This is a genomic window from Aquamicrobium terrae (assembly GCF_040545735.1).
GTDB classification, from domain to species: Bacteria; Pseudomonadota; Alphaproteobacteria; order Rhizobiales; family Rhizobiaceae; genus Mesorhizobium; species Mesorhizobium terrae_A.
The window spans coordinates 56,965-114,635 of the sequence record NZ_JBEPML010000001.1 but is presented as its reverse complement, the minus strand read 5'-3'; the positions used below and the strand labels follow the sequence as shown (position 1 = coordinate 114,635).

46 protein-coding genes and 1 pseudogene (1 of these 47 running past the window's edge) are annotated in these 57,671 nt (G+C 65.9%); 22 read left to right on the top strand and 25 right to left on the bottom strand.

Features of this window, described 5'->3' with window-relative positions:
- Together tsaA and ABID37_RS00485 are read left to right on the top strand one after the other, a co-directional pair.
- Positions 1 to 329 carry the 3' portion of a tRNA (N6-threonylcarbamoyladenosine(37)-N6)-methyltransferase TrmO gene (tsaA, locus tag ABID37_RS00490; RefSeq protein WP_354191985.1) on the top strand. The gene continues 178 nt to the left of window position 1, outside the view, so the window shows 329 of its 507 coding nt (coding positions 179-507); the start codon falls outside the window, past its left edge; its stop codon occupies positions 327 to 329.
- Positions 326 to 640, top strand: coding sequence for a DUF2293 domain-containing protein (locus ABID37_RS00485; protein ID WP_354191984.1), 315 nt, complete (start codon positions 326 to 328; stop codon positions 638 to 640). Before tsaA ends, ABID37_RS00485 begins: the two co-directional genes overlap by 4 nt.
- Positions 641 to 649: 9 nt before the next feature.
- Here ABID37_RS00485 and tam read toward each other — a convergent pair whose 3' ends face one another.
- From tam to ABID37_RS00470, 3 genes are all read right to left on the bottom strand, one after another.
- Positions 650 to 1,420, bottom strand: coding sequence for a trans-aconitate 2-methyltransferase (gene tam / locus ABID37_RS00480; protein WP_354191983.1), 771 nt, complete (start codon positions 1,418 to 1,420; stop codon positions 650 to 652).
- 61 nt (positions 1,421 to 1,481) lie between these two features.
- Positions 1,482 to 3,131: an energy-dependent translational throttle protein EttA gene (gene ettA / locus ABID37_RS00475; protein WP_354191982.1), complete on the bottom strand. Its 1,650-nt coding sequence runs from the start codon at positions 3,129 to 3,131 to the stop codon at positions 1,482 to 1,484.
- A gap of 120 nt (positions 3,132 to 3,251) precedes the next feature.
- On the bottom strand, positions 3,252 to 3,710 hold the full coding sequence (locus ABID37_RS00470) for a DsrE family protein (RefSeq protein WP_354191981.1): 459 nt from the start codon (positions 3,708 to 3,710) through the stop codon (positions 3,252 to 3,254).
- 156 nt (positions 3,711 to 3,866) lie between these two features.
- Between ABID37_RS00470 and ABID37_RS00465 the strand changes: the two genes are divergently transcribed.
- The 3 genes from ABID37_RS00465 to ABID37_RS00455 all read left to right on the top strand — a co-directional run bounded on the left by ABID37_RS00465 (position 3,867) and on the right by ABID37_RS00455 (position 7,772).
- Entirely contained in the window at positions 3,867 to 4,856 is a 990-nt protein-coding gene (locus tag ABID37_RS00465; protein WP_354191980.1) for an alpha/beta hydrolase, read from the top strand.
- A 97-nt stretch (positions 4,857 to 4,953) separates the two neighbouring features.
- Complete coding sequence (locus tag ABID37_RS00460) at positions 4,954 to 6,126, top strand: CaiB/BaiF CoA transferase family protein (RefSeq protein ID WP_354191979.1); 1,173 nt, start codon at positions 4,954 to 4,956, stop codon at positions 6,124 to 6,126.
- On the top strand, positions 6,123 to 7,772 hold the full coding sequence (locus ABID37_RS00455; protein ID WP_354191978.1) for a thiamine pyrophosphate-binding protein: 1,650 nt from the start codon (positions 6,123 to 6,125) through the stop codon (positions 7,770 to 7,772). Before ABID37_RS00460 ends, ABID37_RS00455 begins: the two co-directional genes overlap by 4 nt.
- 136 nt (positions 7,773 to 7,908) lie before the next feature.
- On the opposite strand, the gene ABID37_RS00450 is transcribed toward ABID37_RS00455, so the two are convergent.
- Complete coding sequence (locus ABID37_RS00450; protein ID WP_354191977.1) at positions 7,909 to 9,192, bottom strand: cystathionine gamma-synthase family protein; 1,284 nt, start codon at positions 9,190 to 9,192, stop codon at positions 7,909 to 7,911.
- A gap of 185 nt (positions 9,193 to 9,377) precedes the next feature.
- Between ABID37_RS00450 and ABID37_RS00445 the strand changes: the two genes are divergently transcribed.
- Entirely contained in the window at positions 9,378 to 9,836 is a 459-nt protein-coding gene (locus ABID37_RS00445) for an Lrp/AsnC family transcriptional regulator (RefSeq protein ID WP_354191976.1), read from the top strand.
- A 71-nt stretch (positions 9,837 to 9,907) separates the two neighbouring features.
- On the opposite strand, the gene ABID37_RS00440 is transcribed toward ABID37_RS00445, so the two are convergent.
- The 9 genes from ABID37_RS00440 to aptA all read right to left on the bottom strand — a co-directional run bounded on the left by ABID37_RS00440 (position 9,908) and on the right by aptA (position 18,928).
- Positions 9,908 to 10,873 carry an ABC transporter substrate-binding protein gene (locus ABID37_RS00440; RefSeq protein ID WP_354191975.1) on the bottom strand — a complete coding sequence of 322 codons (966 nt, stop codon included), beginning with the start codon at positions 10,871 to 10,873 and terminating at the stop codon, positions 9,908 to 9,910.
- A gap of 24 nt (positions 10,874 to 10,897) precedes the next feature.
- Positions 10,898 to 12,049, bottom strand: a complete 1,152-nt coding sequence (locus ABID37_RS00435) for an ABC transporter permease (protein WP_354191974.1) — start codon at positions 12,047 to 12,049, stop codon at positions 10,898 to 10,900.
- Positions 12,046 to 12,924, bottom strand: a complete 879-nt coding sequence (locus ABID37_RS00430; RefSeq protein WP_354192435.1) for an ABC transporter permease — start codon at positions 12,922 to 12,924, stop codon at positions 12,046 to 12,048. The genes ABID37_RS00435 and ABID37_RS00430 overlap by 4 nt, the downstream gene beginning before the upstream one ends.
- Entirely contained in the window at positions 12,924 to 13,352 is a 429-nt protein-coding gene (locus ABID37_RS00425; RefSeq protein WP_354191973.1) for an endonuclease domain-containing protein, read from the bottom strand. The genes ABID37_RS00430 and ABID37_RS00425 overlap by 1 nt, the downstream gene beginning before the upstream one ends.
- A gap of 189 nt (positions 13,353 to 13,541) precedes the next feature.
- Complete coding sequence (locus ABID37_RS00420; protein WP_354191972.1) at positions 13,542 to 14,378, bottom strand: ABC transporter ATP-binding protein; 837 nt, start codon at positions 14,376 to 14,378, stop codon at positions 13,542 to 13,544.
- Between the two features lie 75 nt (positions 14,379 to 14,453).
- Positions 14,454 to 15,905, bottom strand: a complete 1,452-nt coding sequence (gene hydA / locus ABID37_RS00415) for a dihydropyrimidinase (protein ID WP_354191970.1) — start codon at positions 15,903 to 15,905, stop codon at positions 14,454 to 14,456.
- A gap of 112 nt (positions 15,906 to 16,017) precedes the next feature.
- Positions 16,018 to 16,275 carry a hypothetical protein gene (locus ABID37_RS00410; protein ID WP_354191969.1) on the bottom strand — a complete coding sequence of 86 codons (258 nt, stop codon included), beginning with the start codon at positions 16,273 to 16,275 and terminating at the stop codon, positions 16,018 to 16,020.
- Positions 16,272 to 17,522 (bottom strand): Zn-dependent hydrolase, encoded by a 1,251-nt coding sequence (locus tag ABID37_RS00405; protein WP_354191967.1) that lies wholly within the window; start codon positions 17,520 to 17,522, stop codon positions 16,272 to 16,274. The genes ABID37_RS00410 and ABID37_RS00405 overlap by 4 nt, the downstream gene beginning before the upstream one ends.
- Positions 17,523 to 17,599: 77 nt before the next feature.
- The gene (aptA, locus tag ABID37_RS00400; RefSeq protein ID WP_354191965.1) at positions 17,600 to 18,928 is read right to left on the bottom strand and encodes an omega-aminotransferase AptA; all 1,329 of its coding nucleotides are present in this window, start codon (positions 18,926 to 18,928) and stop codon (positions 17,600 to 17,602) included.
- 225 nt (positions 18,929 to 19,153) lie between these two features.
- Between aptA and ABID37_RS00395 the strand changes: the two genes are divergently transcribed.
- Complete coding sequence (locus ABID37_RS00395) at positions 19,154 to 19,777, top strand: TetR family transcriptional regulator C-terminal domain-containing protein (protein ID WP_354191964.1); 624 nt, start codon at positions 19,154 to 19,156, stop codon at positions 19,775 to 19,777.
- Between the two features lie 14 nt (positions 19,778 to 19,791).
- Here the strand turns inward: ABID37_RS00395 and ABID37_RS00390 are convergent, their stop codons facing one another.
- Both ABID37_RS00390 and ABID37_RS00385 read right to left on the bottom strand, forming a co-directional pair.
- Positions 19,792 to 20,250: a carboxymuconolactone decarboxylase family protein gene (locus ABID37_RS00390; protein ID WP_354191963.1), complete on the bottom strand. Its 459-nt coding sequence runs from the start codon at positions 20,248 to 20,250 to the stop codon at positions 19,792 to 19,794.
- Between the two features lie 26 nt (positions 20,251 to 20,276).
- Positions 20,277 to 20,795 (bottom strand): RrF2 family transcriptional regulator, encoded by a 519-nt coding sequence (locus tag ABID37_RS00385; RefSeq protein ID WP_354191962.1) that lies wholly within the window; start codon positions 20,793 to 20,795, stop codon positions 20,277 to 20,279.
- A 201-nt stretch (positions 20,796 to 20,996) separates the two neighbouring features.
- On the opposite strand from ABID37_RS00385, the gene ABID37_RS00380 reads away from it, so the two are divergent.
- Positions 20,997 to 21,983, top strand: a complete 987-nt coding sequence (locus tag ABID37_RS00380) for a TAXI family TRAP transporter solute-binding subunit (protein WP_354191961.1) — start codon at positions 20,997 to 20,999, stop codon at positions 21,981 to 21,983.
- Positions 21,984 to 22,096: 113 nt separating this feature from the next.
- On the top strand, positions 22,097 to 24,160 hold the full coding sequence (locus ABID37_RS00375; protein ID WP_354191960.1) for a TRAP transporter permease: 2,064 nt from the start codon (positions 22,097 to 22,099) through the stop codon (positions 24,158 to 24,160).
- A 120-nt stretch (positions 24,161 to 24,280) separates the two neighbouring features.
- Here ABID37_RS00375 and preA read toward each other — a convergent pair whose 3' ends face one another.
- The gene (preA, locus tag ABID37_RS00370; RefSeq protein WP_354191959.1) at positions 24,281 to 25,594 is read right to left on the bottom strand and encodes an NAD-dependent dihydropyrimidine dehydrogenase subunit PreA; all 1,314 of its coding nucleotides are present in this window, start codon (positions 25,592 to 25,594) and stop codon (positions 24,281 to 24,283) included.
- Between the two features lie 2 nt (positions 25,595 to 25,596).
- Positions 25,597 to 26,976 carry an NAD(P)-dependent oxidoreductase gene (locus ABID37_RS00365; RefSeq protein ID WP_354191957.1) on the bottom strand — a complete coding sequence of 460 codons (1,380 nt, stop codon included), beginning with the start codon at positions 26,974 to 26,976 and terminating at the stop codon, positions 25,597 to 25,599.
- A 243-nt stretch (positions 26,977 to 27,219) separates the two neighbouring features.
- Here ABID37_RS00365 and ABID37_RS00360 point away from each other — a divergent pair, with 243 nt between their 5' ends.
- Positions 27,220 to 27,993: a VOC family protein gene (locus ABID37_RS00360; RefSeq protein WP_354191956.1), complete on the top strand. Its 774-nt coding sequence runs from the start codon at positions 27,220 to 27,222 to the stop codon at positions 27,991 to 27,993.
- A 165-nt stretch (positions 27,994 to 28,158) separates the two neighbouring features.
- Positions 28,159 to 28,755, top strand: a complete 597-nt coding sequence (locus tag ABID37_RS00355; protein WP_354191955.1) for a transglycosylase SLT domain-containing protein — start codon at positions 28,159 to 28,161, stop codon at positions 28,753 to 28,755.
- A gap of 207 nt (positions 28,756 to 28,962) precedes the next feature.
- Here ABID37_RS00355 and ABID37_RS00350 read toward each other — a convergent pair.
- Positions 28,963 to 32,238 (bottom strand): annotated as a pseudogene (locus ABID37_RS00350) (translocation/assembly module TamB domain-containing protein); the annotation flags it as partial.
- Positions 32,239 to 33,166: 928 nt separating this feature from the next.
- Positions 33,167 to 35,071 carry an autotransporter assembly complex protein TamA gene (locus tag ABID37_RS00345; RefSeq protein ID WP_435521512.1) on the bottom strand — a complete coding sequence of 635 codons (1,905 nt, stop codon included), beginning with the start codon at positions 35,069 to 35,071 and terminating at the stop codon, positions 33,167 to 33,169.
- A gap of 288 nt (positions 35,072 to 35,359) precedes the next feature.
- Here ABID37_RS00345 and ABID37_RS00340 point away from each other — a divergent pair, with 288 nt between their 5' ends.
- From ABID37_RS00340 to ABID37_RS00305, 8 genes are all read left to right on the top strand, one after another.
- Positions 35,360 to 40,828 carry an alpha-2-macroglobulin family protein gene (locus ABID37_RS00340; protein ID WP_354191952.1) on the top strand — a complete coding sequence of 1,823 codons (5,469 nt, stop codon included), beginning with the start codon at positions 35,360 to 35,362 and terminating at the stop codon, positions 40,826 to 40,828.
- 155 nt (positions 40,829 to 40,983) lie between these two features.
- A complete protein-coding gene (gene pbpC / locus ABID37_RS00335) occupies positions 40,984 to 43,044 on the top strand; it encodes a penicillin-binding protein 1C (RefSeq protein WP_354191951.1) in 2,061 nt (686 codons plus the stop codon).
- A 158-nt stretch (positions 43,045 to 43,202) separates the two neighbouring features.
- Positions 43,203 to 44,231 (top strand): sulfate ABC transporter substrate-binding protein, encoded by a 1,029-nt coding sequence (locus ABID37_RS00330; RefSeq protein WP_354191950.1) that lies wholly within the window; start codon positions 43,203 to 43,205, stop codon positions 44,229 to 44,231.
- Positions 44,232 to 44,343: 112 nt separating this feature from the next.
- Positions 44,344 to 45,195, top strand: coding sequence for a sulfate ABC transporter permease subunit CysT (cysT, locus tag ABID37_RS00325; protein WP_354191949.1), 852 nt, complete (start codon positions 44,344 to 44,346; stop codon positions 45,193 to 45,195).
- Positions 45,188 to 46,069: a sulfate ABC transporter permease subunit CysW gene (gene cysW / locus ABID37_RS00320; protein ID WP_354191948.1), complete on the top strand. Its 882-nt coding sequence runs from the start codon at positions 45,188 to 45,190 to the stop codon at positions 46,067 to 46,069. The genes cysT and cysW overlap by 8 nt, the downstream gene beginning before the upstream one ends.
- An 11-nt stretch (positions 46,070 to 46,080) precedes the next feature.
- The gene (locus ABID37_RS00315) at positions 46,081 to 47,127 is read left to right on the top strand and encodes a sulfate/molybdate ABC transporter ATP-binding protein (protein WP_354191946.1); all 1,047 of its coding nucleotides are present in this window, start codon (positions 46,081 to 46,083) and stop codon (positions 47,125 to 47,127) included.
- Between the two features lie 144 nt (positions 47,128 to 47,271).
- The gene (locus tag ABID37_RS00310; RefSeq protein WP_354191945.1) at positions 47,272 to 48,258 is read left to right on the top strand and encodes a sulfate ABC transporter substrate-binding protein; all 987 of its coding nucleotides are present in this window, start codon (positions 47,272 to 47,274) and stop codon (positions 48,256 to 48,258) included.
- A gap of 233 nt (positions 48,259 to 48,491) precedes the next feature.
- Entirely contained in the window at positions 48,492 to 48,944 is a 453-nt protein-coding gene (locus ABID37_RS00305; protein ID WP_354191943.1) for an RrF2 family transcriptional regulator, read from the top strand.
- A 105-nt stretch (positions 48,945 to 49,049) separates the two neighbouring features.
- Here ABID37_RS00305 and ABID37_RS00300 read toward each other — a convergent pair whose 3' ends face one another.
- Positions 49,050 to 50,042, bottom strand: a complete 993-nt coding sequence (locus ABID37_RS00300) for a sugar-binding transcriptional regulator (protein WP_354192432.1) — start codon at positions 50,040 to 50,042, stop codon at positions 49,050 to 49,052.
- Between the two features lie 187 nt (positions 50,043 to 50,229).
- On the opposite strand from ABID37_RS00300, the gene ABID37_RS00295 reads away from it, so the two are divergent.
- Positions 50,230 to 51,027, top strand: a complete 798-nt coding sequence (locus ABID37_RS00295) for a hypothetical protein (protein WP_354191942.1) — start codon at positions 50,230 to 50,232, stop codon at positions 51,025 to 51,027.
- Positions 51,028 to 51,217: 190 nt separating this feature from the next.
- Here the strand turns inward: ABID37_RS00295 and ptsP are convergent, their stop codons facing one another.
- The 5 genes from ptsP to ABID37_RS00270 form a co-directional block, all read right to left on the bottom strand.
- Positions 51,218 to 53,209, bottom strand: coding sequence for a phosphoenolpyruvate--protein phosphotransferase (gene ptsP, locus ABID37_RS00290; RefSeq protein WP_354191941.1), 1,992 nt, complete (start codon positions 53,207 to 53,209; stop codon positions 51,218 to 51,220).
- A 148-nt stretch (positions 53,210 to 53,357) separates the two neighbouring features.
- Positions 53,358 to 53,738 (bottom strand): PTS glucitol/sorbitol transporter subunit IIA, encoded by a 381-nt coding sequence (locus tag ABID37_RS00285; protein ID WP_354191940.1) that lies wholly within the window; start codon positions 53,736 to 53,738, stop codon positions 53,358 to 53,360.
- Between the two features lie 26 nt (positions 53,739 to 53,764).
- On the bottom strand, positions 53,765 to 54,775 hold the full coding sequence (srlE, locus tag ABID37_RS00280) for a PTS glucitol/sorbitol transporter subunit IIB (RefSeq protein ID WP_354191939.1): 1,011 nt from the start codon (positions 54,773 to 54,775) through the stop codon (positions 53,765 to 53,767).
- A gap of 16 nt (positions 54,776 to 54,791) precedes the next feature.
- Positions 54,792 to 55,556 (bottom strand): PTS glucitol/sorbitol transporter subunit IIC, encoded by a 765-nt coding sequence (srlA, locus tag ABID37_RS00275; protein WP_354191938.1) that lies wholly within the window; start codon positions 55,554 to 55,556, stop codon positions 54,792 to 54,794.
- A 55-nt stretch (positions 55,557 to 55,611) separates the two neighbouring features.
- Entirely contained in the window at positions 55,612 to 56,049 is a 438-nt protein-coding gene (locus ABID37_RS00270; protein ID WP_354191937.1) for a transcriptional regulator GutM, read from the bottom strand.
- Positions 56,050 to 56,206: 157 nt separating this feature from the next.
- Here ABID37_RS00270 and ABID37_RS00265 point away from each other — a divergent pair, with 157 nt between their 5' ends.
- The gene (locus ABID37_RS00265; RefSeq protein WP_354192431.1) at positions 56,207 to 56,857 is read left to right on the top strand and encodes a hypothetical protein; all 651 of its coding nucleotides are present in this window, start codon (positions 56,207 to 56,209) and stop codon (positions 56,855 to 56,857) included.
- A 34-nt stretch (positions 56,858 to 56,891) separates the two neighbouring features.
- The gene (locus ABID37_RS00260; protein WP_354191936.1) at positions 56,892 to 57,569 is read left to right on the top strand and encodes an HAD family hydrolase; all 678 of its coding nucleotides are present in this window, start codon (positions 56,892 to 56,894) and stop codon (positions 57,567 to 57,569) included.
- Positions 57,570 to 57,671: the final 102 nt, after the last annotated feature.

The window sequence follows — 57,671 nt, the reverse complement described above, 5'->3', positions numbered from 1 at the left end:
CCGCCTATCGGGAAGGCCTTGCCGGGCTCGAAGGCTACAGCCACGTCCATATCCTGACCTGGCTGCACCATGCGCCGCGGAATCTGATTGTCCAGAAACCGCGCCATGCACCTGATGCCAAAGGTGTTTTCGCTCTGCGCTCGCCGGCGCGGCCGAACCCGATCGGATTGCATACGGCGAGGATCGTCCATATCGATGCCGGGACAGGCACGGTGGAACTCGACGCCATCGACGCGCTGGACGGCACGCCGGTGCTCGATATCAAGCCCTATTTCCCCTCTGTCGATGCCATCGCCGAAGCGGCAATCCCCAGCAGGGACCCTGCATGAATCGCGCCACCGGGCGGCAAAAAGCCATCGCCAAGGCGCTGACCGCGCTGCTGCCGACGGCGCCCTATGCCGATATCGAGAAGATCCGCGCGGAAGCGGGCGCTCCGCATCTCAAGTCCCTGCCCGCTTCGATCGCCGTATGGCTGGCGACGGTCGCCCATATCCGCCATGCCCACACCGACTACGAGAAGCTTCTGGCCGAAGGCTACGACCGCGATTCGGCCCGCTTCTTCGTCGTCGACGAAATCAATTCATGGCTGACGAAGTGGCGCGCCACGCGGCTGCTCGACCCGGACGACGACGACGTTTGAGCTCCCGCGTCAGCCCTTGCGCACGGCCACGATGAACAGCCGCTTGAACCCGAGCAGCACCTTGCCGTCGGCCTGCACGGCATAAGCTTCGCTTACCCGTTCCAGATAGCGCGCCAGGAACGCCTGCCGCTCGCCCTCGTCGAGCACATCCAGATAGGGCTTCAGCCCGGTCGACTTCACCCATTCCATGATCGCTTCCGGCCCGGCAAGCGGATGGTTGTAGTGGGTGTGCCAGATATCCAGCCGGCCGCACAGCGGCTTCAGCAGGTCGTAGTAATAGCCGACCGGCGGCAGGGGCGCCCGACCGGCGCCGGCCATCTTGGCGGCAAACGGCATTTCGGCGGCCGTCTCGCGCATCAGCCGGTGCGAGGGCTCGCCCAGATTGTCCGGCATCTGCACGGCCAGCGTGCCGCCGGGCGCAAGCTGGTCCATCAGCCGCACCAGAACCTGCGGATGGTTGGGCAGCCACTGGAACACGGCGTTGGCGAACAGCACGTCCACCTTTTCCGCCGGCGTCCAGCTTTCGGCATCCGCCAGCTCGAAGCTGACACCCGACAAGCGCTTGCGGGCTTTTTCCAGCATGTCCGGCGAGGTGTCGATGCCGGAAATCTCGGCCTGCGGCCAGCGCTCGACCAGCAGTTCAGTGGAATTGCCCGGCCCGCAGCCTATGTCGACCACACGCCCGGGCTCGACCGCCGGCACCTGCGCCAGCAGATCGCGAGAGGGGCGGGTGCGCTCGTCCTCGAACTTCAGATATTGCGTCGCCGACCAGTCCTGCATGGTTTCCCTCCCGGGCAAAAGCAAAAACGCCCCGCTTCTGGCGGGGCGTTCGGAGCAAAGATCAGCGCGTCAGGCGCTTGTAGGTCATGCGATGCGGGTTGACCGCCTCGGGGCCGAGCCTGCGGATCTTGTCCTGTTCGTAGTCCTCGAAGTTGCCCTCGAACCATTCGACATGGCTGTCGCCCTCGAAGGCGAGGATGTGCGTCGCCAGACGGTCGAGGAACATGCGGTCGTGCGAGATGATGACGGCGCAGCCGGCATAGTTCTCCAGCGCGTCCTCCAGCGCCGCCAGCGTCTCGGTGTCGAGGTCGTTGGTCGGCTCGTCGAGCAGCAGGACGTTGCCGCCGTTGCGCAGCATCTTGGCCAGGTGCACACGGTTGCGCTGGCCGCCCGACAGGTTGCCCACCTTCTGCTGCTGGTCCTGCCCCCGGAAGTTGAAGGACGAGCAGTAGGCGCGGGTGTTGGCGTCGAACTTGCCGAGCTTGACCACTTCGGCGCCGCCGGAAATCTCTTCCCACACGGTCTTGTTGGGGTCGAGCGCATCGCGGCTCTGGTCGACATAGCCGAGCTTGACCGTCTCGCCGATACGGACCGTGCCGGCATCCGGCTTTTCCTGTCCGGTGATCATCTTGAACAGCGTGGTCTTGCCAGCACCGTTGGGGCCGATGACGCCGACGATGCCGCCGGGCGGCAGCTTGAACGACAGGTCCTCGATCAGAAGCTCGTCGCCGAAGCCCTTCGACAGGCCCTCGACCTCGATGACGACATTGCCCAGCCGCTCGCCATAGGGGATGACGATCTGGGTGTCGCTCGGACGGCGGTTGTTGGCCTGTTCCAGAAGTTCCTCGAACGCCTTGATACGCGCCTTGGACTTGGTCTGGCGGGCCTTGGGGCTCGACTGGATCCACTCGCGCTCGCGGCCGATGGCGCGCTGGCGCGCGTCGTCCTCGCGGCCCTCCTGCTTGAGACGCTTGGCCTTGGCTTCCAGATATTTGGTGTAGTTGCCCTCATAGGGGATGCCGCGGCCACGGTCGAGCTCAAGAATCCAGCCGGTGACGTTGTCGAGGAAGTAGCGGTCGTGGGTGATGAGCAGCACCGAGCCCTTGTAGGCGCGCAGGTGCTTTTCCAGCCACGCCGTGGTCTCGGCGTCGAGGTGGTTGGTCGGTTCGTCGAGCAGCAGCAGGTCCGGCTCTTCCAGCAGCAGGCGGCACAGCGCCACGCGGCGGCGCTCGCCGCCCGAAAGCTTGGTCACGTCGGCGTCCTTGGGCGGACAGGCCAGCGCGTCCATCGCCATCTCGACCTGCTGCTCGAGGTCCCACAGGTTCAGGCGGTCCATCTCGTCCTGAAGCCTGGCCGATTCTTCCGCCGTCTCGTCGGAATAGTTCATCATCAGCTCGTTGTAGCGCTCGATGATGGCCGTCTTCTTCGCAACACCGTCCATGACGTTCTCGAACACAGTCTTGGACGGATCGAGCTGCGGCTCCTGCGCGAGGTAGCCGACGGTCGCGCCCTCGGCCAGCCAGGCCTCGCCGGTGTACTCCTTGTCGAGCCCGGCCATGATCTTGAGGATGGTCGACTTGCCGGCGCCGTTCGGGCCCAGGATGCCGATCTTGGCATCCGGGTAGAAGGAAAGATGGATGTTCTCCAGCACCTTCTTGGTGCCGTAGGCCTTGTTGAGGCCGGCCATGTGATAGATGAACTGGCGTGCCACGCGCGCTATTCCTTGAATAAGGGTGATTGGGGGTCGCGCGCTATGTAGGCGAAAGACCGCCGCGGGGCAATGCCCAAGCTCGTCCCGCGACCCTTGCTGCGGCAGATGCCGGCCGCCGCGTCAGGGTTTTATGTAGGTATAGCCCTGCTGTTCCAGATAGCTGAGCTCGGCCACGCCGGAAGGCACGATATCGTCCTCGAACACCTCGAACAGGTCGTTTTCATAGTCGATCTTGCGGCTGGTGAGCGTGTTGTTGCACACCAGGAACGACACGTTCTGCGTCTTGAGGCTGGTGACGGCCGATTGCAGGGACAAATCGTCCTGCGCCGCCATCAAAAGCTTCACGCCGTCGCCATGCAGCACGACCTTCACGTCGATATTGTCCTTGCCCACCGCATTGACATGGTTCTGTACATTGACCAGCGCCGCCTTGTAAGCCTTGCTCTCCGGCCCGCCATCGCCATTGATATGGTAGACCACTTTCTGCTTGCCGTATTTTTCCGCCGCGCCAGCATGGCCGACGACAGCGATAGCGGACAGGATTGCCATGACGAGCACCGCACCGATCTTGAATTTCATCCCGATTTCCTCCTCTGAACGACACATCGATATATCATGTTATTTGCATGTTAAACCCATCATGCGGAATTCGCCACCTGCCGCCGTCGCCGGCGAAAGGCGGGCGACTGCTCCGCATCGGCAAGAAAGCGCCAGTGGAAAAGGCGGAAACAGGATATGACTTTCGACGGAAGACGCACCCTCACCTCCCCGACGGGAGCGGCGCTGAACCTTTATGTCGAGCACGCAACGGCGCCTGCCCGTGGCGTCGTGCAGATCAATCACGGTCTTGCCGAACATGCCGCGCGCTATGCGCCGTTCGCCGATTTCCTCAGCCAGCGCGGCTATCATGTCTATGCGCATGACCATCGCGGCCACGGCTTCACCCGCGCGCCCGATGCACCGCCCGGCCGCTTCGCCGGACAGGATGGGGTCGAAGCGCTGGTGGCCGACGTCGATGCCGTTCACGACCTCATCGCCCAGGACCATGCCGGCCTGCCCGTTGTCGTCTTCGGCCACTCCATGGGCGGCATGATCGCGCTCAACTATGTGCTGCGCCATTCGCGCCGCATCCAGGCGGCGGCGGTGTGGAACTCCAATTTCCAGGCCGGCCTGCCGGCACTGGCCGCAAGGGCGATTCTGGCATGGGAACGCTTCCGCCTCGGCTCCGACGTGCCCTCGCGCCTGTTGCCGAAGCTCACCTTCGAGGCGTGGGGCAAGGCCATCCCCGGGCATCGCACCCTCTTCGACTGGCTGTCGCGCGATCCGAAACAGGTGGATGCCTATATCGCCGACCCGCTCTGCGGCTGGAACGGCTCGGTCTCGCTGTGGCTGGACCTGTTCCGCCTTGCCGGCAACGGGGCGGCCGACGCGAATTTCGGCGACGTGCGCAAGGACCTGCCCTTCCATCTGGTCGGCGGCGCGCACGACCCAGCCACCGATGGCGGCAAGAGCGTCAACCGCCTTGCCGGCCGCCTGCGGCGCATGGGCTTCTCCGACGTGGCCGCGACCATCTATCCCGACACCCGCCATGAGAGCCTCAACGAGGTCAACCGCGAGTTGGTCATGGACGACTTCGCCTCCTGGCTCGAACGGGTTTGCCCCCGCGACGAAGCCGGCTCGGCAGGCCCGCGCGCCCGTCAGGCTGGCCCATTGCATGGCACGTGACAGGATCGGCAAGGCTTGCTAGAGCATGGCACCCGAAGGCGGGAACCGGTTTCGGGACAATGACATGCGCAAACCCTCCCGATGCAGTGAGTAGTCCATGGCCCCTCCTCCGCTGAAAGGCGTCCGTGTCATCGAACTGGCCCGCATCCTGGCCGGACCGTGGGCCGGGCAGGTGCTGGCCGATCTCGGTGCCGACGTCATCAAGGTGGAAAGCCCGCAGGGCGACGATACCCGCAAATGGGGACCGCCCTTCGTCATGGGCGCGGACGGTGAGAACCTTTCGGCCGCCTACTACCATTCCTGCAATCGCGGCAAGCGCTCCGTGACGATCGATTTCTCCACGCCGGAAGGCGCGGAGACGGTGCGCAGGCTGGTGGCCGACGCGGACGTCCTCATCGAGAATTTCAAGCTCGGCGGCCTGAAGAAATACGGCCTCGACTACGAGAGCCTGAAGACCGTCAACCCGAAGCTGATCTATTGCTCGATCACCGGCTTCGGCCAGGACGGCCCCTACGCGCCGCGCGCCGGCTACGACTTCATCGTGCAGGGCATGTCGGGCCTGATGTCGATCACCGGCGAGCCGGATCGCGAACCGCAGAAGGTGGGCGTCGCCGTCACCGACATCTTCACCGGCCTCTATTCGGTCATCGCCATCCAGGCCGCCCTTCGCCATGCGGAAAAGACCGGCGAAGGCCAGCATATCGACATGGCCTTGCTCGACACGCAGGTGTCGGTGCTGGCGAACCAGAACCTCAACTATCTGGTATCCGGCAACGCGCCGAACCGCATGGGCAATGCCCATCCCAACATCGCCCCCTACGAGGTGCTGCCGGTCAAGGACGGGCATTTTATCCTCGCCGTCGGCAATGACAGCCAGTTCGCCAAGTTCTGCGCCGTGATCGGCCGCGCCGAACTGGCCGCCGACCCGGCCTTCGCCACCAACGCGGCGCGCGTGGCCAATCGCAAGGACCTGCGGGAACATATGGTTCCGGCGCTGGCCGCCTTCGCACGCGCCGATATCCTCGCGGCGCTGGAAAAGGCCGGCGTTCCCGCCAGCCCCATCAACGACATCGGCCAGATCTTCGCCGATCCGCAGGTGGTGGCACGCGGCATGCGCCTCGACCTCGACGACGGCCACGGCAACAGCCTGCCGTCTGTGCGGGCGCCGATGGTGATGTCGGCCACGCCGCTCGCCTATGAGCGTTCCTCGCCGCGCCTTGGCGAGCATACACAGGAAATCCTGGCCGAACTGGAGCGGAAGACGCGATGAAGACGGGTGGACAACTGATCGTCGAGGCGCTGGAGGCCAACGGCGCCGACCGCATATTCTGCGTGCCGGGCGAGAGCTATCTCGCCGTGCTCGATGCGCTGCACGATTCCAGCATCCGCACCTTCGTGTGCCGTCAGGAAGGCGGCGCCGCCATGATGGCCGACTGTCAGGGCCGCCTGACCGGCCGCCCCGGCATCTGCTTCGTCACGCGCGGTCCCGGTGCCACAAACGCCTCTGCCGGCGTGCACATCGCCATGCAGGATTCCATTCCCATGATCCTGTTCATCGGCCAGATCGCCGGCCACGCCAAATATCGCGAGGCATTCCAGGAAGTCGACTATCACGCCTTCTTCGGCGACATCGCCAAATGGGTGGTCGAGATCGACGATGCCGCGCGCATTCCCGAACTGGTCACCCGCGCCTTCGCCGTCGCCACCTCGGGACGCCCCGGCCCGGTCATCGTCTCGCTGCCGGAAGACATGCTGGCGAGCGAGGTCGAAGCCCCGGTTGCGCGGCCGTTCACGCCGGTCGAGACCCGGCCGGGCGAAGCGGAGCTGGACGAACTGGAAAAGCTGCTCGGCGAAGCCAGGCGCCCCTTCGTCATTCTCGGCGGCACGCGCTGGAGCGAAGACGCAGTCGGCCATATGCAGGAAATCTCGGAAAGCTGGGCGCTGCCGGTCGGCGTCTCCTTCCGCCGCCAGATGCTGTTCGATCATCTGCACGGGAACTATGCCGGCGATGTCGGCATCGGGCTCAACCCGAAGCTTGCCGCGCGCGTGAAGGAGGCAGACCTGATCCTGCTGATCGGCGGGCGCTTCGGCGAAATGCCGTCATCCGACTACACGCTGATGAAAAGCCCCTACCCGGACCAGAAGCTGGTGCATGTCCATGTCGACGCCAACGAGCTTGGCCGCGTCTACCGCCCGACATTGGCGATCAACGCCTCGCCCGCCGCCTTCGTCGAAGCATTTTCGAAGCGAAAGGGACCGGCATCGCCCGGCTGGGCCGGAGAAACGGAGCAGGCCCATGCCGACTACCTCGCCTGGTCCACTCCTCCGACGACCGGCCCCGGCGCGGTGTGGATGGGCCCGATCATGGATTATCTCGAAGGCGTGCTGCCGGAAGATGCTATCATCTGCAACGGTGCCGGCAACTTCGCCACATGGATGCACCGCTTCCACCGCTTCCGCCGCTTCAACACGCAGGCGGCCCCCACCTCCGGCTCGATGGGCTATGGCGTTCCGGCCGGCGTCGGCGCGAAAAGCGTGTTTCCGGAACGCGAAGTGATCGTATGGGCCGGCGACGGTGATTTCCTGATGCACGGGCAGGAATTTGCGACGGCCGTCCAGTATGATCTGCCGGTGATCGTCGTCATCCTGAACAACGGCATATACGGTACCATCCGCATGCATCAGGAGCGCGAATATCCCGGCCGCGTTTCCGGCACCAGCCTGAAAAACCCGGATTTCGCCGCCTATGCGCGCGCCTTTGGCGGCCACGGCGAGACGGTAGAGAAGACCGAAGACTTCGCCGCCGCCTTCGAGCGGGCACGGGCAAGCGGCAAGCCGGCAATCATCGAGGTCAGGCTCGACCCCGAGGCGATCACGCCGGCCCGTACGCTGACCGACATTCGCGAGAAGCGGTAGCCGACCCTCCTTCTTCCCTTGTGGGAAAGTGCCTGAGCGCAGCGAAGGCGGATGAGGGGTTTCTTGCCGGCATCCGGTCGAAGCCCCTCATCCGTCTCGGCGCTACTCGCCACCGGCCCAAAAAATCGGCGGCTGGTCAGACCGCCGCCAGCGCCTGCGCCAGATCGGCGACCAGATCGTCGGGATGCTCCACGCCGATCGACAGGCGGATGGTGGTGTCGAGCACGCCGATGCGCTGGCGAACCTCCACCGGCACCCCTGAATGGGTCATCGCCGCCGGATGGCTGGCAAGCGACTCCGTGCCGCCGAGGCTGACGGCCAGCTTGAACACCTGCAATGCATTGAGGAACGCGAAAGCCGCCTTCTCGCCGCCGCGAATGTCGAAGGAAAAGGTCGAGCCGGCGCCGCTGCACTGGGCCTTGAACACCCTTGCGGCCGGCGTCTCGGGGTCGAGGAACGGCAGATAATGCACCTTGTCCACCTTGGCATGGTCGCGCAGGAACTGCGCCACGACATGCGCATTGGCGTCGGCCTTCTCCATGCGCAGCGCCAGCGTTTCCAGCGAGCGGCCGAGCATCCAGCAGGAATGCGGATCGAGCTGCGTGCCGATGGCGCCGCGCAGCGCCTTGATCGGCTTGATGACCTCCTTCGCGCCCATCGCCGCACCGGCGATCAGGTCGGAATGGCCGCCGACATATTTGGTGAGCGAGTAAAGCGACACGTCCGCGCCCAGTTCCACCGGGCGCTGGAACACCGGCCCGAGCATCGTGTTGTCGCACATCACTATCGGCCGGTGGCCCTGCGATTGCCCCAGCTCATCGGCCACCGCCTTCATCAGCGCCAGGTCGATGACGCTGTTGATCGGGTTGGACGGTGTTTCCACCAGGATGATCGACACCTTGCCCTTGGCCGCCGCTTCCTTCGCCGCCCTGCGCACCGCATCGCCGTCGACGCCGTCGGAGAAGCCGACCGCGCCGATGTCGAGCCCGGCCAGCGTGCGCGACAGAAGCGTCTCCGTGCCGCCATAGAGCGGCTGCGAATGCAGGATCACGTCGCCCGGCCGCGCATAGGCGAGCACCGCGGTGGCGATGGCCGACATGCCGGAGGAGAACAGCACGCAGCTTTGCGCGTTCTCGTACACCGCCAGCCGGTCCTCGACGATCTCGCTGTTGGGATGGTTGAAGCGCGAATAGACCAACCCCGCCGCGGCCCCCTGCGGCGGCTCCTTGCGCCCGGAGGTGTAGTCGAAGAAGTCGCGCCCCTCCTCGGCCGAGTGGAACACGAAGGTCGAGGTGAGGAACACCGGCGGCTTCACCGAGCCTTCCGAAAGCAGCGGATCGTAACCGTAGCTCAGCATCATCGTTTCGGGATGCAGCTTGTGATTGCCGATATGGGTTCTGGAAGGTTTTGGCGCGGTCATGGCGATCCCCCGGCGGCCTTGCGGCCTGACGTGTCGATGTTCTCGCACCGGGTTCCGCCGGAAAACGATTTTTTCCCTTCGGCCGGTGCCTCTGCGCAATCTAGCCAAAGATTGCGGTGCAGTCCTTGCTATTTCCGACCAATCATGGCTGGAGTCACGCAATTCCAGCCCACGAAAGGCGGATAATGACGCAGAAAATTGCCGATGAATTCGACCGCAGGATCCTGAGCGAGTTGCAGGCCGACGCCCGCCTGCCGAACATCGAACTGGCCGAGCGGATCGGGCTGTCGCCCTCGCCCTGCCTGCGCCGCGTGCGGCGGCTGGAGGAAAGCGGCGTCATTCGCGGCTATACCACGCTGGTCGACCTCGCCGCCTTCGGCTGGACCATGACGGCCATCGCCACCATCCGCCTCGGCCACCAGAACGAAGACGATATCATCATGTTCGAACAGGCGGTGCGGGAATGGGACGAGGTTCTGGAATGCCATCTCGTCACCGGCTCGCGCGACTATCTGCTGAAAGTCGCCGCCTCGGACCTCGGCAACTATGAGCGCTTCATCAAGGAGAAGATCGCGCGCCTCAAATGCGTCGCCTCGATCGAAACCAGCTTCATCATGAGCACGATCAAGGAGCGGCGCATCTGAGCGCGGCTTGTCTTGTGGGAAAGGGGCGGTTGCCCGCCCCAATCCAGAAGCATAAGCTGCCAGGCAGGCGCCTACTGCAACGCCTTGTCGGTAATCGCGGTCGTAAAGGCGCCCTCGGGCTCCTTGGAGACGATCTTCTGGTCGAGCAGCGCCTTGGCCGTGCGCTCATAGACGACCGGATCGAGCTTGCCGTCACCGATCAGCTTGGCCACCTCGCCCACCATGCGCTTCTGGTGGTTCTCGTCCTGCCCGCCGGCCTCCATCACCGCCTCGGCCGCCTCGTCCGGGTTCTCGACCGCATATTTCCAGCCCTTCATCGAGGCGCGCACGAAGCGCACCATCTTGTCCTCGAAGGCTGGGTCCTTGAGATTGTCCTCAAGCACATAGAGCCCGTCCTCGAGCAGGTCGTTGCCGAGTTCCGTGTAGTTGAAGACCACGAGGTCCTCCGGCTTGAAGCCGGCATCGATGGCCTGCCAATATTCATTGTAGGTCATCACCGAAATGCAATCCGCCTGCTTCTGGATCAGCGGCTGCACGTCGAAGCTCTGCTTCAGCACCGTCACGCCATCCGGCCCGCCTTCCGTGGGGATGCCGAGCTTGTTCATCCAGGCATAGAACGGATATTCGTTGCCGAAGAACCACACGCCCAGCGTATGACCCTTGAAATCGGCTTCGGTCTGCACCGGCCCGTCCTTCGGGCAGATCAGTTGGAGGCCCGATTTGGCGAAAGGCTGGGCGATGTTGACGAGATTGACGCCCTTGTCGCGCGCGGCGAGGCCCGCCGCCATCCACGTCACGATCACATCGGCGCCGCCGCCGGCGATCACCTGCTCGGGCGCGATGTCCGGCCCGCCGTTCTTGATCTCGACGTCGAGCCCTTCCTCCTCGTAGAAGCCCTGCTCCTTGGCCACGAAGTAGCCGGCGAATTGGCCCTGCGCCACCCATTTGAGCTGGAGCACCACCTTGTCGGCGGCCATGGCCTGCGCGGCCGCCAGCGACATCGCCCCGGCAAGCAATGATACGAGCATTTTTCTCATTGTTCTCACCCTCTGAAGAGCCGCCTAGCCACCACGGATAGACGGATGCCAAAATGTGACGGCCCGCTCGGCCAGCGCCACCGCCCCGTAGAACAGCGTGCCGGCCAGCGCCGCCACCGCGATCTCGGCCCACACCATGTCGATGTTCATGCGCCCGACCTCGGTGGAGATGCGGAAGCCCATGCCCACCACCGGCGTGCCGAAGAACTCGGCCACGATAGCCCCGATCAGCGCCAGCGTGGAATTGATCTTCAGCGCGTTGAAGATGAAGGGCATGGCCGCCGGCAGGCGCAGCTTGAACAGCGTCGGCCAGTAGCCGGAGGCATAGGTGCGCATCAGGTCGCGCTCCATATGCCCGGAGGCGGAAAGGCCCACCACCGTGTTCACCAGCATGGGAAAGAAGGTCATGATGACCACCACAGCCGCCTTGGACGGCCAGTCGAAGCCGAACCACATGACCATGATCGGCGCTACGCCGATGATCGGCAAGGCCGCCGCCATGTTGCCGATGGGCAGCAGCCCGCGCCGCAGGAACACGAAGCGGTCGGCCGCGATCGCCGCGACGAAGCCCGCCGCGCAGCCGATGACATAGCCGGCCACCACCGCCTTGAACACGGTCTGGCGCACATCGGCGGCCAGCACGGCGCTCGACGCCGCGATCCGCGCCGCGATGGCGCTGGGCGGCGGCAACAGCAGGAAGGGAATGCCGGCGCCGCGAACCACCGCTTCCCACAGGATCAGCACCCAGGCCCCGAAGATGACCGGGATGAGCAGGCCGAGCATCCGGCGCCCGGACAGCGAGGCCGGTTTTTCCAGCGACAGCACCGTCACGCAGCGCCAGGCGAGCAGCCACGCGCCGCCAAGCGCCAGATAGAAGGACGCTCGCGCTTGCCCTTCATGGCCGGCGATGCCGGAGAGCAGGAGCCACGCCGCCCCATGCGCGCCGAGAAACAGGATGGCGGCCTCCGCCAACGGCCTGCCGGCCAGCGCCCATGCGCCTGCCGCCGCCAACGCGACGAGCCCGAGCGCCGCCCAGATGTTGGCGGGCCCCTCGCCGGCCACGCCCCCCGATTGCAAGGCAAGGCCGGCCACGACGGCCAGCAAGGCCAGCGCGATCTGCCAGGGGGGCAAAGAACGGGGCAAGGTAGAAGGCGAGATGGCGGGGGATGCGCTCATGCCGGCCTCCCGCCCATGGCGCGCTCGGTGATGCGGCCGGCCGCGCCCACCAGCGCCACCAGCATGACCGCGACCAGCGAACCGGCCACCAGCGCCGCCCAGATCTCGATGGTCTGGCTGTAATAGGAGCCGTTGAGCAGCCTGGCGCCGATGCCGGCAACCGCGCCTGTCGGCAGTTCGGCGACGATGGCGCCGACGAGGCTCGCAGCCACCGCCACCTTCATCGAGGCGAACAGGAAGGGCAGCGAGGCCGGCACCCGAAGCTTCCAGAATACCTGCGGCCGGGTGGCGTTATAGGTGCGCATCAGGTCGAGATGCATGGTTTCGGGCGAGCGCAGCCCCTTCACCATGCCGACTGCGACGGGAAAGAACGACAGGTAGGTTGAGATCAGCGCCTTGGGAAACAGGCCCGTGATGCCGACTGCGGCGAACACCACCACCACCATCGGCGCAATGGCAAGGATGGGAATGGTCTGCGAGGTGATGATCCACGGCATCAGGCTGCGGTCGAGCGAGGCGAAATGCACGATGCCGACGGCGATCAAGATGCCCAGCCCCGCCCCGAACACGAAGCCGACGAAGGTCGAGGACAGCGTCACCCACGAATGGTAGATCAGGCTGCGGTTGCTCCACGGCTTCACCGTGAAGGTGGATTTATAGAAGTTCTGCGCCACTTGGTGCGGCGCCGGCAGCGTCGGCTTGGGCTGCGACCATGTGCGCATGAGAAACTCGACCGTGCCCGGCGCCTCGCCCGCGCGGCGGTCCAGATCGCGCTGGAACGGGCCGTTCAGCACCACCGCGAACCCGTACCAGGCTACCACCAGCAAGGCCAGCAGCGTGGTGACGGGAACGATCTTGGAGCGGAAGGAGTCCATCAGCACCTGCCTTCTTCCTCTCCCCCTTGTGGGGAGGGGTCAAGGGTGGGGGGAGCGGGGCGGGCGGCCGTCACATCGAGTTCGCACAGGATCTGCTCAATGCATCCATCAAAGCTTTCGAAAATCTCGCCGGTGTTGGAGCGAAGCACCCGGTATCCCTGGCTCGCAAGCCAGTCATCGCGCTTCTTGTCCCGACAAAGCCTCTCCGGTTCGAAATGATGTTGGCCATCCACTTCGATGGCCAGACGGTGCGCATGGATCATGAAGTCGACGACATAGGCTCCGATAGGCGCTCGCCTGCGAACATGAACGCCATACCAGCGCCGGAACTGACGCAGTTCCGCCCACAGCTTCCGTTCGCCATCGGTCATTGCATGCCGTAGTTTCCGCGCGCGGGAGATGGCGGCCGGATCGATTTCCGTCGGCATGAGCACCCCCACCCCTAACCCCTCCCCACAAGGGAGAGGGGAATGCTAGCACCACCGCATCCGCCTCCCTTTGCAAGGCTTTCCTGCCTGGCTCCGGCAGGGGAAAGGTCAGCACGACCCAATCCCCCTTGTGGGGAGAGGTTAGGGGTGGGGGCCAGCCCCATAGCTATAGGCCACACCCTTCCCACCTCAGTCCTCATAGCTGTGCCCTGCCCTCAGGCCCTCGCGCACGCGCGCGGCGATGGCGAGGAATTCCGGCATTTCGCGGATATCGAGCGGGCGCTCCTTCGGCAGGTTGGTGTCGATGACATCGGTGACGCGGCCGGGCCGCGGCGACATCACCACGATGCGGGTCGAGAGATAGACGGCTTCGGGAATGGAATGGGTGACGAAGCAGATCGTCTTTTGCGTCCTTGCCCACAGTTCCAGCAATTGCTGGTTGAGGTGGTCGCGCACGATCTCGTCCAGTGCGCCGAACGGCTCGTCCATCAACAAAAGGTCGGCGTCGAAGGCCAGCGCCCGGGCGATGGAGGCGCGCTGCTGCATGCCGCCGGACAGTTGCCAGGGATATTTCTTCTCGAAGCCGGTGAGGTTGACCAGTTCGAGCGTGCGGCGGATGCGTTCGGCCCGCTCGGCCTTCGCCACGCCCATGATTTCCAGCGGCAGCGCCACATTATCGGCGATGGTGCGCCACGGAAACAGCGCTGCCGCCTGGAAGACATAGCCGTAGGCACGGTGCTGGCGGGCCTGTTCCGGCGTCATGCCGTTCACCGAAATGGTGCCGGACGTGGGCTTCTCCAGATCGGCGATGACCCTGAGCAACGTGGTCTTGCCACAGCCGGAAGGGCCGATGAAGGACACGAACTCGCCCTTGCCGATGGTAAGGTCGACATTGCTGAGCGCCTGCACCGGCCCGTCATTGGTCTGGAAGGTGAGGCCGAGCCTGTTGGCCGCAACAACATTCGCGGTGCCGGGCGAGGCGGTAGGGGTTGCGGTGGCTGGCTGGTGGCTGGCGATCGCATTCATGATTGCAGGTCTTTCAGCTTGCCGTTCGCATCGGGCCGCTCACATCGGGCCGTTCCACAGGGGTTTGTGCCAAGCTTACACCCCCGTGGCCGGAATGCCGCTGCGCTCCACCTTGCGCGGCGCGGTGATCTCCTTCCAGGTCGACAGCGCCCGGTTGGGCGCCGAATTCGGCTCGCGCGCCACGAACTCGCCGTGGCCCGGCCTGGTCTTCACCTCCGTCTCCTGGATCACCAGTTCGCCGCGCGAGAAGACGAAGCGCGGCAGGCCCGTCACCTCGACGCCCTCGAACACATTGTAGTCGATCACGGATTGCTGGCGCCCGGCGCTGATCGTCTTCTTGCGCTTAGGGTCCCACACGACGATGTCGGCGTCGGCCCCCTCCACGATGGCGCCCTTCCGCGGATACATGTTGAGGATCTTGGCAATGTTGGTGGAGGTCACCGCCACGAACTCGTTCATGGTCAGGCGGCCGGTGTTGACGCCCTTCGTCCACAGCACCGGCATGCGGTCTTCCAGGCCGCCGGTGCCGTTGGGAATCTTGGTGAAGTCGCCGACGCCGAAGCGCTTCTGCTCGGTGGTGAAGGCGCAGTGGTCGGTGGCCACCACCTGCAGCGACCCCGCCTGCAGGCCGGCCCACAGCGAATCCTGATGCAGCCTGTTGCGGAAGGGCGGGCTCATCACCCGGCGCGCGGCATGGTCCCAGTCCTTGTCGAAATACTCGCTCTCGTCCAGCGTCAGGTGCTGGATCAGCGGCTCGCCATAGACGCGCATGCCCTTCTGGCGCGCCCGCCGGATCGCCTCGTGGCTCTGCTCGCACGAGACATGCACGACATAGAGCGGCACGCCCGCCATGTCGGCGATCATGATGGCGCGGTTGGTGGCCTCGCCCTCCACTTCCGGAGGGCGAGAATAGGCGTGGCCTTCCGGTCCGTTGTTGCCCTCGGCCAGCAGCTTCTGCGAAAGCGCGGCCACCACGTCGCCGTTCTCGGCATGGACGAGCGGCAGCGCGCCCAGCTCGGCGCAGCGCTGGAACGAGGCATACATCTCGTCGTCGTCCACCATCAGCGCGCCCTTGTAGGCCATGAAGTGCTTGAAGGTCGGGATGCCCTTCTCCACCACCGTGGCCATCTCGTCGAACACCTGCTTGCCCCACCAGGTGATGGCCATGTGGAAGGAATAGTCGCAAGCCGCTTTCGACGTCTTGTTGTCCCACATCTGCAAGGCTTCAAGCAGCGATTGCTGCGGCGCCGGCAGGCAGAAATCGACCACCATGGTGGTGCCGCCGGCAAGGGCCGCGCGCGTGCCGCTCTCGAAATCGTCGGAGGAATAGGTGCCCATGAAGGGCATTTCCAGATGGGTATGCGGATCGATGCCGCCCGGCATCACATAGCAGCCGGTGGCGTCGAACTCATGGTCGCCATGCAGGTCCGGCCCGATCGCCACGATCTTGCCGTGCTGAAACAGCACGTCCGCCTTCCACGTGCGGTCGGCTGTGACGACGGTGCCGTTGCGGATTACTCTGGTCATCTGTCATTCCCCTTGCGCTGCCGCTTCTTCGCGAGCGGCTTGAGCTTTCCGGTTCAAGTGATTCCGATCACTCCACGATCTCGGCCGTCTCTACCCTAGCCATCAAAAAATTCTAGATACCCAGCTCTATTATTATAGTTTGATTAAGAATAGCGTTGCCCTTGCCTCGCCCCATGGCAGCCACGCGTATTCCAGAACCTGGATTATCGATTAGAAATTTTGCTGCATCTTCTATCCTCTCGAACTTATGTGCGTAAGCATCGGAATTACTCGGCCGCCCTTTCTTAAAACATTTAAATACCGGAACAGGATCAAGCGGGCCTTGTATTAGCTCTGCAGAACGCCCTGTTTTTTTGCAAAAAATCTTCACTCTATAATCTCCGCCGTCTCCACCACGGCATGGAACAGCACGTCGGCGCCCGCCGCCGCCCATTCCCTGGAAATGTCCTCGGCCTCGTTGTGCGACAGACCGTCCACGCACGGGCACATGACCATGGTCGCGGGCGCGACCTTGGCGGCCCAGCAGGCGTCATGCCCGGCACCCGAAATGATGTTCATGTTCGAAAGCCCGAGCTTCTCGGCCGCCGCCCGCACGCGCCCGACCAGAACGGGATCGAAGGTGATGGGATCGAAATGGCCGACCGGATCGACCGCGCAGCCAACGCCGAGCTCGGCGGCGATCCTGGCTGCTTCGGCTTCGATGCGGGTGCGCATGGCGTCGAGTTTGGCCTGGTCGGGCGAGCGGATATCGACGGTGAACACCACCTGCCCCGGCAGCACGTTGCGCGAATTCGGCGAGAACCGCATCTGCCCGACGCCGCCCACCGCGCCCGGCTGGTTCTCCATGGCGACCTTCTGCACCATTTCGAGGATGCGGGCCATGGCGAGCCCGGCATTGACGCGCATGGTCATAGGCGTCGAGCCGGTATGCGCCTCCTTGCCGGTCAGCGTGAACTCCAGCCACCACAGGCCCTGGCAATGGGTGACGACGCCGATCTGCTTGTCCTCGGCCTCCAAGATCGGCCCCTGCTCGATGTGATATTCGAAATAGGCGTGCATCTTGCGCGCGCCGACCTCCTCGTCACCCACCCAGCCGATGCGCTCCAACTCGTCGCCGAAGCTCTTGCCCTCGCCGTCCTGCCTTGCATAGGCGTAGTCGAGCGTGTGCGCCCCGGCAAAGACGCCCGAGGCCAGCATGGCGGGCGCGAACCGCGCGCCCTCCTCGTTGGTCCAGTTGGTGACGACGATCGGGTGCTTCGTCCTGATGCCGAGATCGTTGAGGGTGCGCACCACCTCCAGCCCGGAGAGGACGCCGAGCACCCCGTCGAACTTGCCGCCCGTGGGCTGGGTGTCGAGATGCGAGCCGACATAGACCGGCAGCGCGTCGGGGTCGGTGCCCTCGCGGCGGGCGAACATGGTGCCCATCCGGTCGACGCCCATGGCAAGGCCGGCCTCGTCGCACCAGCGCTTGAAAAGATGGCGGCCTTCATTGTCCGCATCGGTCAGCGTCTGGCGGTTGTTGCCGCCGGCGACGCCGGGTCCGATCTTCGCCATTTCCATCAGCGAATCCCACAAACGGTCTGGATTGATTCGCAGATTTTCGCCTGGCGCGGCCATTCCGTTCCCTCTCATTTTTCAGAGCGGGGGCGGCGGTTCTCCCGTCGCCGCCCCTCGCCCATGACGGTTGCGGATGATCAGTCGACCATCCTCAGAACCTCGCGCACATGGTCGATCAACTCGTCGATCTGGCCCTTGCTGATGATGAGCGGCGGCGACAGCGCGATAATGTCGCCCGTGGTGCGGATCAGCGCTCCACGCTCGAATGCCGTGACGAAGGCCTGGAAGGCGCGCTTGGTCGGTGCGCCGGCGATCGGCTCCAGTTCGATGGCGCCGATCAGGCCGATATTGCGGATGTCGATGACATGCGGCTCGCCCTTGAGCGAATGCAGCGCCTCTTCCCAATAGGGCGCGAGTTCGGCGCCGCGCGTCAGCAGGCCCTCTTCCTTGTAGGTTTCCAGCGTGGCCAGCGCCGCCGCCGAGGCGATCGGGTTGCCCGAATAGGTGTAGCCGTGGAAGAACTCGATCATGTGCTCGGGGCCGTTCATGAAGGCGTCGTGCACCTCCTTGGTCACGAACACCGCGCCCATCGGGATCACGCCGTTGGACACGCCCTTGGCCGTGGTGATGATGTCCGGCACCACGTCGAAATAATCGGCCGCGAACGGCGTGCCGAGACGGCCGAATCCGGTGATGACCTCGTCGAAGATCAGAAGGATGCCGTGCTTGGTGCAGATTTCGCGCAGACGCTTGAGATAGCCCTTCGGCGGGATAAGCACGCCGGTCGAGCCGGCCACCGGCTCCACGATCACCGCCGCGACGGTCGAGGCGTCGTGCAGCGCCACGATGCGCTCCAGCTCGTCGGCCAGGTCCGCGCCGTGCTCCGGCTCGCCCTTGGTGAAGGTGTTCTTGCCCGGCAGATGGGTGTGCGGCAGGTGATCGACGCCGGTCAGCAGCGTCCCGAACATCTTGCGGTTGGAAACGATGCCGCCGACCGAAATGCCGCCGAAATTGACGCCGTGATAGCCGCGCTCGCGGCCGATCAGGCGGAAACGCGCGCCGTCGCCCTTGGCGCGATGGTAGGCGATGGCCATCTTGAGCGCGGTGTCGACCGATTCCGAACCGGAATTGGTGAAGAACACATGCTCCATGCCCTTCGGCGCGATGTCGACCAGCCGGTTGGCCAGTTCGAACACGATCGGGTGGCCCATCTGGAAGGCCGGCGCGTAATCGAGCTCGGCCGCCTGATTCTGGATCGCCTCGGTGATCTTGGGACGGCAGTGGCCGGCGTTCACGCACCACAGGCCGGCGGTGCCGTCCAGGATCTTGCGGCCGTCGGCGGCGGTGTAGTGCATGTCCTTGGCCGACACCAGCATGCGCGGCGCCTGCTTGAACTGCCGGTTTGCCGTGAACGGCATCCAGAATGCGGAAAGATCGTTGGGCGTTACCTTGAGCCTGTTGGACATGACCAAGCCTCCTGATGGTTGATGTCTCGCGGCCAACGCTTGGTCCCTTGCGTCAATTCATGCTACGCAATTTTTGACCGATTGGACAAACGTTAGCACCGCCAAATGAGCGGTCAAGCCATTACTAGACGAAAAGCCCCGCGGGCCGAGCGCTCCACAGGGTCGGGAACCACTGGTCCAGACTCTTGGTCCAGAAGGAATGAAGTCGGGAGGGAAAGAGCGATCATGGAATCCGCCGCACGGCCGCTCACCCGCATCCAGCAGGAAAAGCGCGAGCTTATCCTGGAAGCCGCGCTCGACGTGTTCTCGGTCCACGGTTTCCGCGGCTCGACCATCGACCAGGTGGCCGAGGCGGCGGGCATGTCGAAGCCCAACCTGCTCTACTATTTCCGCAGCAAGGAAGACATCCACGCCACGCTGATGCAGCGCCTGCTGCACACATGGCTGGCGCCGCTGCGCGAATTCGACGATGCCGACGATCCGGTCGTCGAGATCCGCAGCTATATCCGCCGCAAGCTGGAGATGGCGCGCGACTATCCGCGCGAAAGTCGGCTGTTCGCCAACGAGATCTTGCAAGGCGCGCCGCGCATCATGCCCATGCTGGAAGGCGAGCTGAAGGAGTTGGTGGACGAGAAGGCGCGCATCATCGAAAGCTGGATGCGCGCCGGAAAGATCGCAAAGACCGACCCCTACCACCTCATCTTCGCCATCTGGGCCACCACCCAGCACTATGCCGATTTCGACGTTCAGGTGCGCGCCGTGCTCGGCCCCGACCGCAGCGGGGAAGGCCGGTTCGAGGACGCGGCACGCCTCCTCGAACAACTTTTCATCGGCAGCCTACGCCCCTGAACGAGGCGGCGAGCCTACGCCGCCTTGGCCACCTCGACCGGATGCAACGCGTGGAACGAGACGCACAGCCGGTTCCAGGTGTTGATCATGCCGGTGGCGACGGTGAGCTTGACCAGTTCCTGCTCGGAGAAATGCTCGAGCGTCGCGGCATAGAGGTCGTCGGGAACGCCTGCATCGGCAACCTGCGTCACGGTTTCCACCCAGGCCAGCGCCGCACGCTCACGCGCAGTGAACAGCGCCGATTCCTTCCAGGCCGCCACCAGATAGAGCCGCTGCTCGCTCTCGCCGTCCTGCGGCGCCTCGCGGCTGTGCATGTCGACGCAGAAGGAGCAGCCGTTGATCTGGGAGGCCCTCAGCTTGATGAGATGCAGCAGGCTCCTTTCCAGCCCGCATTTCTCCACCGCCTGGTTCAGGGCGATCACGCTCTTCATCAGCTCCGGTGCGGCGGCAAAGAAATCCAGTCTCTGTTCCATGTTCTTTCCTTTCAGCCTGTGGCCTTTCAGCCTTGTGGATCGACAGTGTGTTTTTGCGGCCGCCGGTTTTCCGCGACGAAGGCGCGGCTGGCGGCGACCGAACGCGGGTCGGCCTCGGCCAGAAATTCCGACACGATATCGGACAGCCGCTCCGCGGCGAGCGCGGCGCGATAGGCCCGCTCGGCCCGCAACATGGCGGCATTGATGCCGCACGGCCTGGCGTAGGCCGATGCCGGCAGCCTGACCGGACCGCGCTGGCGAATCTCGCAGCAGCGGAACGCCGGTTGCGGCCCCTCCACCGCCAGCACGATATCGAGCAGCGAGATGCTGTCGGCCGGCCGCGCCAGCCGGTAGCCCCCGGCGGGGCCCGGCACCGATTCCAGCAGGCCGGCCGCCGTCAGCGCCTTCAGGTGCTTGAGCAGATAGCTCGGCGAAAGGCCGAACTGGGCCGCCATCGCAGAGCCGGGAATGGTGGCATCGTCGTCCAGCCCCGCCAGCAGGGCTGCGCAGTGGATGGCCGCTTCCACGCCTTCGCCGAGTTTCATCGCCGACTCCTTCAATCTGGATATCTTTTATCATGGATATTTTTTATCTACAATAAAGAGAAATGAATTCGACCCTGCACAATCCACAGGATGATGAAGCATGACGTTGGGGCAGCCGGGAAAACGCGCTGGCCACAGTATTGACAAGCTTTTAAAGGCTCGCCCATGTTTGCGCCTTTAGATTGAGGACGGGAGTTCAAAATGGCTTTTTCAATCACACGGCGCGCATTTTCCGCAGGCGTGGGCGCAGCCGCGGTTCTCGCCGGCACGGGCATGTCGTTCGCGCAGCAGGCATTCTTCCGCATCGGCACGGGCGGCACCTCCGGCACCTACTACCCGATCGGCGGCCTGATCGCCAACGCGATCTCGGCCACCGGCGAGGCCGGGGTGGAAGGTCTCGTGGCGACGGCCGTCGCCTCCAACGGCTCCGTGGCCAACATCAGCGCCATCCAGTCGGGCGCCGGTGAGGCCGGCTTCACCCAGTCGGACGTGGCCTACTGGGCCTACAGCGGCACCGGCCTCTACGAAGGCAAGCCGAAGGTCGAGGACCTGCGCCTCGTCGCCACCCTCTATCCCGAGACGATCCACCTCGTCGCGCGGGCCGATGCCGGCATCAAGTCGGTCGCCGACCTCAAGGGCAAGCGCGTCTCGCTCGACGAGCCGGGCTCCGGCACCATCGTCGACGCCCGCCTCGTCCTGGCCGCCTATGGCCTGTCCGAGAAGGACCTGCACGCCGAATACCTGAAGCCCGGCCCCTCCGGCGAGAAGGTGCAGGACAATTCGCTGGACGCCTACTTCTTCGTCGGCGGCTATCCGACCGGCGCCATCGTCGAGCTGGCTGCCACCAACAACATCACCCTTGTCCCGATCCACGGGCCGGAAGCGGACAAGCTGCTCGCGGAACAGGGCTTCTTCCAGACTGACACGGTGCCGGCCGACACCTACAAGAACGTCGGTGAGACGCAGACCATCTCCGTGGCCGCCCAGATGGTGTCGAGCGCCAAGCAGCCCGACGACCTCATCTACAACATCGTCAAGTCGCTCTACAGCGAGGCCAGCCAGAAGGCGCTTCAGGCCGGCCACGCCAAGGGCAAGATGATCACGCTCGACAACGCGGTGAAGAGCGCGGGCATCCCGTTCCACCCCGGTGCGGAGCGATTCTACAAGGAAGCCGGCGTCCTCAAATAAGGGCGCACGGCACAACTTCGCGATCGGCCAGGTGGAGGCATCGCCCTTCCCCTGGTCGATTTCGTATCGGCCCGAAAATTCAGGGGCCGTGAACACAAGAGGAAACAGCCCCGATGAGCGACAAGGACGATCAGAAGATCAGCCTCGCAGGCGTCGAACTGGACGAGGAAAAGGCGCGCGAACTGGAAGAGAAGTTCGATTCCGAAATCCGCTTCCGCACGCTGGGGCCGGCCGCCGGCTATCTGGTCGGCTTCCTGCTGGTGGTGCTGTCCATATTCCACTACTACACCGCCGGCTTCGGCCTGCTGCAGGAAATGACCCATCGCGGCATCCACCTCTCGCTGGTGCTGGCGCTGGTGTTCCTGGTGTTCCCCATCACCAAGCGCGGCTACGACAAGCCGTCCGATTCCACCTGGCTGCGGCCGCTGGGCATTCCGCTCTATGACTGGCTGCTGGCCATCGGCGCCGTCGTCGCCGTCGCCCATGTTCCGCTCATTCCGCTCGACGACCTGGCCTTCCGCGTCGGCAACCCGACCCAGACCGACGTCATCCTCGGCGTGCTGCTCATCGTGCTGCTGCTCGACGCCACGCGCCGTTCCGTCGGCTGGCCGCTGTCGATCATCTCCATGCTGTTCATGGCCTATGCGCTGTTCGGCCAGTACATGCCGAGCATCCTCGTCCATCCCGGCAATTCCGTCGCGCAGCTCGTCAACCACCTGTATCTCACCACGCAGGGCATCTACGGCATCGCGCTGGGCGTGGTGGCGACCTACGTCTTCCACTTCGTGCTGTTCGGCGTCTTCGCCACGCGCATCGGGCTCGGCCAGCTCTTCCTCGATTGCGCGGCCTGGGTGGCGGGGCGGTTCGCCGGCGGCCCGGCCAAGGTCTCGATCTTCGGCTCGGCCCTGTTCGGCATGATCTCCGGCTCGTCGGTTGCCAACACCGTCACCGTCGGCTCGCTCACCATCCCGGCCATGATCAAGCTCGGCTACAAGCGCAATTTCGCCGCCGCCGTCGAAGCCGCCTCCTCGACCGGCGGCCAGGTGACGCCGCCGATCATGGGTGCGGCCGCCTTCCTGATGATCGAGTTCCTGCAACTGCCCTATACGACCATCATCCTCGCCGCCATCGTGCCGGCCTTCATGCACTTCTTCGGCGTGCTCATGCAGGTCCATTTCGAGGCCAAGCGCACCGGCCTGCGCGGCCTGCGCCCCGATGAGATGCCGGACGTGAAGGAAGCGCTGAAGCGCGACTGGCCCACCATCATCCCGCTCATCGTGCTCATCGGCGTCCTGCTTTCCGGCTACACGCCCTATCTGGCGGCGTTCTGGGGCATCACGCTGTGCGTCGTCGTCGGCCTGCTCAATCCGCGCCGGCGCATGTCCCTCGCCGACATCGTCATCGGCCTGCGCGACGGCGCCAAATACGCGCTGGCCGTCGGCGCCGCGGCCGCCACGGTCGGCATCGTCGTCGGCGTGGTCACGCTCACAGGCGTCGGCTTCAAGCTGTCCTACATCGTCACCTCGACGGCCGCCCAACTGGCCACCATGTCGGGCTCGATCATTCCCGAGATGATCTTCTCGCCGACCACGCTGACGCTGCTGTTCACCCTGATCATGACCGGCGTGGTGTGCATCCTCATGGGTTGCGGCATCCCCACCACCGCCAACTACATCATCATGGTCACCATCGCCGCCCCTGCCCTCGTGCTGCTCGGCGTCGAACCCATCGTCGCCCACTTCTTCGTCTTCTATTACGGGCTGCTGGCCGACATCACGCCGCCGGTGGCGCTCGCCGCCTATGCGGCGGCGGGCATGGCGGGCGCCGATCCGTTCAGAACCGGCAACACCGCTTTCCGGCTGGGGCTCGGCAAGGCACTGGTGCCTTTCGTCTTCGTGTTCTCGCCCTCGCTGCTGCTGGTCACCAGGGACTTCACCGTTCCGGACTTCCTGCTCGCCTTCTTCGGCTGCTCGTTCGGCATCGTCTGCCTGGGCGCCGCCCTGTCGCGCTTCATGCTGGTGCCGACAAAGGCCTGGGAAAACGTCCTGCTGGTGGTTGCGGCCTTCCTGATGATCGCGCCGGAGATTTATTCGACGCTGCTCGGCGTCGTGCTGGTGATACCGGTTCTGCTGCGCCACCTTGCCAGCCTGCGCAGCCAGAAAATGCAGCCGGCATAAACCCGGCATCCAAAACCGAAAGGCCCGCGCCGGAGACACCGGCGCGGGCCTTTTTCATGAAGCGAAGCGCAGGCGGAGCCGCTTCCCCCCCGGTCGCGGCTCCGCCCGGCCCGGGAGGAACTACTCGGCCGCCGTTCGCGCCATGGGGTTGTTCGGGTGCGTGGTCCAGTTGGCATAGACCGGCGACACCGGCTGGCCGGTGCGCTGGTCGATCTCGCCGACGGCCAGCGGCTGCATGGTGATGCAACCCTCGACCGGGCAGACATTGACGCACAGATTGCAGCCGACGCACTCGTCGTCCATCACCTCGAAATGGCGCACGCCGTCGACCATGGAGGTGATCGCCTGGTGCGAGGTATCCTCGCAGGCGATGTGGCAGCGGCCGCACTTGATGCAGAGTTCCTGGTCGATATGCGCCTTGGCGATATAGTTCAGGTTGAGATACTTCCAGTCGGTGACGTTCGGCGTCGCCCGCCCGATGATGTCGTCGAGCGAGCGATGGCCCTTCTCGTCCATCCAGTTCTCGAGGCCGGCGATCATCTCCTGCACGACCTTGAAGCCGTAGGTCATGGCCGCCGTGCACACCTGCACGTTGCCGGCCCCCAGCGCCAGGAACTCGGCCGCGTCGCGCCAGGTCGTCACGCCGCCGATGCCGGAGATCGGCAGCCCCTGCGTCTCGGGATCGCGGGCGATCTCGGCCACCATGTTGAGCGCGATCGGCTTCACCGCCGGTCCGCAATAGCCGCCATGGCTGCCCTTGCCGTCGATGGTCGGCTCCGGCGCAAAGCTGTCGAGGTTGACCGAGGTGATCGAGTTGATGGTGTTGATCAGCGACACCGCGTCGGTTCCGCCCGCATGCGCCGCACGCGCCGGCTTGCGGATATCGGTGATGTTGGGCGTCAGCTTGGTGATGACGGGCATGCGCGAATATTGCTTGCACCAGCGCACCACCATCTCGATATATTCCGGCACCTGGCCGACGGCCGACCCCATGCCGCGCTCGCTCATGCCGTGCGGGCAGCCGAAATTCAGCTCGATGCCGTCCGCCCCGGTCTCCTCGACCAGCGGCAGGATCGCCTTCCACTCCTCTTCCACGCACGGCACCATGATCGAGGCGACCAGCGCCCGGTCCGGCCAGTTCATCTTCACCTGCTTCATCTCGCGCAGGTTGGTCTGCAGGTCGCGGTCGGTGATCAGCTCGATATTGTTGAGGCCGAGCAGGCGCCGGTCGGCGCCCCAGATCGCGCCGTAGCGCGGGCCGTTGACATTGACCACCGGCGGGCCTTCGGAGCCGAGCGTCTTCCAGACCACGCCGCCCCAGCCCGCCTTGAAGGCGCGCTCGACATTGTAGGCCTTGTCGGTCGGCGGCGCGGACGCCAGCCAGAACGGATTGGGCGACTTGATGCCGACGAATGTGCTGCGGATGTCTGCCATGCTCATGCCCTCCCGTTCGCGGTCACAGGGTTGGAAGCAAGTGCGCGATGGATGCTTTCGGCGGCATCGCGGCCTTGCGCCACCGAGGTCACGGTCAGGTCCTCGCCGGCATGGATGCAATCGCCGCCGGCCCACACCCGCGCCATGGTCGTGCGCCCTTCCGCGTCCACCTTGATGCGGCCGCCCTCCAGCTCGATGCCGGCGCCCGCGCCGTTGAGGCCGGCGGCGACGAAAGTCTGGCCGATGGCCTTGAAGATCTGGTCGGCCGGCAGCGTCAGCAACTCGCCGGTGCCGGTCAGCCGGTCGCCTTCCATGGACGTGTATTCCAGTTCCAGCGCGGTCGCCCTGCCATTGTGCGAGATCACCCGTTTCGGCTGCAGCCAATGGCGGATGACGACGCCGTTGGCGGCGGCAAGGTCCTGCTCGAAGAGCGAGGCGTTCATGTCCTCCTTGCCGCGCCGGTAGCAGATGGTGACCTCCTCCGCGCCGAGCAGCTTCGACTGCACGGCCGCGTCGATCGCCGTCATGCCGCCGCCGATGACGATGACACGCCGGCCGACCGGCAATGCCGCCAGGTCGGACGTCTGGCGCAGGATGGAGATGAAATCGACGGCGTTCTCGACGCCCGCCACGTCCTCGCCCTCGGCGCGCAGCGCGTTGATGCCGCCAAGCCCCATACCGAGGAACACGGCATCATGGGCGCCGGCCAGATCGGCAAGCTGGACATCGCGCCCCAGCGCCATGCCGTTCTTGATCTCGATGCCGCCGATCCCGGTGACGTAGTCGACCTCGGCCTGGGCGAAATCGTCGGTGCTCTTGTAGGCGGCGATGCCGTACTCGTTGAGGCCGCCGGCCTTGGGCCGCGCCTCGAATATGGTGACGTCATGGCCGTGAAGGGCAAGGCGGTGAGCGCAGGCGAGCCCGGCCGGCCCGGCGCCGACCACCGCCACCTTTTTGCCGCTGCGGTCCGGCCGGTGGTAGAACTGACGCTGTTCCTCCATGGCCACATCGGTCGCATAGCGCTGCAAGCGGCCGATCTGCACCGGTTTGCCCTCGGCCGCCTCGCGCACGCAGGCTTCCTCGCATAAGGTCTCGGTGGGGCACACCCGGGCGCACATGCCACCCAATATGTTCTGGTCGAAGATCGTCTTCGCCGCCCCCAGCGCGTTGCCGGTGGCGATCTGGCGGATGAACATCGGGATGTCGATCGATGTCGGACACGCCTGCATGCAGGGCGCGTCGTAGCAGAAATAGCAGCGATCGGCCTCGACCAGCGCCTCGTGATGATCGAGCGGCGGGTGAAGATCGGCAAAATTGTCCGCGTAAGCGTCGGCCGGCAGCCGTCCGGCGGCGATGCCTTCCTTGAAATGACCTGTCGCCATTTCACATTCCCCTTTTTTATCGTTGGGGAAAAGCTAGCACATCCAAAATTTTTATCAATTGGTCAATTTTCACCCAAGCCGCTGAAAATCCACAATAAACATGATTTATTTTATCATGTTTTATTCAAGCATCCTGCTGCAACCGGACAACGCCTACCTCGTTTTGCCATGTCGGAAACGGCCGGCATCGGCCGTCCTATGGGTTCGGCTGTGCGAGACAGCCGCCAAACAGGGAGAAATCTCATGCCGGATCGCGCGAAATCCTTCTTCTGGTACGAATTGATGACCAACGACCTCGAAGCCGCCGAGGCCTTCTACACCAGGGTTGTCGGCTGGACGGCGGAGCCCTTCGATGCGCCCGGCATTCTGCCCTACATCGTCGTCAAGGTCGGAGACCGCGGCGTCGGCGGCCTTATGGCCTTTCCCGAGGAGATTCGTGAAAGCGGCATGCCGCCGGCATGGATGGGCTATATCGAGGCCGACGACGTCGACGCCACCACCGCCTCGGTGAAGGCGGCAGGCGGAGCCGTGCATCGCGAGCCGTCGGACATTCCCGATGTCGGGCGCTTTTCCGTGGTGGCCGATCCCCAAGGCGCGGTCTTCATGCTGCTGCACGCGGACGGACCGGAACTGCCGCCGGTGCCCATGGATGCGCCCGGCCACATCGGCTGGCGCGAACTCTACACCGATGACTGGGAAAGTGCGCTGGAGTTCTATTCCGGCCAGTTCGGCTGGACCAGGGATGCCGGCATCGACATGGGAGAAATGGGCACCTACCAGCTTTTCGCCGTCAATGGCGAACAGAACGGCGGCATGATGAACCGCCCGCCCCAGGTGCCGGTGGCCTTCTGGCAGTTCTATTTCAACGTGCCGGCCATCGACGCAGCCACCAGGCGCGTTACCGACAATGGCGGCACGGTGACGTTCGGGCCGGAACAGGTGCCCGGCGGCCAGTGGGTCGTCACCTGCACCGACCCTCAGGGTGCCCATTTCGGCCTCGTCGCCCCTGCCCGCTGACAGATCGCCGGTCGCCGCTCCGCTGTTCCTGCAACAGCGGAGCAGCCTTTGTTTTCATCGCCTTACAGCCGGTTCCGGAATCAGGACGGGAACTGCCGCAGCCTCGCCGCAATCGTTAAAATCCCGTCAAGACTCCCTTTATCATTTGCGCCTAAAGCTCGGCCCATGTCCGGGTACAATTTTAGTCGAGTTTTACCGGTTGTGGCGCTGCTCGGCCTTTCGGCCTGTGCCACGCCGCCGAGCCAGATCAACAATGTCTGCGCGGTCTTCGACCAGCGCGACGGCTGGATCGACAACTGGCATTCCGCCGCCAAGCGCGCCGAGGCGAAGCACGGCATCCCGGTGCCGGTGCTGATGGCGACGGTGCGCAAGGAATCCGGCTTCAAGGCCAACGCCAAGCCGCCGCGCGCCAAGCTGCTCGGCTTCATCCCGTGGAAACGCCCGTCCACCGCAGCCGGCTATTCGCAGGCGCTGAACGGCACCTGGGCGCAATACCGCGCCGAAAGCGGCAATTTTACCGCGCGACGGACCAGCTTCGCAGACGCCATCGACTTCGTCGGCTGGTATCACGCCAAGAGCGCCAGCACGCTGGGCATCGCCCGCAACGACACCTACAATCTCTATCTCGCCTATTATTCCGGCTGGAACGGCTACAGGCGCGGCGCCTACAAGAGCAATGCGGGCATCCGCAACTATGCCCGCGAGACCGATACCATGGCCCGCCGCTACGCCCAGCAGATGCAAAGCTGCGGCCGCCTGTAGACTTTTTGCCCCGCTTCGCCATCCCGGCCGAGGGCAGCGGGAGGCGGGGTTCCATTCCGGCCGGTTGGCGGCTACCCAGTAACGCCACTGCATGGATTCCCGACCTTGCAGCGACCACAGGGAGCGCAAGTCTCGGGAATCCATGCCGGAACCGTCCCGGTCACTCTGCCGGATAGTCCAGGATGACGCGGCGGTTAGAACCTGCGCCTAATATTCCTTTTCGTAGAAAATGCCGCCCTTGGCCTCGCCGGCATCGCTCGCCTCGCCGCGCAGCTTCACGCCGCGCCCGACATTGAGGTCGATGCGCGCCTTGCCGGATCCCGGCTTCTCGCCCTTCTGGATCGTCACATAGGTGCGGTCGTTCAGATATTTGCCGGCCTGCACGGAGGTGCCGCCCTTGTCGTCGGTGACGACGTCGAGATCGTCGACGCCGATGGCGTTGCGCAGGTTCTGCAGCAGCGAGGTCGAGCCGCCGACACCGGCAAGCTGGGCCGCCGCTTCCGCAAGCTGGGCGATCTGCAATGGCGACAGGTTCGACATGGAGCGGCCGAAGATCAGGCGGGCCAGCACCTCGTCTTCCGGCAGGGCCGGCACCGAGGCGAAGACGAAGCGCGGATTGGTGGCCTCGCCGCTCACGGTGATCGTCACCGTGGCGTCGGAGGCCGTCGATTCGGCGACGAGGTTCAGATAGGGGATGGTCGATCCGGAGAAGGTCAGCGTGCCTTCGGTGAAATTCAGCCGCTTGCCCAGGATTTCCAGCCGCCCGCGCCGCAGCGTGAAGCTGCCCACCGCCTGCGGCGAGGCGGCCGAACCGGTGAGGCGGATATTGCCGCCAAGCTCGGCATCGACGCCCCTGCCCTGCACGAAGATGGAATTGGGCGCATTGACGGTAAGGTCGAGGTTCATGCCCCCGCCCGCACCGCCGTCGCCGCTGGACGGCGGGTTCAGCGCCCGGTCCTGCTGGCGCACCGCGCTGGGCGCATTTTTGTGCTGCACATTGAGTTCGGAAAGCGAGCTGGGCAGCTTGGTCGGCACGGTGATGACCGTGCGCGCCAGGTTGATGGTGCCCGAAAGCACCGGCGAGGCGGTGAGCTGTCCCTTCACCGCCAGGTCGCCGCTCAGATTGGCGGTGACGATGCGCCCGTCGGTATAGCGTCCGTCGGCCAGCCTGATGCTGATGTCGGCCGGGAAGCCCGAATTCGGGTCGATGCCCACCGTGCCGCCCACCGTCAGCGTGCCGCCGGAGGAGAGCGTGCCGGACAGCCTGTTGATGGTGGCGACGCCGTTGCCCATCGAAACGTCGAGCGCGATGTCGTTGACGGCGAGGCCAGCCTGCGCGGCCACGAAGCGCGCGCCGCTCGACCGCACCGTGCCGCTGATGACCGGCGCGGATGCCGGGCCGCGCACCTGCACCGCGACGGCGGCCGTGCCGGTGAGCGACAGGCCCTGCTCTGCGATCTTGCGGTTGAGGAAGGCGAACGGCACGTTGCCGTTGAAATCCAGCGACAGGTTCGGCGTGCCCTGCGTGGTCACCGCGCCGCCGCCCTGAAGCCGCAGGCCCGAGCCCTCTGTGATGGTCGAGGTGAAGTTGAGGCGGTTGGCGGCGAAGGTGCCGGAAGAATCGATGCCGATGCCGCCGAGTCCTGCGCTGCGGGTCTGCGCCAGTTCCACGCCGCTTGCCTTGATGTCGTACTTCACCGCGGGCGCGGAGGTCGGGCCGGTGACGTTCACCGTGCCCGAAATGCTGCCCGCCGCGTCGAGCCCGGCGGCGAAATTGTTGGCCACCGAGATCGGCACGGAAGCCAGATCGGCCTTGATGTCGAGCGCGTCGGCCACCGAACCGGACACGATGGCCCGGCCGCTGCCGATGCCGATCACCAGCCGCTCCAGCGCCGTGCGCCCATCCTTGATGACGAGGGTCGAGGGTTCGGCAATGGTCGCCCGCGCGCCCTGGAACGTCGCCTGCCCGGAGTTCAGCTCCACCGTCGTGGCGCCGCCGGCAACCTTGACGCGGCCGGCCGCGCTGGCGGGGATGTCCTTCACGGTCGCCCCGCCCGAGAAGGCCGTCCACTCGCCGTCCTGCTTCAGGTCGATGTCGATGCCGGTGACGGCCGTGCCGCCGGAGGTCACTCCCTCGGCCTTGACGGTGCCCGAGATGGCCGGCGTCTCGGCGTAATTGGCGATCTGCGCATCGACGTTCACATTGCGGGCGTTGAGGTCGCCGCGCGTCAGGCTTTGCGTGGCCGCCTTCACCGCCATGTGCGGCACGCCATTCTGCTTGGAGAAGACGACGCTGCCGTTCAGCGCGCCCTCGATCTTTTCCAGCGCGAGAGCCGCCAGCGGGCCGAGATCGGGCAATTCAAAGCCGATCCGCCCTTCGGGCAGGAATTTCTCGTCGAGCACCAGATCGCCGGCGATGCGGTTCTCGCCCAGCGACAGCGTCAGCCCGTCGATGCGTTTCTGCCCGCCCTCCGTCTTGAGCGTCGCCTTGCCTTGCAGGGCCTCGCCGGCGACATTGCCGGCCAGCGTCACGTCGGCGGCGGGGTTGGCGACATCGGCCTTGGCGGTCGCATCGAGCTTCAACCCGGTGATCTCGCGGTCGGCCACCACGAGCTTGTCGCTGGTGACGGTCACCGCGACATCGGGGCCGAGCAGTGGCCCGCTGGCCTTGAGGGCAAGCGCGATGGCGCCGCTGGCGTCCTTGGCGAAGGGCGCGATCTCGGCCAGCGCGCCGTTCAGTTCGGCCGCGACGGTGCCATCCGTCAGGCTCGCCTTGCCCTGGGCCGACAGCGGGCCGGACAGGAGCTCCAGCCTGTCGGCGGTGACATTGCCGTTGCTGTCGCGGCGCACGGCCACCGAAAGCGTCGTCCGCTCACCGAGCGCCGGGCGTGCCGAAGCCGGAAGAGCCGCCGAAGCGGCATCCGCCTTCACGTTCAGCTCGATCGAGCCGTCGGCCAGCGAAACCTGGCCATCGAAGCCGCCTTTCAGCGCCTCGCTGGCGATCTCGCCCTTGCCTATGGTGATGGTGTCTTTGGTGATGTCGCCCTCGACCAGCGCGGTGATGCGGCCGGCGATCAGCGGGGCGATGGTGGGGTTGTCGAGCCCGATCTTGTCGGCGCTGGCCGTGCCGGAGATCGGGCCGCTGCGGTTCTCGATGTCGAAGCCGTCGGAATGCAGCGCCAGCGCGATGTTGTCGACGCGCATGTCCCTTGTGGCCACGCTCGCCAGATTCGCCGCGATATCGACCGCCGGCGCCTTGCCCTCGCCGAAGGCGCGCAGCGAGGCCGACTTCAGTTCGAGGTCGATGGGGCTTTCCTCGCTGCCGAGGCCGAGCGGAACCGTCGGCCCGGCGGAGCTGAATTCGAGCGAAAAGTCCGTCGCGCCGGCCGGATTGATGCTGCCTTTGGCCACGCCGCGCAGCACGGAAGTGTCGACCGTCGCGGTCTCGACGGTGATGCCGCGCTCGGCATGGCGGCTGCCCGCCAGCTCGAACCGGGTGCGGCCGGCGAGCAGGGATTGCAGCCGCGCCGGCACGAAGCGGGCAAAATCGCCGTCGCCGCGCAATTCCACCCGGCTGCCCCCGTCGATGAAGGCGTGGTGGCCGGAAACTTCGGCGATCAGCTGGCCGCCGACATGGAAAGTGCCGCGCCCGGTCCAGTCGGCCAGCGGCCCGTTGCCGGAAATCGAGACGTTGACCGGCGGGGCGTCGGGAAGCTGGAGCAAATTGGCGATGATGCCGCCTGCCGGCTCGGCGGCCTGCACATCGAGATCCAGCCGGTTGTCCTCGGGCAGGAAATGCACCAGTGCCGAAACGGTGCCGTCATGGCCGTCGCGCCGTTCCATCGACAGCTCGGCCTCGATGGCCAGCGGCGCGCGCTCCGCCCGCGCCTGGCCTTCGGCGGCAAGCTCGGCGACGCCGGCACCCGCCAGCGCCTCACCGAGCGCGATCTGCGGCAAGTCGATGTCGCGGATGTCCACGGACACGGGCAGCGAGAACCCGCCGCCGGTGCGCGGCTTCTCCTGCGGGTCGGACACCGGCGCGCGGGCCGCCTCGATGCGCCCCACCGCGACCCGGTCGGCCAGGAAGGTGCGCGAAAGCAGGGCGAAAGGCGACCAGTCGACCGCCACCTCACGCAGCACCAGCCACGGCCCCTCGCGGTCCTCCAGCACCACATGGTCGACCCTGAGATTGCCCGACCAGATGCCGTCGATGCCGCGAACGGTGACCTTGGCGTCGTCGGAAGAGGCCATGCTGGAGATCAGGCCGGCGAGATTGTCGCGGCCGCGCTCGGTGGTGGTCAGCACCACCGCCGCGCCGGCGAGCCCTGCCACGGCGACGAGCACCGCATAGAACAGAACGCGCATGATCCGCTTTGCAATCTTCATGCCCTTCGCCTGCCGTCCTGCCGCGTCAGAATGATTGCCCGATTCCGGCATAGATGCCGAATCGCGGATCGCCCGGGTCGCGGTTGAGCGGCACCGCGGCATCGACCCGAAGCGGCCCGAAAGGCGTTAGATAGCGCAGGCCCACGCCCGCGCCCACCTTCAGATCGGAAAATTCCGGGAACTGTTTCGTCGAAACCGTGCCGGCATCGACAAAGGGCACGATGCCGATGGTTTCGGTGACCGCGACGCGCAGTTCCGCCGACGTCTCGAAGTAGGAAAGCCCGCCGATCGGCTTGCCGTCTGCATCCTTCGGCCCGATGCCCTGATAGGAATAGCCGCGCACCGAACCGCCCCCGCCCGCATAGAAGCGGCGGTCGGCAGGTACGTTGGTGAGGCCGGCCCCCAGGATGGAACCCGCGGCGACGCGGCCTGCCAGCACGAAGCGGTTGCTCTCCGCTGGCGCGTAATAGGCCGAGCCTTCGCCCCGGAGCTTGATGAAGGCCTTGTTGTTGAGCGTGTCGTAGCTCGGCTCGACGAAGGCGAGGACCCGGAAGCCGCTGGTCGGGTTGAGCCGATCGTCGCGGTTGTCGAAGACATATTGCAGCGGCACCGAGGCGATCAGATATTCGTTCTTGCCGAAGCTGTCGGTGATCTTCGAATAGTCGAGCGACAGTTCGGCCGAAACGGTCTGCTGCTTGTCGAGCTGGTAGGACAGGCCCACTCCGCCCTTGACCGAGAAGCGGTCATAGGCATCCGGATGCTCGTAGACCGTCCTGAGGTTGGCGAAGAACTTCGAGGCGGGGCCGACAACGCCCGGCTTCTCGAACATCACGCCCGCATTGTAGTTCAGCTTCGAGATATCGTTGGAGCCGATGCCGCTGATCGAGCCGTCGAACCGCAGCTTTTCAGCCCGGCCGAACAGGTTGCGATGGCCCCAATAGCCTTCGAGGCCCAGCCCCTCGGTGTTGGAGACCGTGCCGCCGATGCCGAAATAACGCGGTTTGCGCTCGGTCACCTGCACCTCGATCGGGATATTGCCCTCGCCGTCCAGCGCGCCGGCCTCGCGCACCGTCACGCTGTTGAACACCTCGAGGCCCAGCAGCCTGTCGCGGGCGTCGTCGATGTCCTTGGGCGAATAGCGCGCGCCGCGCTTCAGGCCGGTCATGTATTCGGTGAACTCGCGGTCCACCTGCTCGGTGCCTTCCACCGTCGTCGCGCCATAGCCGGCCACCGGCCCGGCCTTCACGGTCAGCGTCACGTCGAGCGTGGTGGTGTTGTGGTCGGCGACGATCTCGCGGTCGGTAATCTCGGCCAGCGGCCGCCCCTCCTCCTTCAGCGCGCGCACGATCAGCGCCTCGGCCTTGAGGATGGCGCCCGAGCCGGCGTCGCCGCCCGAGATCAGGCCGAAATCGGCGCTGGCAAGCCCGGCCGCGTCGCCCGCCAGGCGGATGTCGCCAAGCGTGAACTTCGGCCCCGGCGTGACGTCGATCACCACCGGCACCGGCTGCGGACCGGTGAATTCGGCATCGGGCGGCAGGTCGTCGATGGAACGGCCGTCGATCGACACATTGACGACGCCCTCGTAGCGGGCATCGGTATAGAGCGCGGCCACAAGCTGCTCGCGGTCGCCGCGCGCCTTGGCCATCAGGCCGAGCGAGCCGGAAACCGGACGGTCCTCGTCGGTCTTGAGCGCGGAAGCCGCCTCCAGCCTGTCCTTCAGATCGGGATAGTCGTCCGGAACGTTGATGGTGACCGTATAGGTCATCGGGTCGACGATGTCGGCGTCCTCGTCGTCGGACGAGCCCCAAAGCTTGATTCCGAACAGTTCGAATGCCGCCGCCGGCTGCGGCGCGGCGGTCATGGCGGAGGTGACGAGCAGCGCGAGCAACAGCGCACGCGGCAGGGAAAGCCCCGCCGCCGGCCTGTCCAAGCTGTGCCCTATATCACGCCGCATCCTGCCAACTTAACGAACAAAGTTAAAATTCGACTGAAATTCCGAACCTTTCGCTGAATTACACAACGCCCGCTTGTGCCAGAAGAGCGTCAGGTTGAAATTCAATCCTTTCCTCCTTCGGCAAGAATGCGTGATCATGCATTTAGGCTGAATAGCGGCGAATGGCCCGAAATGAAACCGTTACGTCGATCACGAGGCGTTCACCAGATTGACAAGCCCTGCCGATCGCCGAAAGCTGAGTGCCCCGACCTTCGGAGAGGTATCATGACAATGCGCGCGTTCCAGACCCTTGCGGCAGCCGTTCTCATATTGGTGACGACGCTGGGAATAGCCGCCCATGCGCAGGAGGCGCGCCGCATCGCCACGACGGAAAACGCCGACTATTTCGGCTTCGACCTGCGGTCCGAGCAGAACGTGACGCTCGACCAGTGCTCGTCCGCCTGCCTCGGCGATTCGGCCTGCCGCGCCTTCACCTACAACAACAAGGCGAAATGGTGCTTCCTCAAGTCGGATTTCAATGAGCTGAAGCCCTTTGCGGGGGCCACCGCCGGCAAGGTCGTGACGCTCGACGCCGATCCCGACATCGGCGCGCCGCCGGAACTCGCCTATGTACCGGCCTGGGTGAAGGACCAGGCCGCGCAATACCGCAACACGCTGACCGGCCCGAACTACCCGAAGCCCACGCAGGGCCTCGGCGGCCTGATCGAGGACGCCGCCGCTGCCGCCCGGAACGGCGACCAGCGCACCGCCATGCAGAAATACGAGGCGGCGGTTTCCGCCATGCCGCAGGACGGGGCGCTGTGGCTGGAGCTTGCCCGCGCCACGCTCGCCGTCAGCCCCAACGACCGTACGGAAACCACGACGCTGCGCACCAGCGCCACCTCGGCGGCGCTCAACGCCTACGATCTTTCGCGCACCGCCGCCACCCGCGCCGACGTGCTGGCCCAGCTCGGCGCGGCACTCGACGCGCGCGAGCTCTATCGCCCTGCCCTGCAGGCCTATGAGGCCAGTCTGGCGCTGGTCAATTCGGCTTCGGTGCGCGCCACCTACGAGGATCTCAAGGCGCGCAAGGGCTTCCGCATCGTCGATCATTCCATCGACGCCGACACCGCCGCGCCGCGCATCTGCGCCCAATTCTCCGAGGATCTCGTGCGCACCGGCGTCGATTATCCCCAGTTCGTGCGGGTCGACGGAGCCGCGCCCGCCGGCATCGAGGCCACGGAAAAGCAGATCTGCGTCGAGGGCCTTGCCCATGGCCGCTCCTACGAGGTCACCTTCCGCGCCGGCCTGCCGGCAGCCATCGGCGAGGTGCTCGCCGCGCCCGTGACGCTGTCCATCTACGTTCAGGACCGCGCCGCTTCCGCCCGCTTCACCGGCGACAGCTTCGTCCTGCCCGCCGGCATGCGGCGCGGCATCCCGGTCGTCACCGTCAACATGGCGGCGGCCGACATGAAGCTCTACCGCATCGGTGACCGGGCGCTGACCCAGTTGCTGTCCGGCTACCAGTTCCTGCGCCAGCTCGACGGCTACGACATTTCCAACATCGCCGACCAGATGGGCGAGCCAGTCTGGGAAGGCAGGCTGGAGATCGAGGACCAGCTCAACAAGGAAGTGACCACCTCCTTCCCGGTGGACGAGGCGCTGCCCGAACGCAAGCCGGGTGTCTATGTGCTGACCGCCCAGCCCGTGGACGACCGCAGCGAGACATGGAATTCGCGCGCCACGCAATGGTTTGTCGTCTCCGACATCGGCCTTTCCACCTATACGGGCGAGGACGGCCTCACCGTCTTCGCCCGCTCGCTGGCCAGCGCCAAGCCGCTTGCCGGCGTGGAACTCACCCTGCTCGCCCGCAACAACGAAGTGCTTGGCACCGCCAGGACCAATGACGAAGGCCGCGTCATCTTCAATCCCGGCCTCACGCGCGGCGAAGGCGGCCTGGTGCCGGCCGTGCTGACAGCCAAGCAGGGCGACAGCGATTTCGTCTTCCTCGACATGGCCCGCGCCGGCTTCGACCTGTCCGACCGCGGCGTCGAAGGCCGCGCGGCACCCGGCGCGCTCGACGTCTATGCCTGGACCGAGCGCGGCATCTACCGCGCCGGCGAGACCGTCCACGTCTCCGCCCTTGCCCGCGACGGCAGCGCCACCGCCGTGGACAATTTGCCGCTCACCTTCGTCTTCTCGCGCCCCGACGGCGTCGAGGATCGCCGCATCGTCTCCGAGGGCGCTTCGGCCGGCGGCCATGCCGTGGACCTGCCGCTGGAGCCAAACTCCATGCGCGGCACCTGGTCGGTCGCCATCCACACCGATCCCAAACAGCCGGCCGTTGCCAGCCAGATGTTCCTGGTCGAGGATTTCGTGCCGGACCGCATCGAGTTCGACCTGAGCGCCGACAAGACCGAAATCGCGCCCGGCCAGACCGCGACGCTCACCGTCGACGGCCGCTTCCTGTACGGCGCCCCGGCCGCCGGGCTGGCGCTGGAGGGCGAGCGCACGCTGGTCCTGACCCGGCAATGGGACCGCTTCAAGGGCTTCTTCTTCGGCCTCGCCGACGAGGAGGCCGGCGAGCCTTCCGTCACGCCGCTGGCCGACCTGCCGCTGGTCGGCGCGGACGGCAAGGCCACCTTCCCCGTCGCCATCGACCAGCTTCCCGCCACCACCCAGCTCGTCAACGCCAAGGTGACGGTGCGCATGCGCGAAACCGGCGGGCGCGCCGTCGAACGCGCGCTCGACCTGCACGTGCGCCCGCAGGACGACATGATCGGCATCCGCCCCGACTTCACGGAAGTGCCGCAAGGCGGCACCGCGAAATTCAGCCTCATCGCCGTCGACAGCCAGGGCGAACGCACCGCCTTGCAGGGCGCGAGCTGGTCGCTGGTCAAGGTCGAGCGGAACTATCAGTGGTATCGCAACGGCGGCTCGTGGAACTACGAGCCGGTGACCTTCACCCGCGCCGTCGCCAACGGCACGGTGGACATCGAGGCCGGAGCCGAGGTCGCCATCTCGCAGCCCGTCGAGTGGGGCCGCTACCGCCTCGAAGTGGCCAGCACGGCCGCAGACGGCCCCGCCACCAGCTATGAATTCGATGCCGGCTGGTATGTCGAGGCCGCCTCCACCGAAACGCCGGACGGACTGGAAATCGCCCTCGACAAGGACACCTATGCGCCCGGCGAGGTGGCGAAGCTGAAGGTCTCGCCGCAATTCGCCGGCGAGCTTCTGGTCGCCGTCGGCGCCGACCGGCTGCTGAAAACCGTCTCGGCCTCCATCCCCGCCGAAGGGGGCACCGTCGACATTCCGGTCGGGGAGGACTGGGGCGCCGGTGCCTATGTCACCGCAACGCTCTACCGCCCCGGAGATGCGCAGCAATCGCGCATACCCGCCCGCGCCATCGGCGTCAAATGGCTGAAGGTCGATCCGGCCGAGCGCAAGCTTGCCGTCGCACTCGCCCCGCCGGAAAAGACCGAGCCGCGCCAGCCGCTCACCATTCCCGTTAGCGTTTCCGGCATGGCCGCCGGCGAAAAGGCCTATGTCACGGTCGCAGCCGTCGATGTCGGCATCCTCAACCTCACCAGCTACAAGGCGCCCGACCCCGAGGACTGGTTTTTCGGCCAGCGCATGATGGGTCTTGAACTGCGCGACCTCTACGGCCGCCTCATCGACGGCTCGCTGGGAGCCGCCGGCCGTCTGCGCACCGGCGGCGACGGCGCCGCCATGCAGTCGCAGGGCAACCCGCCCAAGGAAAAGCTGGTCGCCTTCTTCTCCGGCATCGTCGAGGTCGATGCGGAGGGCAAGGCGGCGGTCGCGTTCGACCTGCCGCAGTTCAACGGCACGGTGCGCGTCATGGCCGTCGCGTGGACCAAGGAAGCGGTCGGCCACGCCGTGAAGGACGTGATCGTGCGCGATCCGGTCGTCATCACCGCCGGCCTGCCCCGCTTCCTCGCGCCGGGCGACGCCTCCACGCTGCGCCTCGACGTGGCCAACACGGACGGTCCGGCCGGCGACTATGCCGTGACCATCGAGACCGCCGGCGGCATCGCTATCGGCGACGACGGCGTGCCGGCAAGCGTCACCCTCGGCGCCGGCGAACGGCGCGGCTTCGAGGTGCCGCTGATGGCGGTCGAGCCGGGCGACGCCTCGCTGACCGTACGCCTTGCCCATGCCGACGGCACTTCGGCCGAGCAGGTGCTTTTCCTGCCGGTGCGCCCGGCGCAGCTTCCGGTCACCACGCGCATGGTTGTGAACCTCAAGCCCGGCGCTTCGCTGCGCGTCGATCGGGAATTGCTGGCGGCAAGCCTGCTGCCCGGCGCTTCCGTCAGCGTCGGCGTCCTGCACACGGCGGCGCTCGACGTGCCGTCGCTGCTTCTGGCGCTCGATCGCTATCCCTATGGCTGCACCGAGCAGACCACCAGCCGCGCCCTGCCCCTGCTCTACGTCAACGACCTGTCGCAGAGTTTCGGCATCCCCGTCGATGACGGCCTGCGCGAGCGTGTGCAGGAGGCGATCTACCGGGTCATCGCCCACCAGTCCTCCACCGGCGGCTTCGGCCTGTGGGGGCCGGGATCGGGCGATCTGTGGCTCGACGCCTATGCCACCGACTTCCTGACCCGCGCCCGCGAACAGGGCTACGACGTGCCCGAACGCGCCGCCGCGCAAGCCCTCTCCAACCTGCAAAACAGCCTCGGCTACGATCAGGACGTTCAGGAGCGCGGCAACGAGATGGCCTATGCGCTCTATGTGCTGGCCCGCAACAAGAAGGCCTCGGTGGGCGACCTGCGCTACTATGCCGACACCAAGCTGGAAGACTTCTCCAGCCCGATGGCGGTGGCGCAGCTTGCCGCCGCGCTCGCCCTTTATGGGGACGCGCAGCGCTCGGAAGCGACCTTCCAGGCCGCCTTCCAGCTTGCCCGCAACAGCACCGGCTTCAACCAGTACCGCGCCGACTACGCCTCGCCGCTGCGCGACGCGGCGGCCATGCTGGCGCTTGCCGCCGACAGCAAGCCGTCACCGTCCGTGGTGCCGGAACTGGTCAGCCTGGTGAACCGCGAGCGCGCCGCCACCACCTGGACCAGCACGCAGGACAATGCCTGGATGCTGCTTGCCGCGCGCGGGTTGAAGGAGGGCAACGAGACCATCTCCCTCACCGTGGACGGCGCCGCCCATGACGGCCCGTTCGCCCGCGAGATCGACGGCTCCGACCTGGTCCGCAGCCCGCTCACCATCGCCAATGCCGGCAAGGAGGCGGTCGATGCCGTGGTCACCACCATTGCCGCGCCCGCCCAGCCGTTGCCGGCCGGCGGCGACGGCTTCGCCATCGAGCGCACCTACTACACGCTCGACCGGGAAGAGGCGAACGTGACCGAGGCCGGGCAGAACGAGCGCTATGTGGTGGTGCTGCGGGTCAACCAGCAGAACGACTGGCCGACCCGCATGCTGGTCACCGATCTCCTGCCGGCCGGCTTCGAGATCGACAATCCGGGCCTCGTCTCCAGCGCCCAGCTTGCCAATTTCGGCTGGCTGCCGGACACCAGCGCCGCGCATCTCGAATTCCGCGACGACCGCTTCGTCGCCGCCTTCGATCCGGGCGGCAACAGCAGCCGGGAAGTCACGCTGGCCTATGTCGTGCGGGCGGTCACCCCCGGCGTCTACGCCCATCCGGCCGCCAGCGTCGAGGATATGTACCGGCCCCAATATTCGGCCCGCACCGCTACGGGCATGATGGAGGTGAAGGCACCGTAGGAGTTCCCGACGTGACGATCGCACTGCCCCTCACCCTTACCCTCTCCCCGCTCGCGGGGAGAGGGGGCGTTGACGTCGCGGCCAGCCGCCTTCTCCCCGTGCACGGGGAGAAGGTCCCGGCAGGGGAATGAGGGGCGGCGATGCGTTGGCAATCAATGTCCCTGCGCAGATTTGCAATCCGCACTCTCGCGCTCGCCGCAATCGGCACCGCTTCCCTGTTCGCCCTCGACCGCGCCTACCCGCCGCCCCTGCCGGAAAAGCCGGTGCTCTCGGCCGAAGTGCTCGACCGCGACGGGCAAATGCTGCGCGCCTTCGCCACGCCGGACGGATACTGGCGCTTCGGCGCGTCGCTCGACCGCATCGACCCGGCCTTTCTCGACATGCTGGTCGCCTACGAGGACAAGCGCTTCTGGGACCACAGCGGCATCGATCTTCTGGCGCTCGGACGCGCCGCCCTGCAATTCGCCGGCAGCGGCCGTATCGTCTCGGGCGGCTCAACGCTGTCCATGCAGCTCGCCCGCCTCATCGAGCCCCGCACCAGCCGCAGCATCGCCGCCAAGCTGCGCCAGATCGCCCGCGCCGCGCAGATCGAGCGGCGGCTGTCGAAGCGCGAGATCCTTCAACATTATCTCACCCTCGCCCCCTATGGCGGTAATCTGGAAGGGCTGCGCGCCGCATCGCTCGCCTGGTTCGGCAAGGAGCCTTCGCGCCTGACCGTCTCCGAAAGCGCGCTGCTGGTCGCCCTGCCGCAACTGCCCGAGAAGCGCCGGCCCGACCGCAACGCGCAAGCCGCCCGCGTCGCGCGCGACCGGGTGCTGGAGCGCATGGTCAGCGCCGGCCTGCTCGGCGAACGCGAAGCCGCCCGCGCGGCACTGGAGGACGTCCCCTCCTATCGCCGCGCCATGCCCTCCTTCGCCGCCCACGCCACGCTGCGCGCCCTGCGCACCGGCGACGAGCCCCCTCGCCTCACCATCAGCCGCCGCGTGCAGCAGGGGCTGGAAGCGGTTGCCCGCGAGGCGGCGGCACGACTCGGGCCGAAGCTCTCGGTCGCCATGGTCATGGCCGATTCCCGCACCGGCGAGATACTGGGCGAGGTCGGATCGGCCGGCTTCACCGATTCCGCCCGCTCCGGCTGGATCGACATGACCCGCGTGCTGCGCTCGCCGGGCTCGACGCTGAAGCCCTTCATCTACGGCCTCGCCTTCGAGCAGGGGCTGGTGGCGCAGGAAATGCTGATCTCGGACAGCCCCGCCGATTTCTCCGGCTACCGGCCGAAGAATTTCGACATGGGCTATCAGGGCGATGTCAGCATCCGCACCGCCCTGCAACTGTCGCTCAATGTGCCGGCCGTGCGCGTCCTCGATGCGGTCGGCCCGGCAAGGCTCGCCGCGCGGCTGCGCAACGCCGGGGTGTCGCTGGTGCTGCCGCCGAACGAGCCGCCCGGCCTCGCCATCGGCCTCGGCGGCGCCGGCATCACGCTGCGCGATCTCGTCCAGCTCTATGCCGGGCTCGCCAATGGCGGCAAGGTCCACCGCCTGCGGGACGGCACCGAACCCGCTTCCGCCACGCCCTCCGGCGCGACGCTGCTCGATCCGCAGGCCAACTGGCAGGTCACCGACATTCTCTCCGGCGTCCGCCCGCCGCAGGGGGCATCCCGGCGCGGCATCGCCTACAAGACCGGCACCTCCTACGGTTACCGCGATGCATGGACGGTCGGCTATGACGGCCGTTACGTGCTGGGCGTCTGGGTCGGCCGCGCCGACGCGGCGGCCATTCCGGGCCTGTCCGGCTATGTGTCGGCCGCGCCCATCGTCTTCGAAGGCTTCGCCCGCTCCGGCCTTGCCGCCGTGCCGTTTCCATCCGCGCCGCCCGGCACCCGCCATATGCGGCGCGAGGACCTGCCCGTGACGCTGGCCCGCTTCGGCACGGACACCCTTGCCGCCGCCGCCGGCCCGGTGGAACCCGCGCCGCGCATCGTCTTTCCGCCGGATGGGGCCCGCGTCGATCTCGGCACCTCGTCCAGCGCCGCCACCCCGCTGGTGTTGAAACTTCAGGGCGGCCGCGCGCCCTTCCGCTGGCTCGCCAACGGCAGGCCGCTGGAAGGTCAGGACCGCCGCCGCACCGCCACCTGGCAACCGGACGGGGCCGGAACCTCCACCTTGACCGTCATCGACGCGGCCGGCCGCGCGGCCAGCGTCACCGTGTTCGTCGAATAGGACGCCCCTCGAGCGCACTCACCTCGAAAAGAGAAGAATTTTCCGATTGCGCCTTCGATCGGGCAGGAGTTTTCTGTAGAGGCCCGAAAAAGGCAACGGCCTGCGCATCCAATTTCTACCAATTCAGTAGAGTAAAGTGGTGTGAACAGGAGGCTGACATGAGCCAATTCCGTAAAACTACTCTGCTCGGCATACTCATCGCGGGCTCCGTGCAATTCGGCACATTGGGCTTCGCGCTGGCGGATACGACGATCCTCAATGTTTCCTACGACCCGACCCGTGAGCTGTACAAGGAGTTCAACGACGCCTTCGCCAGGCACTGGAAGGCCGAAACCGGCGAGACGGTGACCATCCAGCAATCGCATGGCGGCTCCGGCAAGCAGGCCCGCTCGGTGATCGACGGCATCGATGCCGACGTGGTGACGCTGGCGCTCGAAAGCGATATCGACGCCATCGCCGAAACGTCCAAGAAGATCAAGCCCGACTGGCGCCAGCATTTCGACAACAATTCCGCCCCCTATACCTCGACCATCGTGCTTCTGGTGCGCAAGGGCAATCCGAAGGGCATCAAGGACTGGGGCGATCTCGTCAAGGGCGACGTCCAGGTCATCACCCCCAACCCCAAGACCTCCGGCGGCGCGCGCTGGAACTATCTCGCCGCCTGGGGCTGGGCGCATCACCAGTTCGGCGGCGACGAGGAGAAGATCAAGGAATATATCAGCGAGCTTTTCCGCCGCGTTCCCATTCTCGACACCGGCGCGCGCGGCTCGCTCCTGACCTTCACCGAACGCAAGATCGGCGACGTCTTCCTGTCCTGGGAGAACGAGGCCTTCCTCGCCAAGAAGGAATATGGCGAAGACGCCTTCGAGACGGTCATCCCCTCGCAATCCATCCTGGCGGAACCGCCGGTGGCGATCGTCGACGCCAATGTCGACGCCAAGGGCACCCGCAAGGTCGCCGAGGCCTATCTGCAATATCTGTACTCCGAGGAAGGCCAGCGGATCGCGACGAAGAACTTCTACAGGCCTTCGAAACCGGACCTCGTACCGGAGGAAGAAAGAAATATTTTCCCGAAAGTCGAGCTGATTGGAATAGATGACCCCATTTTCGGCGGCTGGAAGAAAGCACAACCTTACCATTTCGCCGATGGCGGGATATTCGACCAGATCTACAAACCGGCGCAATAAGCGCCACGGCATGCCTCCCGAAGCGGGAAGCCGGTTTCGGGAGGCAGACATGCGATCAGATACGAAGAAGGCGCGGCCAGATCGCGGCGCGCTTTAACAGACAAGGGGCGACATGACCGCAGTACCCGCCAATGCGGGGTGGCGATTCAGGCAGCCGAGCGTCATTCCGGGTTTCGGACTGACGCTCGGCCTTTCACTTGCCTATCTCACCCTCATCATCCTCATCCCGCTCTCGGGCCTCGCCTGGCGCTCGGCTTCTCTCGGCTGGCCGCAATTCTGGGCTCTCGTCACCGATCCGCGCACCGTCAACGCCCTCAAGATCAGCTTCGGCACGGCGCTGGCGGCGGCGGCGGTCAATGTCGTGTTCGGCACCGTGGTCGCCTGGGTGCTGGTGCGCTACCGGTTTCCCGGAAGGCGCATCGTCGACGCCATGGTCGACCTGCCCTTCGCGCTGCCGACCGCCGTGGCCGGCATCGCGCTGACCACGCTCTACGCCCCCAACGGCTGGATCGGCGCCCTGCTCGGCCCCCTTGGCATCAAGGTCGCGTACACGCCGCTCGGCATCGTCATCGCCCTGGTCTTCATCGGCCTGCCCTTCGTGGTGCGCACCGTGCAGCCGGTGATGGAAGAGATCGACCGCGAGGTCGAGGAAGCCGCCGCGACGCTGGGCGCCAGCCGGTTCCAGACCATCACCCGCGTGCTGTTTCCGGGGCTGGCGCCGGCCATCGTCACCGGTTTCGCGCTCGCCTTCGCACGTGGCGTCGGCGAATACGGCTCGGTGATCTTCATCGCCGGCAACCTGCCGAACGTCTCCGAGATCGCCCCGCTGCTCATCATCATCCGGCTCGAGGAATACAATTACCCGGCCGCCACGGCCATCGCCGCGGTGATGCTCATCATCTCCTTCGCCATGCTTCTCGTCATCAACATGCTGCAATCCTGGAGTCGCAAGCGCTATGGCTGATCCCGTCGTGTTCGCCGCCGAAGCGGCTCCCTCGGCCGGCGCCGGCATCACGGAATCGCGCCCGGCGCGCTGGGTGCTGATGGCGATCGCCATGGTCTTCCTCGGTGTCTTCCTGTTCCTGCCGCTGGTGCTGGTGTTCATGGAAGCCTTCAAGAGGGGCATCGGCTTCTACATCTCGACGCTGGGCGAGCGCGACACGCTTTCGGCCATCCGCCTCACCCTTCTGGTGGCGGCCATCTCGGTGCCGCTCAACCTTGTCTTCGGCGTCGCCATGGCCTGGGCCATCGCCAAATACGAATTCAAGGGCAAGGCGTTCCTCACCACGCTGGTCGACCTGCCCTTCTCCGTCTCGCCGGTCATTTCCGGCCTCGTCTACGTGCTCCTGTTCGGCGCGCAGAGCGTGCTCGGACCGTGGCTGAAGTCGCACGGCATCGAGATCCTGTTCGCCGTGCCCGGCATCGTCCTGGCGACGATCTTCGTCACCTTCCCCTTTGTGGCGCGCGAACTGATCCCCTTGATGCAGGAACAGGGCACCAAGGACGAGGAAGCCGCCATCTCGCTGGGCGCCAGCGGCTGGCAGACCTTCTGGTATGTGACGCTGCCCAACGTCAAATGGGGCCTGCTCTACGGCGTGCTGCTGTGCAACGCCCGCGCCATGGGCGAGTTCGGCGCGGTGTCGGTGGTGTCCGGCCACATCAGGGGCCAGACCAACACCATGCCGCTGCATGTCGAGATCCTCTACAACGACTACAACGCCTCGGGCGCCTTCGCCGTCGCCTCGTTGCTGGCCGGCCTGGCGCTGGTGACGCTGGCGCTGAAAACCCTCCTTGAAATGCGCTACGGCGCCGAAATCGCCGCGACCCGCGGGCACTGACAGGATTCACCATGCAAGTTCGCGTCGCAAACGTCCGCAAGGAATTCGATACTTTCCCCGCGCTTCATGACGTATCGCTGGAAATCCGTTCCGGCGAACTCATCGCGCTGCTGGGCCCTTCCGGCTCCGGCAAGACCACGCTGCTGCGCCTCATCGCCGGGCTGGAGCAGCCGACCGCCGGCCGCATCTTCTTCGGCGAGGAGGACGCCTCGGAAAAAAGCATCCGCGAGCGCAATGTCGGGTTCGTCTTCCAGCACTATGCCCTGTTCCGGCACATGACGGTGGCCGACAATATCGGCTTCGGTCTCAAGGTGCGCCCGGCCGAAACCCGGCCCGCTTCCGCCGAAATCCGCAAGCGCGCCACCGATTTGCTCGATCTGGTCCAGCTTTCGGGGCTGGAAAAGCGCTATCCGGCGCAACTGTCGGGCGGCCAGCGCCAGCGCGTGGCGCTCGCCCGTGCACTCGCCATCGAGCCGAAGGTGCTGCTGCTCGACGAGCCCTTCGGTGCCCTCGACGCGCAGGTGCGTCGCGGCCTGCGCCGCTGGCTGCGCGAAATCCACGACGCCACCGGCCACACCACCGTCTTCGTCACCCACGATCAGGAGGAAGCGCTGGAACTGGCCGACCGTGTCGTGGTGATGAGCCAAGGCAGCATCGAGCAGGTCGGCAGCGCCGACGAGGTCTACGACACACCGAATTCGCCCTTCGTCTACGGCTTCATCGGCGATTCCAGTTCCCTGCCGGTCAAGGTCGAGGACGGGCAGGTGTGGCTGGCGGAGCGCCCGATCGGCCTTTCCGCGCCCGACCTTCCGCCCGGTCCCGGCACGCTGTTCTTCCGCCCGCACGACATCGAGTTGCTGGACGGCTGCTCGGGCTGCATCGCCGGCACCGTCGCCGCCAGCCGGCGCGTCGCCGGCACGAGGCGGGTGGAGCTGGAGATCGGCGGCCAGCGCGAGCGGGTCGAGATCGAGCTGCCGGTGGACCATCCCGCGGCGCAGAAGAGCCGGGTGGCCTTCCGGCCGCGAAAGTGGAAGGTTTTTCCGCAGAGCGACGCCTGAGCCAAAAGACGAGGAGGACAATTCCATCATTCCTGGAGAAAGATGGAATTATTTTCTCAAAGCGAGGCTGGAACAGCAGCGCCATGCCTCGCGACGGACAGGCGCCCCGGGCTATAGACTGGGCATTCTCATCTGGAGCCTGTCATGAAACGCCTTCTGCTCGCCGCAACGGCCGCCGCCGGTCTGCTGTTTTCCTCCGCCTCGGCCTTCTCGGCCGACAAGCTGCTCAATGCCTCCTATGACGTGGCGCGCGAGCTGTTCGTCCAGATCAACCAGGCTTTCGTGGCCGAGCATCCGGGCGTCAGCGTCGACCAGTCACATGCCGGCACCTCCAAGCAGGCGCGCGCCATCGCCGATGGCCTCGCTGCCGATGTCGTCACCTTCAATCAGGTCACCGACATCGACTTCCTCGTCAAGCAGGGTCTGGTGTCGGACGACTGGCAGAAGGAATTCCCGGACAACGCCTCGCCCTTCTACTCACTGCCTTCCTTCCTGGTGCGGGCCGGCAACCCCAAGAACATCAAGGACTGGGACGATCTGGTGCGCGAAGACGTGCAGATCATCTTCCCCAATCCCAAGACCTCAGGCAATGCGCGCTACACCTATCTGGCCGCCACCGCCTACGCCCGCGAAAAGTTCAACGGCGACGAGGCCAAGGTGAAGGAGTTCGTCACCAAGATCTTCAACAACGTGCCGGTGTTCGACACCGGAGGGCGCGCCGCCACCACTACCTTCGCCGAGCGCGGCATCGGTGACGTGCTGATCACCTTCGAGTCCGAAACCCAGGGAATCGCCAACGAATACGGCACCGACAAGTACGAGCAGGTCGTGCCCTCGGTCAGCCTGCTGGCGGAATTCCCGGTCGCCATCGTCGACAAGGTGGTGGACCAGAATGGCAGCCGCGATCTGGCCAAGTCCTATCTCGAATTCCTCTATTCGCCTGCCGGCCAGAAGATCGAGGCGGAAAACGGCTTGCGCGTTCGCGACGAGGCGATCGCCACCGAATTCAAGGACAAGTTCCCGGATGTGCGCCTGGTGACGGTCGAGGACGTGTTCGGCGGCTGGGAAAAGGTCCAGGCCGAGCACTTCGCCGAGGGTGCCCTGCTCGATCAGGCCTACGGCAACCGCTGATCTGCGGTAACGGCATCGGAGAAAAGCCGGCCCGCGCCGGCTTTTCTTGCATGAACCTCCGATGCTTTCACCGTTGCGGTCGATCTCCGGCAGCCCTGCCCGCAGGTGTGGCCTTGTGGAAATCTGCCGGCGGTCCTATCCTCGGCAAAAGGTCGGCTCCGATCTGAAAAACCCTCCAAACCGCGACCGGCAAACCAGCGCCGGTCCGGCCTTTCGCTAGATCATCGACGGCCATGCTCACCAAAAAAGGCAAATATGGTCTGAAGGCCCTCGTGCATCTGTCACGGTTGCCTGCCGGGCAGCTTGCCTTCGTCAACGACATCGCCGTCGCCAACAAGATTCCCAAGAAGTTCCTCGACGCCATTCTGGTCGAGCTGCGAAATGCCGGCTTCGTCGAAAGCCGCAAGGGCAAGGACGGTGGCTACCGGCTCGCCCGGCCCGCCTCGGAAATCCGCATCGGCCATGTCATCCGCGTGCTGGACGGACCGCTGGCCCCCTTGGCCTGCGCCAGCCGCACGCAATATGTGCGGTGCGAGGATTGCCGGGACGAAGCGGCTTGCGAGGTCCGGCACATGATGCTGGAGGTGCGCGAGGCCATCGCCCATGTGCTGGACGGCCGCAGCCTCGCCGCCATGCGCGATGCCGCCAACGACGACTTCCCGGCCGATCTGGCGCTTAATATCTAAAGCATGTCGCCCCAAAGTGGGAACCGGTTTCGGGACCACGACATGCGTAAAAACAAAGGCTTAAACCGCAAGGAACGAATCTGAAAGATCGCGGCGCGCTTTAAGCTATTTACCCGGGGCCCCTGCCCGTTCCGTCAGCATGCGGCGGGCGCTTTCCTCGTCGGTGATCAGCACCGTGGGCTGGATGAGGTGCATGGCGCCCATCAGCGCGCCGATCTTTTCCTCGCCGCCCGAGGTGAGGATACGCACCGGGGCGCGGCGCAGCCGGTCGACTTCCACCGACATCACCAGCTGGTTGACCGGGTGATCGACCAGATCGCCATTGCGGTTGAAGAAATGGAACAGAAGGTCGCCCACCGCCCCGCGCGCCACCAGTTCCTCGCGATCGGCCTCCTTGAGGAAGCCGCCGCGATAGAAGGTGGTGGCCGAGGCGATGCCGCCCACGCTCACCAGCACGGCATCCAGCGAATCGGCAAGCTGGAAGATTTCCTGCAAGCCGCAGCGCTCGACCAGCGCGACCTTGGTCTCGATGCTGTCGACCACGGCCGGTGTCGGGATCAGGTAGCCGTCGCCCTGGAAGGCCTGCGCGAAGCGCCAGGCGAATTCGGCCGGGTTGAAGCGCCGGGCGACGCCGACGCCGCCGAGCAGCGAGATCACCTTGAAATCCGCCAGCGAGCGGGCGCTCAGGAACTGAAGGGACGAAAACAGCGTGTTGCCCCAGCCGACGCCGACCCGCATGCCGGCCTTCATGATTTCCGAGACATAACCGCCCGTCTTGGCCGCGATGGCCGGGATCGGATCGGCATCCGGCCTCGAAAGCGGCGCCACGATCGCCTGCTCCAGCCCGAAGGCGCGCTCCAGTTCGCGCTCCAGCCGCACGATCTCGACCAACTCGCTTTCGATGGTGATCTTCACCTCGCCGCGGGCCCGCGCATCGGCAAGCATGCGCACCACGGTGACGCGGCCGACACCCAGCACGTCGGCAATCTCGTTCTGGGTCATCTGCTCGACGAAATACATCCACGCCGCGCGAATGCGCAGCCGGTCGCTGCGGCTCTCCGCGCCGCCATTGGCGACGACGGGATCGCCGTTCACCATCGAGCCGCTCTCTCCCTTGGGCTTCCTTGCCAAATTCCTGCTCCCCGGACGATGCACGCTGCACGTGTAACGATTCAGCGCGGCTGCACAATATGGTCTATTGACCGCGAAGGCACGATGGGAACAATCCTGTTTTCCGGCTATCTTTTCTAAAACTCTTGGTCCACCACCAAACCGGGGCGCCAGAATGCTGCGTGAAATCTCCGAGGAAGTGCGCATCAACCTCAAGGACAGGCTGCGCGACATGCGCCAGGCCATCCGCCGCCGTCGCCATGACAGCGGGCAGGCCAGCCTCCTGCCCCCGCCGCCCGGTGGCCATACGCCGTTTCCGTTGCCCGAGATCGAAGGGCTGCTCGGCCGCGCCGTCAGCGCCTTCGACGACGCCATGACCATGGCCACGACACTGGTCCCGCACGATGGCGGGGGCAATGCACAGGCACGTCCGTTCGAGACCTATTTCCGCTCCGGCAGCGGCGCGATCGAGGGCGAGCGGGCCTTCCGGCGCGACATGTATTATCTGGCCGGGGCGATGCTGGCGCGCAAGAAGGCGCTGGCCGATCCCGTGCACGAAGCCGGCTTTGCCGCCGTCCACGCAGCGATGCTGCGCCAGCATGGCGGCCTCCTGCATCCCGCCGGCGGCGAGGCCGGCGACACGCAGCGCACGGCCCGCATCGCCGAATTGTGCGCGGCGCTTTCGGTCGAACTGCTGCGGGCGCGACCGGTGCGGCCCCGCCTGCCGGAAGGCGCGGCGGCGAATGTGCTGGAAGCGGAAGCGATGCTCGCCGTTTCCGTTCTGGTGCCCATGGCGCTGGCCGTGGCGCTGGCCAGCGCCGGCGTGGAGACCGAACCCGGCTCCGACCTGCTCGACATGGCCGCCATGGCCGTGGAAGCGCGCGTGGACCGGATCATGCCCGCCTGCCGCGCCGCCGATCCGGTCGCGGAACTGACCCCGATCTTCGCCATGCTGATCTTCCACCTGCGCTGAGCGCGGGCGGGGGTCGTTTCTGGCCTGAACTGTAACGGCATGGAATGGAGAGTGTCGGGAATCCATGCCGGAACCTTGAAGCCGCACGGAACAGGGCCCGGACAGCACTCCGGCGTCCCCACACCGATTTCCTTCGCAAATCAACGAGATGAAGGCGTCCGTTGAATCGGCTTCAACGGGCGCCTTCATGTCATTTAGCCGCTTCGGCCAGTTCCACGATCACCTTCTTGGCGCGTGGAATGGAAGCCGGGCTCATGGAAAGCTCGGTCAGCCCCATGCGCAGGAATTCCGGGATCAGGTCGGGCCGGCCGGCCGCCTCGCCGCACATGCCGACCATGATGCCGGCTTCCGTGCCGGCCCTGGCCGTCATCTCGATGGCCGCCATCACCGCCGGGTTGGAGACGTCGTTCAGCCCGGCCACGGTCGGGTTGAGCCGGTCCGCCGCCATCACATACTGGGTGAGGTCGTTGGTGCCGATGGAGAAGAACGCCACATCCTTCGCCAGTTCGCGCGCGATCAGCACGGCGGCCGGCGTCTCGATCATCACGCCAAGCTCGAACTGGCCGAAGGGCACGCCGCGTTCCTTCAGCTCCGCCCCGCATTCTGCGATCAGCTCGCGCGTGCGGGCGACCTCGGACAGTTGCGAGACCATCGGCAGCATCACCTTGACGTTGCCGTGCACGGCGGCGCGCATCAGGGCGCGCAACTGCTGCTTGAAGATGTCCGGCCGGTCGAGGCACATGCGGATGCCGCGCCAGCCGAGGAACGGGTTTTCCTCGGCCGGGAACTCGATGCCGGCAATCGGCTTGTCGCCGCCGATGTCCAGCGTGCGCACGATGACCGGCGCCGGCGCAAAGGCCTTGGCCAGCGTGCCGTAGATTTCGGCCTGCATGTCCTCGGACGGCAGGTGCATGTGCCGCATGAACAGAAGCTCGGTGCGGAACAGGCCGACGCCCATTGCGCCTGCCTCCCTGGCCGCGTCGATCTCCTCCAGCGAGCCGAGATTGGCCGCGACCTCGACGACGGTGCCGTTGGCCAGCTTCGGCACCACGTCCTTGTAGGCTTTCAGCGCCGTGCGCTCCGCTGCCGCCTCGTCGATGCGTTTGCGATAGGCCTCGCGCGTCTGCGCATCGGGATCGGGGATCACAGCGCCGCTGTTGCCGTCGACAGCCACGTCCTTCGCCGCGCGCAAGTCGTGGATGCGGGCGCCGAGCCCCAGCACGGCGGGAATGCCGTGCGAGCGGGCGATGATGGCGATGTGGGAGGTCGCGCCGCCATGGCCGCAAACCACTGCGCCGATGCGCTCCAGCGGGGCGCGCGCAAGATCCCATGCGCCGATGTCCTCGGCGATCAGCACCGCCCCTTCGGGAATGTGGTCGAGGCTGGCATCGTCCTGCCCCAGAAGCGCCAGGCAGATCTGGCGGCCCACCGCCTGCATGTCGTCGGCGCGGGCGTTGAGATAGGGATCGTCGACCGCGCCGAACTCCTGGGCCAGCCGCGCCGTGGTGGCGATGGTCGCCGAAACGGCGTCGAGGCCGCCCCGGATCGTTTCGGTCGTGTCGCCCACCAGCGTCTCGTCGCCGGCGATGTCGCGCAGCGCCGCCACGATGCCGCGGTCGCCCTCGGCCAGCCTGTCGTCGGCCAGCGCCTTGTCCATGCGTGCCCGCACCGCCTCGATCGCCGCGCGAAAACGCTCCAGTTCCGGCTCGATCTCGGCCGCTCCCAGCTTGCGGTCCTCGGCCTTGATCTGCGGCGGGAAATGCGCGAATGCCGGGCCGAGATGAACGCCCTCGCTGGCGGCGACACCGGCAAGCCCGCTGCCGGGCGCCGCAGCCTGCGCCGCAACCGCGGCCGGCCGCACGGTCGCCGGCTCGGGCGCGGCAGCCGGCTTCGGCTCGGCGGGCGACGCCGCCTCCTCGTCCAGCCCGGCCTTGGGATTTTCGAGGAACCCGATCAGTGCCTCGACCGCCTCGGCGGCATCCGCGCCCTCGGCCCGCACGGTGACCTCCTGGCCTTCCTTGACCCCCAGCAGCATCAGCTTGACCGAACTCTTGGCGCTGACCGCCTTGCCGTCGCGGACGATCTCGACCTCGGACTCGAAGCTCTTGGCGAGCTTGACGAACCGCGTGGCCGGCCGGGCATGCAGCCCTTCGTGCACTCTGACGATTGTCGAGCGTTCCATGACCATGACTCTGCCTTGTTCATTTCGGCCGCCGCTTGCGCGATTGCCGGGGGCATCGGTCCGGAAACGGCATCCGGTCTCCGGACGTTCCGATGCCTGACTACAATATCGGAGCCTCCCTCGCGCGTCCGCCGGGACGCGGGGCGCTCTATGCCGCGATCGTGATCGTGGCGTCGGGCTTCAGCGCCGCCACGAGCTGGTCGGTCTCCACCACGGAGGCGCAGATTTCGCCGGGACGCTCGGCGCTGCCGGCACCGTTGAAGGTGATGACGACATGGCCGATCTCGCGCACCTTGGCCCAGGCCGTCGGGCCGATGGCGGTGATGGTCGCGCTGACCGGGCCGATGGCGATGGATGCGCCGACCTGCGGCGCATCCGCGCTCGGGCCTTCTTCCGTCTTGTGCAGCACGGAGACCTCGGCCAGCTCCGGCGGCGAACCATCCGCGAACAGGATCAGCACGCCGCCTTCCGCGAGGTCCGCCACCTCGGGTCCAATCTCTGTAACCCGTGTCCTGAGAAGAACTGTCATCTGGCGAACCTCGCTTTATTTTCTGCTTACAGTACGAACAGGCTGACCACCCAGGCGATCAGCACGGAGACGGGACCCATGATCTGGCGGCTGATGAGCACCGCCGGCACACCGATCTCGATGGTCTTGGGCTTGGCTTCGCCGAGCGCCAGGCCGACCGGCACGAAGTCGCAGCCCACCTGGGTGTTGTAGGCGAACAGCGCCGGCAGGGCCATTGCGGGCGAGATCGTGCCGTTGGCGATCTGTGGGCCGATGATGGCGACGCCGATCACCTGCGCGATCACCGCGCCCGGCCCGAGGATGGGCGACAGGAACGGCAGGCCGCAGATGGCCGAGATGATCAGCAGGCCGATGATGTTGTTGGCCAGCGGACCCATGGGCTGGGCGAGCACGTCGCCGATGCCGGTGTAGAGGATCAGGCCGATCAGCATGGTCACGAACGCCATGAACGGCAGGACGTTGCGGATCACCTGGTCGATGGTGCGGCGGCCGGCGTTGAAGAAGATGCCGACGACCCTGCCCATGACGCGGCCGACAGAGCTGATCAGCCCGACGATGCCGCCCTCGCTTTCCTGTGCCACGGCCGCGGCGGTCGGGGCCGGAGCAGCCGCACTCGCGGCGTCTGGCGCAGCCGCGCCCGCGCCGGTCACGGCTTCGCTGCCGTCGGCCAGGGCGATGTTGGCGGGCTTCACGCCGGACACGTAGATGTCCTCGGTGATGAACTGGGCCAGCGGCCCCGCCTGCCCCACCGGCGTCAGGTTGACGGTCGGGATGCGCTTGCGCGGATAGACGCCGCAGCGGGCGGTGCCGCCGCAGTCGACCACCACCACCGCCATCTCGCTCTCGATCGGCGGCGACTTGAAGCCGTCGACCGCTTCGCCGCCGGTCAGGTCGGCGATCTGCTGGGCGACCGGATGGATGCCGCCGCCGGTGACCGACACGATCTTGTTGCGCTGCTCGGTCGGCTCGATGACGAGCGGGCCGCCCCAGCCGCCGGAGCCCTTGGAAATCTTGACTGCCTTGTACTTCTTGGCCATGTGTCCCTCCCCGCGCCTAGAGCTCGACGCCCTGGCGGCGCGCCATGAGGGCAGTGATGCGTTCGGTGAGCATGCCCTTGAGCAGGATCACGACGAGGCCGACGATCGCGTACCAGATCGCCACCTGGATATGGTAGCCGCTGGCCACGGAGCCGTTGCGCTCCAGCTCCAGCAGCGCCACCAATATGCCGCCCCAGACGAAATATTCGCCCGGGTTGACGTGCGGGAACAGGCCGAGCGGCGGGTGCACATAGGACACGGCGGCGTCGTAGAAGGCCGGCTTGTGCTTCTCTTCCAGGAACGAGCCGAAGGTGTAGGCCATCGGGTTGGTCAGGAAGAAGACGGCCAGCACCGGCAGCACCGTGTAGCGGGTCAGCGCGATGCGCCCGGCGCCGCGCGCGATGCCGTGCACGCGCTCCTCGCCGACCAGTTCGGTGATGGCGTAGAAGGCCGTCATCAGCACGACCAGCGTGGGAATGATGCCGGTGACGAAACCGGCGAAGACCTCGCCGCCCTTCTGGAAGATGCCGATGAAATATTTGCCGGCGGCGGTCAGCCAGCCGAGCTGCTCTTCCTGCTGGACCTCGTTCAGCCGTTCGCGGAACTCGTCGACGGTGATGTTGCCGCCATCCGTCGCCTGCGCGAGGATGACGAGCTGATCCGAGGCATGTTCCACGGCAAGCTTGCCGTGCAGTGCCGCATCGTGAACCATGGCGCCTGCGACATGCAGGTTCTGCATGGCCATGTCGGCGTGCGGCGCCAACAATGATATGACAGACATGTTCCCTCCTTGCGCCGCGCCAGCCGCCCTCAACCGGGCGACGGCGGCGCCGTTTCTAAGCCCTTGCTGCACTCAAGCCGGACAAGCCCGGCTTCCTGTCTGGCTCCGACCGCGCCCGGTCGATCTGCTCGATCGCCCGCTTCACAGCCTCGGCCACACCGGGTTCCCCCTCCCCCAGAATTGCAGGGTCGGACCGGATATCGTCGAGGGGCACGCCCTCGAATTTCTCATGACGCTTGAACTTCGTGAACACGGAGCGCCCGCTCATGACCAACAGCCGGCGCACGACCAGATCGGGAGTGACCACGATGAGCACGATGGTGCCCTTCCTGAACCGACCCCTGAAATTGCCAGCGCCGACAAAACCATCCTTGTACTTGTTCGTGATGCCCTTGAAGACATCGGTGTAGTGCCTCATCTGCAGCCACACGCCGAAGGCCTGCAAAGCCCACACGACGGCCAGCAGCAGCAAGGCCCATTGCCAGATCGCCATCAGCTTTTTCCTCCCATGCCCAGGCGGACGCACGCCGTTGGCGCAATCTCGATCCTAGAGAACATTTGTTTTCTTGAGTGTCAATATGTATGATTTCAGCTATTAACTATAGCCGACGCCGCGCCCATGCTAAAGTTGCGCGCGAAGAGGATGGATGATGGACCTTCGGTTCAAGGACGAACTGGCCGCGATGCCGGACCTGCGCCACAGGCTCAGGCGCCTGCGCTGGTTCCGCGCCACCTTCCGGGCCAGTGCCAAGGCCGTCACCCGTGCCTATGGCGTGCGCTTCGAAATCGACGACGCCCGCCTCACCCGCGCCTTCCTCGACTGGATCGAGATCGCGGAGGGGCAGAAGGCCTTTGCCGAAGTGAACCGCGCCGATTTCATCGTCTTCGCCGCCGGCGTGGTGCTGCGCGAGTTGATTCGCCAGAACCCGGCTCGGGCGGTCTCGGAAGCGGCCGCGCCAGCGGGTGAGGCCGATGTGTCGACGGCCACGCGGGAGATCGTCCGCTTCTGGCCCGAAGGCTTCCTCTACACCAATTATTGCGTGGCGGCGGTGGCGGCGGTCCACGAGCAGGAATTCGGCACGGTGCCGGCCATCGACAAATGCGCCGACGACCTGCGCACATGGTGGTCCTATCGCGAGAACGTGGCGGAGGTTCCGGCCTATGCCGTGGCCTTCCTCGACCGCTTCCTGGGCGGTGAGCCGAACTGGATCGCGCCGGACCATCCGGCAGCACGCCATGCCATGCAGCGCATGAAGCCGGCGCTGGACGGCGCCCCGCCGCTCGGCGTTCCCGCCGCCTAGTTCAATCCCTATCTCCCCGACAAAGAGGAAATCCGTGACAGGATCACAGCTCATCATTTTCGATTGCGACGGCGTTCTGGTCGACAGCGAGCCGCTGGCGGTCCTCGCCTATGAGCGCGTCTATGAGCGCCATGGCATGCCCGGCGTCGGCGTCGACATCATCAGCCAGTGCTTCGGCATGAAGCAGGCCGACATCATCGCCCGCATCAAGGAACTGACCGGCCATCAGTATCCCGACCATGCGCCGGACGACCTTTGGACCGAGACGAAGGCACTGTTCACCGAGCGGCTGGAGCCGACTGCCGGCCTGCCCGATTTCCTGTCCGGCTTGAAGATCGACCGCTGTGTCGCCTCCTCGTCCTCGCTGGAACGCATTCACCACAGCCTCGACGTCACCCGCATCGCTTCACATTTCGGCGATGCGATCTTCTCGTCGTCAATGGTCAGGCATGGCAAGCCGGCACCCGACATCTTCCTGTTCGCGGCGGAAAAGATGGGCGCCGATCCGGCCGACTGCGTGGTGATCGAGGATTCGCCTTTCGGCGTGGAAGGCGCGGTCGCAGCCGGCATGACGGCCATCGGCTTCACCGGCGGCAGCCACAGCTATGACGGCCATGGCGAACGCCTGCTTTCCAGCGGCGCCACCGTGATCAGCTCAAGCTGGACAGGCGTCGCGACCGAACTGGAAAAGCTCGGCTTCCGGCTGGCCTGAGCCTTATTGCCTTCCTGAAGCAGCACTTCCACCGTCATCCCGGCCAACGGAACGATAGCGACCGCGAGCCGGGATCCATTCCGCTACGCCACAAACGTTCCG

Bases quoted from the DNA above. Each gene is read 5' to 3' on its own strand.
- ABID37_RS00405 (WP_354191967.1), bottom strand. From the start codon at position 17,522: ATGGCCGCGCCAGGCGAAAATCTGCGAATCAATCCAGACCGTTTGTGG.
- ABID37_RS00485 (WP_354191984.1), top strand. From the start codon at position 326: ATGAATCGCGCCACCGGGCGGCAAAAAGCCATCGCCAAGGCGCTGACC.
- ABID37_RS00375 (WP_354191960.1), top strand. From the start codon at position 22,097: ATGAGCGACAAGGACGATCAGAAGATCAGCCTCGCAGGCGTCGAACTG.
- ABID37_RS00360 (WP_354191956.1), top strand. From the start codon at position 27,220: ATGCCGGATCGCGCGAAATCCTTCTTCTGGTACGAATTGATGACCAAC.
- tam (WP_354191983.1), bottom strand. From the start codon at position 1,420: ATGCAGGACTGGTCGGCGACGCAATATCTGAAGTTCGAGGACGAGCGC.
- ABID37_RS00450 (WP_354191977.1), bottom strand. From the start codon at position 9,192: ATGACCGCGCCAAAACCTTCCAGAACCCATATCGGCAATCACAAGCTG.
- cysT (WP_354191949.1), top strand. From the start codon at position 44,344: ATGACCGCAGTACCCGCCAATGCGGGGTGGCGATTCAGGCAGCCGAGC.
- ABID37_RS00460 (WP_354191979.1), top strand. From the start codon at position 4,954: ATGGCCCCTCCTCCGCTGAAAGGCGTCCGTGTCATCGAACTGGCCCGC.
- ABID37_RS00305 (WP_354191943.1), top strand. From the start codon at position 48,492: ATGCTCACCAAAAAAGGCAAATATGGTCTGAAGGCCCTCGTGCATCTG.
- ABID37_RS00445 (WP_354191976.1), top strand. From the start codon at position 9,378: ATGACGCAGAAAATTGCCGATGAATTCGACCGCAGGATCCTGAGCGAG.
- aptA (WP_354191965.1), bottom strand. From the start codon at position 18,928: ATGTCCAACAGGCTCAAGGTAACGCCCAACGATCTTTCCGCATTCTGG.
- ABID37_RS00340 (WP_354191952.1), top strand. From the start codon at position 35,360: ATGACAATGCGCGCGTTCCAGACCCTTGCGGCAGCCGTTCTCATATTG.
- srlE (WP_354191939.1), bottom strand. From the start codon at position 54,775: ATGGCCAAGAAGTACAAGGCAGTCAAGATTTCCAAGGGCTCCGGCGGC.
- ABID37_RS00435 (WP_354191974.1), bottom strand. From the start codon at position 12,049: ATGAGCGCATCCCCCGCCATCTCGCCTTCTACCTTGCCCCGTTCTTTG.
- ABID37_RS00285 (WP_354191940.1), bottom strand. From the start codon at position 53,738: ATGACAGTTCTTCTCAGGACACGGGTTACAGAGATTGGACCCGAGGTG.
- ABID37_RS00455 (WP_354191978.1), top strand. From the start codon at position 6,123: ATGAAGACGGGTGGACAACTGATCGTCGAGGCGCTGGAGGCCAACGGC.
- ABID37_RS00425 (WP_354191973.1), bottom strand. From the start codon at position 13,352: ATGCCGACGGAAATCGATCCGGCCGCCATCTCCCGCGCGCGGAAACTA.
- srlA (WP_354191938.1), bottom strand. From the start codon at position 55,556: ATGTCTGTCATATCATTGTTGGCGCCGCACGCCGACATGGCCATGCAG.
- ABID37_RS00465 (WP_354191980.1), top strand. From the start codon at position 3,867: ATGACTTTCGACGGAAGACGCACCCTCACCTCCCCGACGGGAGCGGCG.
- ABID37_RS00295 (WP_354191942.1), top strand. From the start codon at position 50,230: ATGCTGCGTGAAATCTCCGAGGAAGTGCGCATCAACCTCAAGGACAGG.
- ABID37_RS00395 (WP_354191964.1), top strand. From the start codon at position 19,154: ATGGAATCCGCCGCACGGCCGCTCACCCGCATCCAGCAGGAAAAGCGC.
- pbpC (WP_354191951.1), top strand. From the start codon at position 40,984: ATGTCCCTGCGCAGATTTGCAATCCGCACTCTCGCGCTCGCCGCAATC.
- ABID37_RS00270 (WP_354191937.1), bottom strand. From the start codon at position 56,049: ATGGCGATCTGGCAATGGGCCTTGCTGCTGCTGGCCGTCGTGTGGGCT.
- ABID37_RS00265 (WP_354192431.1), top strand. From the start codon at position 56,207: ATGGACCTTCGGTTCAAGGACGAACTGGCCGCGATGCCGGACCTGCGC.
- ABID37_RS00420 (WP_354191972.1), bottom strand. From the start codon at position 14,378: ATGAATGCGATCGCCAGCCACCAGCCAGCCACCGCAACCCCTACCGCC.
- cysW (WP_354191948.1), top strand. From the start codon at position 45,188: ATGGCTGATCCCGTCGTGTTCGCCGCCGAAGCGGCTCCCTCGGCCGGC.
- ABID37_RS00390 (WP_354191963.1), bottom strand. From the start codon at position 20,250: ATGGAACAGAGACTGGATTTCTTTGCCGCCGCACCGGAGCTGATGAAG.
- preA (WP_354191959.1), bottom strand. From the start codon at position 25,594: ATGGCAGACATCCGCAGCACATTCGTCGGCATCAAGTCGCCCAATCCG.
- ABID37_RS00330 (WP_354191950.1), top strand. From the start codon at position 43,203: ATGAGCCAATTCCGTAAAACTACTCTGCTCGGCATACTCATCGCGGGC.
- ABID37_RS00315 (WP_354191946.1), top strand. From the start codon at position 46,081: ATGCAAGTTCGCGTCGCAAACGTCCGCAAGGAATTCGATACTTTCCCC.
- ABID37_RS00355 (WP_354191955.1), top strand. From the start codon at position 28,159: ATGTCCGGGTACAATTTTAGTCGAGTTTTACCGGTTGTGGCGCTGCTC.
- ABID37_RS00380 (WP_354191961.1), top strand. From the start codon at position 20,997: ATGGCTTTTTCAATCACACGGCGCGCATTTTCCGCAGGCGTGGGCGCA.
- ABID37_RS00310 (WP_354191945.1), top strand. From the start codon at position 47,272: ATGAAACGCCTTCTGCTCGCCGCAACGGCCGCCGCCGGTCTGCTGTTT.
- ABID37_RS00430 (WP_354192435.1), bottom strand. From the start codon at position 12,924: ATGGACTCCTTCCGCTCCAAGATCGTTCCCGTCACCACGCTGCTGGCC.
- hydA (WP_354191970.1), bottom strand. From the start codon at position 15,905: ATGACCAGAGTAATCCGCAACGGCACCGTCGTCACAGCCGACCGCACG.
- ABID37_RS00470 (WP_354191981.1), bottom strand. From the start codon at position 3,710: ATGAAATTCAAGATCGGTGCGGTGCTCGTCATGGCAATCCTGTCCGCT.
- ABID37_RS00365 (WP_354191957.1), bottom strand. From the start codon at position 26,976: ATGGCGACAGGTCATTTCAAGGAAGGCATCGCCGCCGGACGGCTGCCG.
- ABID37_RS00440 (WP_354191975.1), bottom strand. From the start codon at position 10,873: ATGAGAAAAATGCTCGTATCATTGCTTGCCGGGGCGATGTCGCTGGCG.
- ptsP (WP_354191941.1), bottom strand. From the start codon at position 53,209: ATGGAACGCTCGACAATCGTCAGAGTGCACGAAGGGCTGCATGCCCGG.
- ABID37_RS00300 (WP_354192432.1), bottom strand. From the start codon at position 50,042: ATGGTGAACGGCGATCCCGTCGTCGCCAATGGCGGCGCGGAGAGCCGC.
- ABID37_RS00385 (WP_354191962.1), bottom strand. From the start codon at position 20,795: ATGAAACTCGGCGAAGGCGTGGAAGCGGCCATCCACTGCGCAGCCCTG.